Origin of the sequence: Variovorax paradoxus EPS (assembly GCF_000184745.1) — a bacterium.
GTDB lineage: Bacteria > Pseudomonadota > Gammaproteobacteria > Burkholderiales > Burkholderiaceae_C > Variovorax > Variovorax paradoxus_C.
Window position 1 is genome coordinate 620738 of the sequence record NC_014931.1, and the last position, 56684, is coordinate 677421.

Sequence of the window (56684 nt, forward strand, 5' to 3'; positions counted from 1 at the left end):
CGCACCGTGGGCGGCGTGTTCTCTGTGCTCTCGGGCACGCCGCTCGGCGCGCGCGACCCGCGCGCCGACTACCAGGCGCTGTACCGCACCGTCGGCCTGCAACTGGGCTCGGCGCTGACGCCATCGGCCAAGGCTGCACCGGCCGCACCTGTTCCTCCACGCGCCCGGCCGCAGGAACGGCCCGAGGGTGGCTGGTGGGGCAGCATCCGCCGCTGGTTCGGCGCCGATGGATGGATGCGCCCGGCGTTCGCGGTGCTCGCGCTGTGCGTGGTGGTGCAGAACGTGGGACTGCTCGGCGGGCGTGGATCGGAAGAGGACGAGGTGCGCTTTCGCAACGTGCCGACCGCGCCTGCGGCGGCGTCGGCCAACCTGGTCGTGCGCTGGAAAGATGGCGTGCGCGTCGACGAGGCCGACCGCCTGCTGCGCACGATGTCGGCTGAAGTGGTCGGCGGGCCGGGCACGAACGGCGTCTGGCGCTTGCGCGTGGACGATCCGGTCGGCGGGCTGTCGATGCTCGCGGCCTCGCCACTGGTCGAATCGGCCGGGCCGGCTTCGGAGCGGCCATGACATCGGCCGTGTCACTGTCTTTCTCCCTCCCCTTCCGGGGGAGGGCAGGGGTGGGGGCACGCGGCGTATCCATGGGGCGCTCTGCCTGCCCCCATCCCAGCCTTCCCCCAAAGGGGGAAGGAGCGATGCGGGCGCTTTGCTTGCGGCTGTTGTTGTCGCTCGCGCTGCTTGTCTCCGGCAGCACCGCCTTCGCCACCCAACGCGCCCTGCTCGTCGGCGTCTCCGAACTCGTCAACCAGCCGCAAGCCCTCTGGCTTCAGGCACCGCGCAACGACGTGATGCTGATGCGCGATGCGCTCCTGAAGCAAGGCTTCGCGCCCGCCGACATCACCGTGCTCGCCGACGGCGTGAGCGGCTCCGTATTGCCCGAATCGCAGGCCATCCACGAAGCCCTCGGCCGCCTGCTTGCGCAGTCGAAGAGCGGCGATTTCGTGCTGCTCTATTTCTCCGGCCACGGCACGCGTCTTCGCGACAGCAACAAGCGCTACCAGGAGCCCGACGGCCTTTCCGAGAACTTCCTCGCGCGCGATGTGCGCGGCACCCTCGGCGCCGACAGCGCCCTGACCGGCGACCTGCGCGATGCCGACTTCGACGCCTGGATCCAGGCCTTTCTTGCGCGCAACGTGTTCGTCGCTTCCGTCTTCGACACCTGCTCGGCGAACTCGATGACGCGCAGCACGACCGATGCGCCTGCCATCGCCGATGGTCCGCCCGGCGACGAGGTGCGCTGGCGGGGCCTGCGCACCGCGCAACTCGTCGGCGCGCCCGGCCCCGCGGCGCGCGTGGCCATGACGCGCCCCACCGTCACCGACCCGGTGCCGCGCGCCCGCTACGTCGCGCTCTTCGCTTCGGAGAGCCACCAGATCACGCCCGAGCTGCGCCTGCCGCGCAAGAACCGCAATGCGCGTCCGCAGGGCCTTCTGACCTGGGCCGTGGTGGAGGCGCTCTCGCGCAAGCCCGCCACCTGGCGCGATCTGTTCGACGGGGTGCTGGCCGTTTATCCGCCGGTGATCGACGAACTCGCGCAACGCTTTCCCACGCGCGAGCTGCCTTCGCCGGTCGCCGAGGGCAATCTCGACGCGCCGATCTTCGCCAACCGCGCGCAGGCCGTGACGACGCGTCCCGTGTGGCGCGCGCAGCGCTCGGGCGACACGCTCACGCTGCAGGCCGGCCAGCTCGATGGGCTCGTGGTGCAGCAGCCGTTGCGCGTGCTGGCCACGATGGACGACGGCACCGTGCGCAGCGCCGAAGGCACGCTCGCGCAGGCCTTCAACGACAAGGCGCGCATGGCGGTGCCGGCCGCGCTGCGCGAACTGTCCGGTGCCGCGCTCTGGAACATCACGCCGCTCGGCGAACCGGCCACTGTCGCGCTGCGCGTGCGTGCGGAGCAGGGCTTGCCGCCCGGTCTCAGCCTCGAGTACCCCGCGTCGGTCATCGCCGTGAACGAGACAGATGGCGCCGATGCGCGCTGGTCCGCCGGCCGGCTCGAAGTGCTCTCGCCGATGCTCGGCGCCGGCGCGAAATCCGCACCCGCCGATGCCGCCGTCGCGCGCCGCCGCCTCGAAGTGCTGGCCCGCCTCAAGTGGCTCAACCAGCTCTACACCATCGCCAGGGACGCGCAGTTCGACGGCTTCGACGCAGTGTTCGAAATCTGGAACGGCGACCGGCTCGTGCGCAGCGGCTCCGCGCAGCAGGTCGACGCGAAGCTCCTTCCGCTGCGAAGCGGCGAGCGCGCCGTGCTCAACGTGCGCAACACCAGCGCGCGCTCGGTGGACCTTGTCATCGTCGGCATCGACCCGCAGGGCGCTGCGCGCCAGGTCTACCCCGAGGACCCGGGCGAGACCAACCGCTTCAAGCGCGGCACGCGCGAGGCGCCCGCCGTCAAGCGCTTCGAGCTGCCCTGGTTCAACGCCGAAGGCGGCCGGCTGCTGGTGCTGGCCACGCCCGCGGCGCCCTACAGCGCGCCGCGACTGTTCGGCACGGGCGCGGGCGATGCGGTTGCCGAAGTGCGCGTGCGCGGCGCGCTGCAACCCGAGAGCGAGCGGCAGACCTTCGCCGCGATGGTTCATTGGGCGGGCGAAGTCTCGGCCGCCAAGTAGCGACACACGAACGACGACACACCACCCACCCGTCACCGAATTTTTCTCAGGAGATCGACATGAGCTGGACCTACGATGGAAAACTGGACCCCGACGAGGCCCTGCGCCTGCTCGACTACCTGTCGGGCGAATCGGGCAACGACTTCTCGATGATGATCGAGAGCAAGGGCACGCCGATCGAGGGCGAATCCGTGCGCACCTACGAAGACGGCAAGCAGCGCATGGACATCGGCGGCTACTCGTACAAGTCCGACGTGGTCATCCCGCCCGGCTCCAGCAAGGGCAAGCTGCGCAACTACTCCTTCATCGTGATCCGCGACTGCGATGCGGCCACGGCCTCCATCGCGAGCCTGATGAAGAGCCAGGACGCCGACCTCAAGGTGACGGTGTCGGTCTTCAAGGCCGGCGGCGACAGCTCGAAGGACCTGCAGTCGCACCTGGAATTCGTGCTCGAAGGCGCGCGCGTGAACTGCCACGCCATCGTGACCGGCGGCACGCCCAAGCGGCCCTGCGACATCATCTTCTTCGACTACACGAAGCTGGAGATCCGCTCGGCGCCGCAGCAGAAGACCGGCGCGCGCGGCGCCGTGCGCACCTGCACCTTCACGGGGAACTGACATGGCCACCTCTTCCGCCGAACTCATCAAGTCCGCCGACCCCGTGGCGGCGCTCAAGGCGTTGAGCGACGAGGTGCGCGCCAAGCCCTCCGACAGCAAGCACCGCGTGTTCATGGCGCAGCTGCTCTGCGTGCTGGGGCAGTGGGAGCGCGCGCTCAACCAGCTCACGGTCGCGGCCGAGCTCGATGCGCTCGCCGTCCCGATGAAGCAGGTGTACGGCGATGCCGTGCGCTGCGAGGGCCTGCGCGCCGAGGTGTTCGCCGGCACGCGCACGCCGATGATCTTCGGCCAGCCCGACGAATGGCTGGCGCTGCTCATCGAGTCGCTGCTGCGGCAGGGGCGCGGCGAGTCCGAGCTGGCCGAGGACCTGCGCCAGCGCGCCTTCGACGGTGCGCCCGCCATCGCGGGCACCATCGACGGCACGCCCTTCGAGTGGCTGGCCGATGCCGATATGCGCCTGGGCCCCGTGCTCGAAGCCTTCGTCAACGGCAAGTACTACTGGATTCCGTATGCGCGGCTCGCGCACATCAAGATCGAGCCGCCCGAGGACCTGCGCGACTGCGTCTGGATGCCCGCGCACCTGCAGTTCGAGAACGGCGGCGAAACCCTCGCGCTCATTCCCACGCGCTACGAAGGTTCCGAGAAGAGCGAAGACGGCGAGCTGCAGCTCGCACGCAAGACCGAGTGGCGCGAGCTCCGTCCCGAGGTGTGGGCCGGCACCGGCCAGCGCGTGCTCGGCAGCGATGCCGGCGAGTACGCGCTCATGGACGTGCGCGAGATCCTCTTCAACCCGGTCGCTTCCGCCGAAGCAGAAGCAGCACCTTCGCAGGAAGGCACCGAAAGCGCGGGCGGCTGAAATGGGCGAGCTCACCGCGCAGGAGCGCCTGCAGCCCTCGCTGCTCGACCGCCTGGTCGACAACGCGCCGACCGAAAAACGCGAGGGCGACGAGAAGCGCACGCTCACCAAGCAGGCGCTGCGCGCGGCCGTGCTGCGCGACCTGAGCTGGCTCTTCAACGCCACCGGTTTCGGGCTCGCGATGGACGACAAGCAGTACCCGAATGCGGCGCGCTCGGTCATCAACTACGGATTGCCTATGCTGTCTGGCCAGTTCACCTCGTCGGTGCAGCGTGTCAGCATGGAACAGGCTTTGAAGAACGCAATCCTGCAGTTCGAGCCGCGCATTTTGTCCCGCACTCTCGAAGTGGAACTCGTCATGGAAGGCTCGGCAATGGACTCGCACAACAGCATCGGGCTGCAGATCCGCGGCATGCTGTGGGCGCAACCCGTACCGCTCGAGTTCCTGATGCGAAGCCGTGTAGACCTGGAAGAAGGACGCATCGAGATCGTGGACATGGCGCAAAACCCAAGGTAAGTCCTGACATGGACCCTCGGCTGCTGAACCTGTATGAACAGGAACTGCGCTACTTCCGCGAAAGCTCTTCGGAGTTTGCGCGCGCGTTTCCGAAGATCGCGCACCGGCTGGGCATCGAGGGCCAGGAGGTCGCCGACCCGTATGTCGAGCGGCTGATCGAGGCCACGGCCTTCCTGTCGGCGCGCGTCAACCTCAAGCTCGATGCCGAGTACCCGCGCTTCACGGGGCACCTGCTCGACATCGTCTATCCGAACTTTCTTGCACCCACGCCCGCGATGGCGGTGGTGTCCTTCTCGCCCGACCTCGACGACGCCAACCTCGCGACCGGCCCCAAGCTGCCACGCGGCGCCGGCCTGCGTGCGCGCCAGGCCGTGGGGCAGAACACGCACTGCGAATTCCGCACATCGAGCGCGTTGCGCATCTGGCCGATGGAGGTGCAGCGCGCGCAGTACTTCACCTACGCGCCCGACCTGCCGCTGGCCACGCACCCGCAATCGCGCGCCATCCGCGGGGGCCTGCGCATTGCACTGCGCGCGACGGCGGGGCTCAAGTTCAACCAGATCGCGCTCGACGACCTCGTGCTGCATCTGGGCGGTGCGGAAGACGTGGCGTGGCAACTGCAGGAGTGCGCGCTGGGCCAACCCATCGGTGTGATGGTGCGGCCCCTGTCGCCCACCGGCGCATTGCAGGGCGCGGCGCAGAGCTTGCCGGCCAGCGCGATTCAGCCGGTCGGCTTCGAGGACGACGAGGCGCTGCTGCCGGTCACGGCCACGGGCTTCTCGGGCTTTCGTTTGCTGCAGGAGTACTTCGCATTTCCGCAGCGCTTCCAGTTCCTGCGCATCGCGGGGCTGCAGGCGCTGCTCGCCACGATGCCGGTCACCGAGATCGAGCTCGTGCTGCTGTTCTCGCGCGGCGATGCGGCACTCGAAAAGCTGGTGACCGCCGAGAACGTGCAGCTGCACTGCGTGCCGGTGGTCAACCTCTTCAACAAGCGGCTCGATCGCGTGCCGCTCACCGAAGGCGTGAGCCAGTTCCACCTGGTGCCCGACCGCACACGGCCGCAGGACTTCGAGGTGCATACCGTCACCGAGGTCATCGGCCACGGCGCGCCGGGTGCCGATGCGACGGCTGCCGAGCAGCCGTTCCGGCCGTTCTACTCGGCCTTCCATGGCACGCGGCACAACCACCCCGCGTACTTCACGACCACGCGCGAGCCGCGCATGCTGTCGGTGCGCCAGCGCACCGAGGGGCACCGCAGCAGCCACATCGGCTCCGAGGTCTACATGCAGATCGTCGATCCGCAGCAGGCGCCGTACGCGGCCACGCTGCGGCAGCTGGCGGTGAGCGCGATGTGCACCAACCGCGACCTGCCGCTCCTGATGCCGCTCGGCCGCGACAACGACTTCGATTGCGTCGACTCTTTCCCGGTGCAGCGCGTGCGCATGGTGCGCGGGCCTTCGCGGCCGGTGTCGCCGGTGGTGAGCCAGGGGCTGGGCTGGCGGGTGGTCGATCACCTCGCGCTCAACTACCTTTCGATTTCCGACAGCACGCCGGAGCAGGGTGCCGCCGCGCTGCGCGAAACGCTGATGCTCTATGCCACGCATGCCGACGAGATGCGCCAGGGCCAGGTGCGCGGCCTTCTCTCGGTGAAGAGCAAGCCGGTGGCGCGCCGCCTGCCGCTCAAGGGGCCGATCGCATTCGGGCGCGGGCTCGAAGTGACGCTGGAGGTCGACAAGGACGCGTTCCACGGCCACAGCGTGTTTCTCTTCGGCGCCGTGATGTCGCGCTTTCTCGCGCGCCATGTGGAGGTCAATCACTTCGTCGAGACCGTGCTGCGCGTGGCGGGCAAGGGCGAGACCATGCGATGGAGGCCGCTGTGCGGGACCCGGCAGATTCTGTAGCCACACGCGTTGACAACGCGCTGCGCGGATGGTCGGCAGAGCCGTGGTCGTTCGATTACTTCGCGGTGATGCGCCGGCTCGAATCGGTGGCCGCGACCACGCCGCGCTGGGGCCGCGCGCTGCTGCCGAGCGCCGAGCCAGTACGCGTGGGGCAGGAGCCTTCGCTCTCGTTCGCACCCGCGAGCTTCAGCCGCTTCGAGCCCGCGACCGCCTATTCGCCGCCGCGCCTGCGCCAGCACTTCTTCAGCTACGTGGGCCCCAACGGCCCGCTGCCGGTTCACCTGAGCGACTTCATCCGCGAGCGCAGCCTGAACCATGGTGACCCGACCTGGCTCGCGTTTCTCGACAGCTTTTTGCATCGCTTCTCGCTGCACTTCTACCGCGCGTGGGCGCAGGCGCGGCCCGCGGTGGCGCTCGACCGGCCGGGCGAAGACCGCTTCAGGTTGCAGGTCGGCGCGTTCGTCGGCATGGGCACGCCGGGCCGCATCGGGCGCGACGAGGTGCACGACGATGCGCGCCTGCATTTCTCGGGCTGGCTCGCGCGGCGCGTGCACAACGCGGAGAGCGTGGAGTCGGTGCTGCGCAGCTACTTCGGCGTGCCGGTGACGCTGGAGCGCTGGGTCGGCCACTGGATGCGCGTGCCATCCGACGAGGTCACGCGGCTCGGGCGGGGCGAGAGTTCGCGCTCGATGGGCATGGGCGCGATGCTCGGCACCCGCGCGTGGGACCGGCAGCACCGCGTGCGCCTGCACATGGGCCCGCTCACGCTGGACCAGTACCGCATGTTCCTGCCCATCGGCACCGCGCGGCCGGTGCTGCAGCGCTGGATGCAGCAACTGCTGGGCGACGAACTCGAATGGGACGCCGAGCTGGTGCTCGAGAAGGCCGAGGTGCCGGTCACGCGCCTCGGACAGAAGAACGGCAACGCGCCGCGCCTGGGCTGGGCCTCGTGGCTCGGCCAGCGCACGCGTGCGAAGGACGCAGCGGACGTGCGCATCGGCAGCAGCTCGATGACTGTCCGGACCGCTGCAGGAGCCGCCGCATGACGACGACAACGCTCGGGTGTGCAGACACGGCGGCGCACGCGGCCGCGCTGGTGCAAGCGGCGGACCTGACGAAGGCGGGGAATCTCGACGCGGCCGACGAACTGCTCGCCCGCATTCTGGAAGCCGCGCCCGACGACCCCGATGCCTTGCACTACCAGGGCTTGCTGCGCCATGCGCAGGGGCGCGACGCCGAGAGCATCGCGTTGATCGGGCGGTCGCTCACGCTGCAACCCGCGCAAGGCGGCGCCTGGAACAACCTGGGCAATCTGCTGGTCGAGGCCGGCCGCGTCGACGATGCGATGCGTGCCTATGAAAACAGCGTGTCCTTCGCCAGCGGCGACGAAGCTGCCGACGCGCTGAGCAATATCGCGATGCTCGAACGCGGCAAGGGCCACTGGCAGGCCGCCGAGCGCGCCAGCCGCCGTGCGATCGAACTGCGGCCGACGTCCAGCGAGGCCTGGTACAACCTGTCGATCGCGCTGATGGAGCAGGGGCGCATCGAGGAGAGCGTCATCGCCAACAGCCGTGCGGTGCTGCTGCAGCCGCGCAACATGAGCGCGCGCTCCAAGGTGATTCGCGCGCTGGAGCTGCTCCGCGAGAGCGAGCAGGCCATCCGCATGTACCGGGAGTGGCTGGCCGAAGATCCAGGCAATCCCGTGGTCGCGCATCTGCTGGCCGCCTGCGAGGGGCATGCGCCCGCGCGCGCCAGCGACGGTTATGTGGAGACGTTGTTCGACAGCTACGCCGGCAGCTTCGACGCCAGCCTCGAGAAGCTGCACTACCGCGCACCCGAACTGGTGGCGCGCGCGGTGCGGGACATGTTCGGCCCGCCCGCCGCGCGCATCGCCGTGGTCGATGCCGGCTGCGGCACCGGGCTCTGCGCTCCGCTGCTGCGGCCCTGGGCCTCGCACATGGCCGGCTGCGACCTGTCGGTGGGCATGCTGCAGCGCGCGGAGCAGCGCGGCGGCTACGACGTGCTGCACAAGGCCGAACTCACCCACTACCTGCACACCCAGCCCGGCCGCTTCGACCTCGTGGCATCGGCCGACACGCTGTGCTACTTCGGCGACCTGCACGAAGTGCTGGCGGCCGCCGCGCGTGCGCTGCGCCCCGAAGGCGGCGTGGCGTTCACGGTCGAGGCCATGGACGGCGGACCGAACGACTTCAGGCTCGAAGGCAGCGGCCGCTACCGCCATGCGGCCGCGCATGTAGAGGCCTGCCTCGCGGCCGCCGGTTTCGACGCCATTCGCATCGAGCCGATCGTTCCGCGCCGCGAAGCGGGGCGGAACGTGCAAGGGTGGCTGGCCAGCGCAAGGCTTTTTGCGCCATGAAGCCGGGCACGGACCGCCGAACTTCAAATTGCCCGATATGAATCGTCTTCAACAGATACGGAGTCTTCCATGAGTGAAATCAGTCGCACCGCCCTCTTCGGCAAGCTCAACTCGCTGGCCTACAAGGCCATCGAAGGCGCCACGGTGTTCTGCAAGATGCGGGGCAATCCGTATGTGGAACTGGAGCACTGGTTCGCCCAGCTGCTGCAGGCGCAGGACTCCGACCTGCACCGCGTGATCCAGCACTACGGCCTCGATGTGTCGGTGATCGCCAAGGACATGACGGCCGCGCTCGACCGCCTGCCCCGCGGCGCCACCGCGATCAGCGACTTTTCGCCGCACATCGAGAACGCCATCGAACGGGCATGGACCTACGCCACGCTGCAGTTCGGCGAGGCGCAGGTGCGCACCGGCTACATCCTGGTGGGCATGTTGAAGACGCAGAGCCTGCGCAACCCGCTCTTCAACCTGTCCAAGCAGTTCGAGAAGATCAAGGTCGAAGACCTCGCCGACAACTTCCCGAAGGTGTGCGATGCCTCGCCCGAATCTCAGATGCGTGCGCAGGACGGCACCGGCATGGGCAGCGGCGCCCCCGGCGAAGACTCGGGCGCGATGGCGCCGGCCGCCATGGGCAAGGGCGATGCGCTGAAAAAATTTGCTGTCGACCTCACGGAGAAAGCCAAGAAGGGAGAGATGGATCCGGTGACCGGGCGGGACGAGGAAATCCGCCAGATCGTCGACATCCTCATGCGCCGCCGCCAGAACAATCCGCTCCTGACCGGCGAGGCCGGCGTCGGCAAGACGGCGGTGGTGGAAGGCTTTGCGCAGCGCCTCGCGCGCGGCGACGTGCCGCCGCAACTGAAGGACGTGAAGCTGCTCACGCTCGACATTGGCCTCTTGCAAGCGGGCGCGAGCATGAAAGGCGAGTTCGAGCAGCGCCTGCGCCAGGTGATCGACGAGGTGCAGAGCTCGCCGACGCCGATCATCCTGTTCATCGACGAGATCCACACGCTCGTGGGCGCGGGCGGCGCGGCCGGCACCGGCGATGCAGCCAACCTGCTCAAGCCGGCGCTCGCGCGCGGCAACCTGCGCACCATCGGCGCGACCACCTGGGCCGAGTACAAGAAGTACATCGAAAAAGACCCGGCGCTCACCCGCCGCTTCCAGGTCGTGCAGGTGCCCGAGCCCGACGAGGTGAAGGCGATCCTGATGCTGCGCGGCGTGGCCAGCGTGCTGGAGAAGCACCACCGCGTGCAGCTGCTCGACGAGGCCATCGAGGCTGCAGTCAAGCTCTCGCACCGCTACATTCCCGCGCGCCAGTTGCCCGACAAGGCGGTGAGCTTGCTGGACACCGCATGTGCCCGCGTCGCCGTGTCGCAGCATGCGACGCCGCCCGAAGTGGAAGACTGCATGCGCCGCATCGAAGGGCTCACGGTCGAGCAGGAAATCATCGGCCGCGAAGCCACCATCGGCATCGATGTGACGAAGCGCTCGGCGCAGGTGGAAGCGCTGCTGGTCGAGTCGAAACTGCAGCTCGAAGCGCTGAATGCGCGCTGGCAGGAAGAGAAGGGACTGGTCGACCGGTTGCTGGAGCTGCGCAGCAAATTGCGTGCGGGCAACAAGCCGGTGGACAAAGATGCTGGTGCGGCAACCACCCCCGTTCGCACTGAGCCTGTCGAAGTGCCAGGCGCGGCTTCGACAAGCTCAGCCCGAACGGATGGAGATGCATCGAGCGGATCGGACGCTGCCCCCGCGCACGACCGCGCCGCGCTGCTTGCCGAACTGCACGAGCTGCAGGCCAAGATTCACGCGGTGCAGGGCGAATCGCCGCTCATCCTTCCTTCGGTCGACGAACAGGCCGTGGCCTCGGTCGTCGCGGACTGGACCGGCATCCCGGTCGGCCGCATGGTCAAGAACGAAGTGGAAGCGGTGCTCAAGCTCGCCGACACGCTGAACCAGCGCGTCATCGGCCAGAAGCACGGCCTGGAGATGATCGCGCGCCGCATCCAGACCTCGCGTGCGCGGCTGGACAACCCGCAGAAACCCATCGGCGTCTTCATGCTGTGCGGCACCTCGGGCGTGGGCAAGACCGAGACCGCGCTTGCGCTGGCCGAGGCGCTCTATGGCGGCGAGCAGAACATCATCACCATCAACATGAGCGAGTTCCAGGAGGCGCACACCGTCTCCACGCTCAAGGGCGCGCCGCCCGGCTACGTCGGTTATGGCGAGGGCGGCATCCTGACCGAGGCGGTGCGCCGCCGTCCCTACAGCGTGGTGCTGCTCGACGAAGTGGAGAAGGCCCATCCCGACGTGCACGAGATCTTCTTCCAGGTCTTCGACAAGGGCTGGATGGAAGACGGCGAGGGCCGGATGATCGATTTCAAGAACACGATCATCCTGCTCACCACCAACGCCGGCAGCGAGCTCGTCATGAGCATGTGCCGCGACCCCGAGCTGCTGCCCGATTCGAACGCACTGGCCGATGCGCTGAAGGCGCCGCTCATGAAGGTGTTCCCGCCCGCGCTGCTGGGCCGCATCGTCACCATTCCCTATTACCCGCTGTCGCCGGACATGATGAAGAAGATCGTGCGGCTGCAGCTGGGCCGCATCAAGAAGCGCGTGGAGACCAACCACGGCGTGCCCTTCGAATACACCGAGGCGGTGATCGAGCAGGTGGTCGCGCGCTGCCAGGACCCGGAGTCGGGCGGCCGCGTGATCGACGCGATCCTGACCAACACGGTGCTGCCCACCATTTCGGTCGAGTACCTGCAACGCCTGGCCTCCGGTGGAGAGATCCGCCGCGTCGCGCTGGACGTGAAGGACGCCGACTTCACCTACGCGTTCGACTGAGCTGCTCCAGCTTCAAGAGACCGAGCCGCCTTCATCCTTCAAGAGTAAAAAATGGCCGACCACGAGTTCCGCATCGAGACCGATTCACCCGCCAAGGACGACCTGATGTTCTGGCGCATCGTGGGTCACGAGGCGCTCGCGCGCCCCTCGGCGTACGAGCTCACGGTGCTCTCGAAGAACAAGGCGCTCGATGCCAAGGACATCCTGGGCCGGGCGTTCGACGTGGTCATCGAGTTCCAGGACAAGGACGGCGGCAAGCACGAGCGGCATTGCCAGGGCCATGCGGTGCGCTTCGTGCGCGCGGGGCATGTGGGCCGGCATTTCGAATACCGCATCACGCTGCGCTCGTGGTTCTGGCTGCTCACCAAGCGCACCAACTCGCGCATCCTGCAGGACAAGAAGATCCTGGAGGTGCTCGATGCCGTGTTCGAAGACAGCCCGATCAAGCGCTTCAAGAAGACCAAGGCCGGCAACGTCATCGGCACCCACACGCCCCGGCGCTACTGCGTGCAGCACCAGGAGAACGACTACCAGTTCCTCTCGCGCCTGCTGGAGGACGAGGGCATCTACTACTGGTTCGATGCGCACGATGCGCCCGGCACCATGCACCTGTCGGATGCGAGCGACCTTGCGCACGAGAAGCTGCCGGTGGACGGCACGCTGCGCTACATGCCCAGCGATGCGAGCGAGGCGCGGCACAACGATATCTCGCGCTGGATCAGCTCGCGCCAGTTCGACACCGGCAAGCAGGCCTCGCGCGACAGCGACTTCAAGGCGATCAAGAAGAAGCTGGGCGCCACCATCGACGTGAAGGACGACCATGAGCTGGCCGACTTCGAGGAGTTCGAATTTCCGGGCGGCTATTTCACGGGCGACGACGGCGAGAACCGCACCAAGCTGCGCGGCGACGAACTCAACGCGCGCCGCGACCGTCACTGGGCGCTGACCACCTGGCCCGATGTGACGGCCGGGCGCAGCTTCAAGTTCGAAGGCGATCCCGACGGCACGCGCAACGGCGACTACGTGATCGCGGCCTGCACCTTCATGGCGAGCCATCCGGGCTACGAAAGCGTCGGCGCCAGCATGGCCGTGACGCAGGACGTGCGCACTGCGATGGCCGAGGTGCTGCGTGACGATGCGGTGAACGCCGACACGCTGCAGGTGCTGGAAGACCTGATCGCCAGCACGCCGATGCTCAACACCTCGCAGCCGGGCACCAGCGCATTCTTGATCACGGCGATCCCGCTGGAGCGCGCCTACCGGCCGCCGCGCCTCACGCCGCGCGTGACCATGCCCGGGCCGCAGACCGCCATCGTGGTCGGCCCGGCCGGCGACGAGCTGCACGTGGACGACCACGGCCGCGTGAAGGTGCACTTTCACTGGGACCGCTACGACGAGAGCAACGAGAAGTCGACCTGCTGGGTGCGCGTGTCGCAGCCCTGGGGCGGCAAGGGCTGGGGCGGGTATTTCATTCCGCGCATCGGCCAGGAGGTGATCGTCGACTTCCTGAACGGCGATCCGGACCGGCCGGTGATCGTCGGCCGCGTCTACAACGACGACCAGCCCATTCCCTACAAGTCGCCCACGCAGAGCGGCTTCAAGACCCGCTCCACGCCCGGGGGCGGTCCCGCGAACTACAACGAGATCATGTTCGAGGACAAGAAGGGCGAGGAGAACATCAACATCCACGCCGAGCTGGACATGAGCCGCAGCGTGGAGCGGGACGATTCGACGAAGGTGGACCGCGACCAGTCGGTGACCGTCAAACGCGACCAGACCACCACGGTGGTGCGGGACCGCAAGCTGACCGTGGAGAACAACGACACCACGAGCATCCAGCAGTTCCAGAAACTCACGGTCGGCCAGAACCAGGACAACCACGTCGTCGGCAACCAGACCACCCATGTGGATGCCGACCACGCACTGCTCGTCAAGGGCAATCACACGATCGACGTCAAGGGCAAGCGCACCGACTCCACGGGCGGCAACGAGGACCGCTTCGTGAAGGGCAACCAGACGATCGCGGTGACCGGCAACATGAGCCAGAAGGCCGCGCGCATGACCTTCGAGGCCGGCCACATCGAGTTCAAGGTGACCGGCGCCAATTCGATCAACTGGGACGGCGGCGCGGCGCCCTACACCGCGGCGTTCCAGAAATACAGCCTCTTGAGCAACACGCACATCAACATGATGGCGGTCGGCGACATCAACCAGACATCGCTCGGCTCCAACACCACCGTGCTCGGGGCCAACACCAGCGGCTACATCGGCAACAACACCGAGGCCAACCTGGGCATGGCGCAGTCCACCTTCCTGGGCATGAGCACCGACAACGCGGTCGGCCTGGCCATGAGCAACTTCCTGGGCATGCAGATAGAGAACACGGTGGCCATCCAGATCATCTCGGTGGCGGCCATCGGGGTCGAGCGCAAGAACGGCGACCTGAAGGAGGCGCCGTTCCACATCCTCAAGGCGGGCGCCGGAGGCGGTGGCGGCAGCGCCTCGCCACGGGTGGACAAGCTGGCAGCCGCTTTTTCGGCGGTGAGCGCTGTCTGGGGCATCTATACCGGGAGGGCCGGCGTCAAAGCCACCTTCAAGCAGTACGAGGACGCGGCCGTGCAACTGCGCGAGGCAGCCAATGATCCGGCGTGCGAGTCCGTGCCGGGGCTCAAGGGCCGGCTGGAGCGCATGGCCAATGTGGCCGACGCACGCCTGGAACAGGGGCGCTCGTTGGCTGGTTCGCACTTCGGCACCGATGCGGCCATTGGCGCCGGCACCGGCGCGGCGGTGGTGGGCGGGGTGGGGGGCATCTTCGGCCCGGTGGGCACAGTGGTCGGCGGTGTGGTGGGCGGTGCGGCTGGTGCGGTCGTGGGCGGTCCCCTCGGGGCGGTGACGCGGGCCGCCAGCAGCGACGCGGGCGATCAGTCGGATGCGCTCAAGCCTCTGGACGACGGTTCGGTGCCACCGGAACCGTCGCCCGCCAATCCGGCGCCCCAGGCACCGGCGGCCGACACCGGCCCGAACTCCTCGCAGGCCGACGGGCCGACTTCCGAACCGGACGGTCCGAACTCGTCCGGCTCCGGCGAGCCCTGAGAAAGCACCGCCGTATGCAAGTCGTCAAGCCGCAGGCCATGGGCCTGAGCACGAGGCCGATCGAATACCGGCAGCGCTTCGGTCTTTGCATCACCGCGGCCCTGCACGTGCCTTTCGCGCAGGGCGAAAAGGGGGCGCTCTGGGGCGAGCAGTCGATGTGGGACTTTCTTGCCGCGGAGATGGGCGAACCATTGATCGACGAAGGCGTGGCCAAGCTCACGCCGGAGTTCCTGGTGCACGGCAAGGCCTTTCCGCCCCCGCAGCAGCAACAGACAGCGTGCGCGGTGCGCGCCAGCCTCGGCGGCACCAGCAAGACCCTGCTGGTCTTCGGCCAGCGTTTCTGGGACGGCACCCGCGCCAGTGCGCCGCAGCCCTTCGACAGCATGCCCATCGACTGGGCGCGTGCCTATGGCGGACCGGACATGCCCACGAACCCGGCGGGCGTCGGCCGGCAGTTGCGCGACGGCCATCGCCCGCTGCCCAACATCGAGCGCGCGGACGATCCGTTGCGCCATCCGGACCATGCCGCGCAGCCTGCGGGCTGGCATCGGCTGGACCCGGGACACCCCCAGCGCCTTCAATACCGCGGCACCTATGACGCCGACTATCTGAAGCTGCATTCGCCCGGGTTCGCACCCGATCTGGACTGGCGCTATTTCAACCTCGCGCCGGCGGACCAGTGGCTGGCCGGGCCGTTGCGCGGCGACGAGCCCTTCGTGCTGGAAAACCTGCATCCACGCGAGCCGCGCATCGAAGGTCGCCTGCCCGGCCTCAGAGCGCGCGTCTTCGCCAGCTATGCGGTGGCCGGCAGCGAGCCCAAGCTGCGCGAGGTGCCGATGCGTGCGACGACCGTCTGGTTCTTCCCGCATGCAGAGCGGCTGGTGCTGCTCTTTCACGGCCTCGCGGAGGTGGCCAGCGACGACGGCTCGGACGTGGTCGGCCTCACGGGGGCGGTCGAACGGCTCGGCGAAGCGAAGGACGATGCCCACTACCTGCGGGTGCTCGCCCAGCGCGCAGACCCGCGCATGGGCGCGGTCCACAGCCTGCGCGACAGCGACCTGCTGCCCGCCGGGCTCGACGCCAGCGACCCTGCGGCGTTGCAGGCTGGCGAGGCATTCGCCATGGAGGGCCTGCAGGCCGAGGCGCAGGTCCGGCGTGCCCAGATCGATGTGGCGTTGGCGCGCGACGAAGCGCGCGCCGCCGGACGCGACCCGGACGCGCTGGGCATCGTCATGCCCGAGCGCGAGCCTCAGCCACCGCCGGATGAACTGGCGCAGTACCTGGAACGAAAGATCGAGGAAGCCGAACGTCAGCAGTGGGAGGCGCTCAACGGCACGCTGATCCAGATGGAAAAGGCGATCGAATTTGCCGCCGAGCGCGGCATTGACCTCGCGGCGCTGCAGCACCGCGGCCCGCCCGTCTTCAAGGCCGAGCGCGAGGTGGAGCGGCTGCGCAGCGCGGCACAAGGCGCGAACCGCAGTTTCAACGCACCTGCCGTCTATGGCCCGCTGCTCGAGAAGGAGTTGGTCGAAGTGACCGGCTACCTGGCAGGCGCCCACCTGCAACCGCCGGTGGCACCCATGGCGCCGGCCGCCGCCGCGCAATTGCGCGCGGAGATGGCGGTGGCGGTCCCGGCCGGCCTGAAGCATTTCAGCGGCATGGACCTGACGGGCGCCGACTTCAGCGGACTCGATCTGCGGGGGGTGAATTTCACAGGCGCCTGGCTGGAGAGCGCCAACTTCGAGAATGCCAACCTGTCGGGCGCCAACCTGTCCCACGCGGTGCTTGCGCACGCCAACCTGCGCGGTGCGATCGCGGTGGAAACCTCGCTGGTCGGCGCCAACCTCGGAGGTGCGCGCCTGGCCAGCGCGGTGCTTGAGGATGCCGACTGCCGCAACGCCCGCTTCGACGGCTGCGACTGGACAGGCGCGCGCTTGCGCGGCGCCCGCCTGGAAGGAGCCTCCTGGTTGGATGTGGTGTGGGGCGGGGTCGACCTGCAGCGCGCCCAGGCGGCCGGGCAGCTCTTCTACAAGCAGGACCTGCGCGGCACGGTGTTCACCGAAGCCGTGCTGGACGATGCCAATTTCATCGAGTGCGATCTGCGCGGCTGCGATCTGCGCGCGGCGCACATGGCACGCGCCACTTTCGTCCAGTGCAGGCTCGACGGCGTCCATGCGTCCGGGGTGCAGGCCGAAGGCGTGGTGTTCGTGGAAGGCTGCAGCCTGGTCGGCGCAGACCTCGGCCATGCCGCAATGGGTTCCGCCAATTTCGGCGGCATGGATCTGAGCCAGGTGTCGCTGGTGGGCAGCATGCTGGACGGCGCCAATCTGATCGGCACGCGGCTGGCTCGCAGCGACTGGCGCCTGGCCTCTGCCAAGGGCGTGCTGCTGTGCAAGGCCGACCTGGCGCACGCCCGGATGGCGGGGGCCAACTTCAGCAACGCAGTGCTGCAGCACGCCGACCTGCGCGGTGCCGATCTGCGGCAGAGCAATCTCTTCGGCGCCGACCTTGCGCGTGTGCGGCTCAGTGGCGACACGCGCTTCGACCAGGCGTTGCTCACACGCGCGCGCACTTGGCCGCGCCTGACGCCCGAACAGCAGGCGGCGGCATGAAGCGGCCCATGCAGAGGCATTCGCGCACCAGGCCTGTCGGCGCCGGCCGGGAGCCACGCCGATGAGCCCGGAACTCCTGACCATTGCCGTCGCCCTGGGCGAGCCCCTGAGCGGGCTGGACCTGTCGGGCCGTCGCTATGCGGGCAGTTCGCTGGCTGGCGGGACCTTCTCCAAGGTGCGGCTGTCCGGCACCGACCTGCGCGACGCGGACCTGCGCGAAGCGGTGTTCGACGAATGCGATCTGCGCGGTGCGCTGCTGTCCGGCGCGCATCTGCGGCGCGCGGTGTTCAACCGCTGCGAGATGGACCACGTCGACCTGCGCCGCGCCAACCTGCATGCCGCCACGTTCAACGAATGCGGCGCGGCCCACGCCCAATGCGGGGAGGCCTGGATGTCGATGGCAGTGGTCACGAAGACACGGCTGGACCATGCGAACCTGGCGCAGGCCAACCTGGACGCCGCGCTGTTCAGCGGCTGCAGCCTGATCGACGTCTGCGCCGACGCGGCGGACTGGCACCAGGCCACGGTCATGGAGTGCACGCTGACGCACCTGAGCTGGAGCGGTGCGTCGCTGCGACGGACGATCTTCGTCAAGACCGTGCTTGCCGGCCTGTCCTTCGCCGGGCTCACGCTCGAGTCCTGCCAGTTCGGCGCGGCCGACCTCCGGGGCGCGGATTTCGGCGGCAACACGCTGCCGCGCTGCAACTTCCAGGGCGCCCAGCTCGACGGCGCCCGTTTCGCGGGCGTGACCGCCCCGATGGCGCTGTTCTGCGAGGCGCAGGGCGAGAACGTGGATTTCTCCGGGGCCCGGCTGCGCCAGTCGCTGTTTACCGGCGCGGTCCTCCCAGGCAGCGACTTCACCGGCGCGGACCTCTGGCAGACGCACTTTGCCGGCGCCGACCTCACGCGTGCGCGCATGTCGGGCGCCGAGCTCAGCTATGCCGACCTCAGCCACGCCCGCCTGCCCGATGCCGACCTGCGCGACGCGGTCCTGTTTCGCACCCGCCTGCATGGCGCCCACACCGAGAACGCGCAGATGAGCGACCGCGCACGCGCGCTGGAGACCGACCCCGAGCGTGCACAGGCCGAGCAGTGGCGCCCCCCCGCCGTCTCTGCATGAAATCCGCCCCGACAAGACTTCAAGGAACTCTCATGAACACCGTTGCTTCGCACGCTGCCGTCGCCACCCATCGGGGCCGCCGTCCCGCCGCCGCACGCTCGCAGACGGCCGCCTCGCCGGCCTGCTGGAATGCCCACGTCGAGGTGTGCAGCGATGCAGCCTTGCGGGTGCACGACGGCGAGCAATCGTTCGAGGTGCGCCGCGCCGCCAGTTGCCTGCTGCTGCCGGCGCCCGGCGACCAGGTGGCCTGCGTGCGAACCGGTCCGCAGGAGGTCTGGGTGCTCGCGGTGCTGCAGCGCGCGGCCGACACGCCGGCCGTGCTGCAGTGCGACGGCGCACTGGAGATCAAGGCCACCACCCTCTGCCTCCGCAGCGAGCGACTCGATGTGGTGGCGGAGCATGCGGTGCTGACGGTCGGGGTGGCCGAACTCATCGGCCGGCAGCTGCGCGCCGTGGCCACCACGGTGAAGATCGTGGGCTCGGTCCTCACCAGCGTGATGGACCGGGTGACCCACTTCAGCCGCCAGTACCAGCGCACGACGAAGGGCACCGACCGCGTCAGCGCGATCCACATCGAGTGCGAGGCCGAGCAGCTGCTGCGCATGCAGGCAGAACATGTGCTGGCCAACGGCAGCAAGCTGGTGAAGACGCGCGGCGCACAGATCCATTTCGGCTGAGGAGCGCAGCACCATGTTTGCCAACTGCCAGATGATGGGCACCGACACCGGCTTTCCGGACGTGTGCATGACGCCTGCCGCGCCGTCCCCCATACCGGTGCCGTACCCGAACATCGCCATGGGTGCCACGGCGATCCCCAACTGCCCGACGATCCTGATCATGGCCGGGCCGGCCCACAACCTCGGAACGACCATTCCCATGACCAATGGCGACAACGCCGGCGTCTTGCTGGGCGTGGCTTCGGGCACCGTGATGGGACCGAGCCGGCATTTGACGGGCGCCTTCACCGTGCTGCTCAACGGCATGCCCGCGACGCGCCTGAGCAGCTCGAGCCTGCAGAACAGCACCAACTGTCCCGGTGTTCGCGTGGTGCCAAGCCAGACCAATGTGCTGCTGCTGGCGCCCTGAGGCGCAACCACGACGACAGGTCGCAAGGCCTGTGGGAGAGAGCCAAAGACCGGAAAGGATGGGCGAGCAGGCCTTGAGACGAAACATATGGCTGATCACGAGTTCCGTATCGAAAGCGATTCGCCCGCCAACGGCGAACTGATGTTCTGGCGCATCGTCGGCCACGAGGCGCTCGCGCGCCCGTCGACCTACGAACTCACCGTGCTCTCGAAGAACCGCGCGCTCGACGCCAAGGACATCCTGGGCCGGGCGTTCGACGTGGTCATCGAGTTCCAGGACAAGGACGGCGGCGTGCACGAGCGCCACTGCCAGGGCCATGCGGTGCGCTTCGAGCGCACGGGCCACGTGGGGCGGCATTTCGAATACCGCATCGGGCTGCGCTCGTGGTTCTGGCTGCTCTGCAAGCGCATCAACTCGCGCATCCTGCAGGACAAGAAGGTGCTCGAAGTGCTCGACGCGGTGTTCGAAGACAGCCCGATCAAGCGCTTCAAGAAGACGCAGACCAGCAACGTGATCGGCTCCCACAATCCGCGGCGCTATTGCGTGCAGCACCAGGAGAGCGACTACCAGTTTCTATCGCGCCTGTTGGAAGACGAAGGTATCTATTACTGGTTCGACGCGCACGACGCGCCGGGCACCATGCACCTGTCGGACGCAAGCGACATCGCGCACGACAAGCTGCCCGTCGAGGGCACGCTGCGCCACGTGGCGAGCGACACCACCGAGGCGAGGCACAACGAGATCTCGCGCTGGGTGAGCGCGCGCCAGTTCGACACCGGCACCTACGCATCGCGGGACAGCAACTTCAAGTCGATCAAGAAGAAGCTGGAGGCCGCGGGCGGCGCGCCCGACAAGCACGAGTTGGCCGAGTTCGAGGCCTTCGAGTTCGCGGGCGGGTACTTCTCGGGCGGCGACGCGGACGACAAGGGCAAGCTGCGCGGCGAAGAGATCGTCGCGCGCCGCCAGCGCCACTGGGCGCTCACCACCTGGCCCGACGTGACCGCGGGGCGCAGCTTCACCTTCGAAGGCGACCCCGACGGCGCGCGCGACGGCGATTACGTCATCGCGGCCTGCACCTTCGCGGCGAGCCATCCGGGCTACGAGAGCATTCCCCACAGCACGCCGCGCATGCCCATCGAGCAGGCGCTGCGCGAAGCGCTCGACGACGATGCGGTGAATGCCGAGGCGCGGCCCGCGCTCGAAGCGCTGATCGCCAGTGCCCCCGCGCTGCGCACCGATGCGCAGGGCACGAGCGCTTTTCTCATCACCGCGTTGCCGATCGACGTGCCGTTCCGTCCGCCGCGCCTCACGCCCCGCGTGGTAATGCCGGGGCCGCAATCGGCCATCGTGGTGGGGCCGGCCGGCGAGGAGATCCATGCCGACGACTTCGGCCGCGTGAAGGTGCACTTTCACTGGGACCGCTACGACAAGAGCGACGAAAAATCCACCTGCTGGGTCCGCGTGTCGCAGCCGTGGGCGGGCAAGGGCTGGGGCGGATATTTCATTCCGCGCATCGGGCAGGAGGTGATCGTCGACTTCCTGAACGGCGACCCCGACCGGCCGATCATCGTGGGCCGCGTCTACAACGACGACCAGCCGATTCCCTTCGGCTCGCACACGCAGAGCGGCTTTCGCACGCGCTCCACGCCCAAGGGCAGCGCCTCGAACTGCAACGAGTTCCGCTTCGAGGACAAGAAGGGCTCGGAGCAGGTGTACCTGCACGCCGAGAAGAACCAGGACATCGAGGTCGAGAACGACGAGACGCACTGGGTGGGTCACGACCGCACCAAGACCATCGACCACGACGAGACCACGCACGTCAAGCACGACCGCACCGAGACGGTCGACAACAACGAGACCATCACCGTGCATGGCCAGCGCACGGAAACCGTGGACAAGAACGAGACCATCACCGTCCACATGAACCGCACGGAGACGGTGGACCTGAACGAGACGATCTCCATCGGGCAGAACCGCTCGATCACCGTGGGGGCGAGCGAGACGGCGACGGTGGCGCTGCAGCGCACGCACACGGTGGGGATCAACGAGACCATCACCGTGGGCGCGGCGCAGGAGATCACCGTCGGCGCGATGCAGGCGGTGACGGTGGGGGCGAGCCAGACGATCAACGTCGGCGCGAACCAGTCGAGCAGCATCGGGGCGAACCGGTCGGTGAATGTGGGGGCGAACCTCTCCACCACCGTGGGAAAGAACGAATCGCGCAGCGTGGGCGAGGGGCGCACCACCAGCGTGGGGAAGGACGATTCGCTCACGGTCGGCAAGAACCTCGTCATCAGCGCGGGCGACTCGATCTCGATCACGACCGGCAGCGCGAGCATCACGATGAAGAAGGACGGGACCATCGTCATCAAGGGCAAGGACATCACGATCGACGCCTCGGGAAAGATCAATGCGAAGGCGAGCAGCGACATCGTGATGAAGGGCTCGAAGATTTTGCAGAACTGAACACCATCGACGGAGCACACACCATGAGCGGCAGAGATCTGATCGAAGCGCAGTTGAAGGAAGAGGTGGCCCTTGCACCCTGGAATGCCGTCGCGACCGGCGAACTGCTGGCGCTGGCAGACGAGGGCAGCGCCCCCATCGTGCGGATCGCGGGGCGGGCGAACGCAGCCGCGGTTCGTGCACGCACAGTGGTGGATCTTCACGGCGCGCACATCGGTTGCGACGTGGTGCTGATGTTCGAGGAGGCCGATCCGGGGCGCCCGATCGTGATGGGGGTCTTGCGAACCGGCCAGCGCGAGACCTTGCCGGGTTCGCATGCACAGGTGGAGGTCGATGCGGACGGCGAACGGATGTTGATCGGTGCGCGTGAGCAACTGGTGCTGCGATGCGGAAAGGCCAGCATCACATTGACCAAGGCGGGCAAGGTACTGATCCAGGGCAGCTACGTGTCGAGCCGGTCCACAGGCGTGAACCGCGTCAAGGGCGGGTCGGTGCAACTGAACTGACTGGCAACGAGCGAGCGACACATCATGGAACTGGTCAATGCCACTCGCATGGTTGCCGGCTGCAACATGGGCCTGGAGCCCGGCGGACGCGAACTGCTGGTGGTGGTCGTCAAGGGGACGTTCCGCTTCCCGATGCCCGGTGAGCCCGAAGGACATTTCGCGCTGCACGAGGAGCAGCTGCCTCTGGTGATGGCCGATACCTTCACGGGGGACCCGGGTTACTCGGCGCCTGAGTACGAGGTGGACTTTGCGCCGCGCAAGGCACGCTGCGACATCCTGTTGCTGGGAAGTGCGTACGCGCCGCACGGGAAGCCCTGCACGCGCGTCGAGGTCGGCGTGCGCGTCGGCAACTGGCACAAGACGATGGCGGTGATCGGGCCACGGCACTGGGAGTGCGGCCTGGCGAGTGCCAGTGCAACGCCTCCAGGGATGTTCGTGCGGCAGCCGATTTCGTACGACGTCGCATTCGGCGGCACCGACCTGTTTCACGAGGACGCTTCGCAGCACGCGGCTTTCATGCAGAACCCCGTGGGTCGAGGGTTCCACAGGCATATCAAGGCCGCCTGGGTCGAAGGAACCCCGTTGCCGTGCACGGAAGAAATCGACCGGGCGGTGCGCGACCCCGGTGGCGACTACCGGCCGATGGCGTTCGGGCCCGTGGGGCGCGGATGGGCGCCGCGCCATCGGTTCGCGGGCACCTACGACGAAGCCTGGCTTGAAGACCACTTCCCGTTCCTGCCACCGGATTTCGATGAGCAGTATTTCCAGGCCGCACCGGCGGACCAGCAGATGCCGCTCGAAGACTTCGGCAACGGGCCGGTGGATGTGCTGCTCGCCAACCTCACGCCTGAGGGCTTGACGCGCTTCACCATTCCACATCTGGTTGCCCCTGTGCATGTGTTTCCCAAGCGCGGCGAGCGCGAGGACTGGAATGCAACGCTGGACACGGTCGTGATCGAGCCGGACGCCCGGCGCTTCAGCCTGACCTGGCGGCTTGCGCGCCCGCTGAAAAGAAACATGTTCGAGATCGCACAGGTGCTTGTCGGCAAGAAGGGCAAGGAATGGTGGCAGCAGCGGGACAACGTGGTGTTTCCGATTCCGGTCGTGATGGTGCCGGCCTGAGCCATGTCCCTGCAACAGATCGCCATTCAGCGCACCGGTCTCGTGAGCAGCGTGGGGTTGTCCGCGCCGGCGGCCTGCGCAGCCATTCGCAGCAAGCTGACGAACCCCACCGAGACGCGGTTCGTCGATGCGGCCGGCGAATGGATCACGGTGCATCAGGTGCCGCTCGAGCTGCCGTTGCGCGGCCTGGCGAAGCTCACCCGCATGGCGGCGATGGTTGTCGAGGAGTGCCTCGAGGACATCGCGCCGGACCATTGGACGCGCATTCCCTTGTTGCTGTGCGTGGCCGAGCCCGAACGGCCGGGCCGCGTGGAAGGCATCGAGGAACGGCTGTTCATCGACATGCAGCAGATGCTCGGCGCCCGGTTTTCCGAAGACTCCGAGCTCATCGCGCACGGCCGCGTGGGTGTGGCCGTCGCCCTGGACAAGGCGCGCAGGCTGATCTCCGGGAGAGGTGTTCCGTGCGTGCTGATCGTGGCGGTCGACAGTTTGCTGAGTTGGCCGACGCTCTCGCACTACGAGCAGAACGCCCGGCTGCTGACGTCCGAGAATTCGAACGGCTTCATTGCAGGGGAGGGCGCTGCGGCGCTTCTGGTGGGCCCGCCGGGCGATGGCCCGTCGTTGTCGTGCAGCGGACTGGGCTTCGGCGTGGAACAGTCGCACGTGGAATCCGACGAGCCGCTGCGCGCCGAAGGACTGAGCCGGGCCATCAAGAACGCGCTGGCCGATGCGGGCCGTGAAATGCATGAGCTCGATTTCCGCATTGCCGACGTTTCAGGCGAGCAGTACTACTTCAAGGAGGCTGCGCTGGCGTTGTCGCGAACGCTGCGCCGGCGAAAGGACGCGTTCGACATCTGGCATCCGGCCGAGTGCTGCGGCGAGGCCGGCGCGTTGTCGGGCGCCGTTCTGTTCGTCGTTGCCGAAGCGGCTTGTCGCAAGGGCTATGCGCCGGGCGCGAACATCCTTGTCCACATGGCCAGCGACGCCGGGCAGCGCGCCGCAGCGGTCCTGAGCTTCGGAGCACGATGATGGGCAATCAGGTCTACGCCAACAACATGGAGGTGTCGTGCAAGGCCGCGGACGGCAAGTCCATCTGCGCATTTCCGGATGTGTGCATGACGCCGCCCCAGACGCCGGCCACGCCGCCGGGTGTTCCGATTCCCTATCCCAACACGGGCCTGGCGACGGACACGACCGACGGATCGAGCACAGTGAAGATCTCGGGCCAGGAGGTCATGCTGAAGAACAAGTCCTACTTCAAGAAGAGCTCGGGCGACGAAGCCGGGTGCGCGCCCAAGAAGGGCGTGGTCACCAGCAAGAACATGGGCAAGGTCTACTTCAATGCCTGGTCGATGGATGTGAAGGTGGAGGGCGAGAACGTGGTGCGGAATGTCGACATCACGACGCACAACCACGCATCGTTTCCCGGCAACTCACCGACCTGGCCCTACCTCGACGAGGCGGCCTTCGCCGGTGGTGCCGGCGGCGGTCCGTGTGCCTCGGTGGCGCGCAAGGTCAAGCAGCACTGCGTGGGCACGCAGAGGAAGCCGAAGAACTTCGTCGCCTTTACCAAGGGTGGCGAAGTCAAGCGCAAGGAATCGATGGATGCCATGTGCGCCGACGATGATTGCAAGGCGGCGATGACCTGCGTGGTGTCCCCTTACTCGCCCAACAATTGCTGCCCCGAAGGGGGCGAGCAGCCGACGCCGCACCACATCGTCCCCAAGTCCCAGTTCAGCGAGGTTCCGAGCATGGGCGGCGGGCTGATCGACCTGCGCTCCGGAGGAACCTACAACGCCGGCAAGGCGCCGTGCATCTGCGTCGATGGCAACAGCCACTCCGGCGAAGGCAAGCATGCCGAGATCCACGCCAAGACGAACACCAAGACGCGACGCGCGATGGGCGTCGAGCTGGGGACGGCGATTCCGACGGAGTCGCGCTGGAACCTGAGCGATGCGGAATCGACGGGCGCACAGTCGGTCCATGAAGTCATGCCGGAGTGTCCGAAGGACTGCATCGAAGAGCAGGTGCGCAACGGGCACAAGTCGGAGATGGGGCTCAACAAGAACGACAGGGTCCGGCCGACAACCGCCGGCGCGGACGAGATCGAAGAAGGAACAGGCGTGTGATGCCGAACGGAGATTTCCATGGCCTCGAATGAATCGTCGCCGCTCGCCGGCCTGCTTGTACGCGCGGCGGTGGTCCGGGACCCGGCGCTCGGCTTCGTGCTTGCCTGCGACCCGAAACTGGCGGCGGCCGACGTGGACCACACCATCTCGTTTCGCTGGAAAAGCGGCGTCTTCAATGCGGGGCGCGCGAAGTACAGCGCCATCGCGCTGTGCATCGTCGAGCGGCCCGAATACGGCGTGGTCAAGGTGTCGGCCAGCGGCGTCTACTCGGTGGAGACGCCTTCGGGCATTGCCGTGAGCAATCTGTTTCGCGATGCATCGCCGGCGCGATCCAGTCCGCGTTTCGGCGATCTGAGATCCGTCGTCGCAATCGACGGACGTGCCTACGCAGTGGGATTCGAAGGCATGGTGTTTCGGCTGGACGGGCCGAATCGGTGGGCGCGGATCGACGAAGGCTTGCCTGAAAGCTTCGACATCGAAGCCCTGGACGGCTTCAGTGACGACGAACTCTATGCGGTGGGTTTCGGCGGACAAGCGTGGGCCCGTGTGAACCAGGTCTGGGAGCCACTCGATGTGGGCGTGAACACGGTGCTGACGTCCGTGCACTGCTCTGAGCACGGCGATGTGCATGCGGCGGGGCATCGCGGCGTGCTGATCCGGGGCCGCGGTGCGATGTGGGAGGTCCTGCCGCAGGACATGAAAAAAGACATCTGGGGCCTGGCCTGGTTCGGTGGCCAGCTCTACGTGTCGACACTGTCCGGCCTCTACCGGCTGGTGGACGACCTGCTCGAGCCGGTCGACTTCGGGGCAGATCCGCCAAAGACCACCTACCGACTCAGCGCGGCCAACGGCGTCTTGTGGTCGATCGGCGCGAAGGACCTGATGGCTTTCGACGGCGTGCGCTGGTCGCGCATCGCATGAGCATGGCAACGCAACGCCCTCCGGTGCCCGTGGTGGTTCTGCAGCATTGCGAAGACGGCGCGGTGCTGGCGAACACCCGGGCCGGGCTGGTCGAGGCGCCTCAGGTGAAGCTGCATCAGCTCGGCCGGCTCGACGAACGGCTGGCGGCGCATCTGGACGGGCTTTTCGTGGCCGGAGAGTTCGGCATGCACGCGAGCGAGCACGCGATGGCGCGGGCGGGCACCGGAGAGTCCTTTGTGGCCGCGGCGCTCGCGATTGCGCATCGGGACATGGAAAGAATCGATCGCCTGCTGGCGGCAGCCGAGGCCGCGGACGCGCTGCGGACAGGAGTCGTCCTCGCATTCTGCTGGGCCGATGCAGCGCAGCTTCGAGGCCTGGTGGCGCAACTGCTGGATTCGCCCAGTTCGTTCCGTCGCCAGATCGGGTTGACCCTGTGCCCCGCCCATCTTGTGGACCCCGGCGTGGTGTTGGAGCGCGCGATCGGGGCCGTGGAAGCGCCGTTGCGTGCCCAGGCCTACCAAGCGGCCGGCGCCTGCGGCCGCACCGGACTGCTGGCGGATTGCCTGGCAGGCCTCGGCGACGCGGACATGGCTTGCCGTTTTCAGGCCGCGCAGTCGTCGGTACGGCTCGGCGACCGGGGAGCCGCCGTCGAAGCGTTGAGCGCCTTGACGCAGGAAGAGGGGCCGTATCGCGCACCGGCGTTCGATCTGCTGTTCAGGCTTGCGACGTTCGCGCAGGCTGCGCCATTTCTCAAGGCGCTGCTGGACAGTCCCGATGACCTGCGCATGGCGATCCGCGGGGCGGGCACCCTGGGCGACCCGCAGTCCGTTCCCTGGCTGATCGAGCAGATGGGCAGTCCGCAACTCGGACGGCTGGCCGGAGAGTCGTTCAGCATGATCACCGGACTCGATCTGGCGGCCCTTGACCTGGAGCGCAAGCCGCCCGGTGATGTTGCAGCAGGTCCCGACGATGACCCCGAAAACGACGACGTCGCCATGGACGAGGACGAAGGCCTGCCGTGGCCAGAGCCGGAGCGCATCCGGACATGGTGGTCGGGGAATGCGCAGGACTTCTCGCCCGGAACGCGCTTCTTCATGGGCGCGCCGCCCTCCTGGAGCCATTGCATGCAGGTGCTGCGAAGCGGCTTTCAACGTCAGCGCATCGCCGCGGCCGAACACCTGTGCCTGCTCGTCCCCGGCACCCTGCTCTTTCCCACGAACGCTCCCGCATGGCGGCAGTCGCAATGGCTCGCGCAGATGGTGGATGCCTGAAGCTTCGATGGCCGCGAAACACATTCTTGCCGCGCTCGCCGTCGTCTTCCTCGCGGCGGCGCTGGCGTACAGGAAAAGGGGCGGCGCCACCCGCACATGGCTCCTCATCGCGTTCATCTTCATCACCGTCGCAGCCTGGCTGCAATGGCATACCTCTTAAGGCGAGATTGCCAACGTGCCCCACGGAATGAATACTCCTTCTGAGTTTTTTCGCCCGCGCACGCCTTGCGCGCCCGGGCTTTGTCCGGACATAGAAGGGCCTAGAGCCTCGGGGGCCGATTCATGATCCATATCGCTGTCATCACCCGGCAAGGCGCTCCGGCGGGGCAGCCCATCGCCGCCGATTTCGGGCCCAACGGGGGAACCATCGGCCGGGCCGACACGAACACGCTGGTGCTCGACGATCCCGACCGCACTGTGTCGCGCGTGCATGCCCAGGTGCTGTGCCGCGATGGCCAGTACTTCGTCATCGACCGGGGCAGCAACCCGATGCAATGCAACGGTGTGTCGCTGGGGTCCGGCAAGGAGGCCGCGCTTACCGACGGCGCGCGGCTGGTGGTCGGCAGCTTCGAACTCAGCGTGAAGATGACGGCCGCGGCGGCTCCGCCGTCGCTGGCGATTCCCAACACCATCATGTCGGCGCCCGCCGCCGCATCGGCAGGTGGCGGCGGCGACGATCCGTTCGCGGATCTGCTCGCGGGGCTCGGCTCGCCGCCGGCACCCGCGCCGGCCGCGTCCAGTGCAGTCAAGGCGCCCGCTCCCGCCAGCGCCGATTCGCTGCTCTTCCCCGACCCGATGGCCACCGGCTCCCGCAATGCGCAGGCCGCGCAGGTCGATCCGTTCGCCAACCTGCTCGGGCCCACGCCGAGTTTCGCGCCGGCCGCGGGCCTCGGCGCGCTCGACGATTTCTCGGACCTCGGCGCGCCGCCCGCGCATGGCAAGGCATCGGACATCGACGATCTCTTCGGCGGCATGAACAGCGGCGGCGGCATCGGCGGCGATCCGCTCGCGCTGTCGCCGCTGGCCGATCCGCTGCTGCAGCCGAACACGGCCTCCTCCGCGGACCCGCTGGCCGCATTGCAGAGCGCGGCACCGTCCACGCCGACACCGCGCTCCGATCACTTGCCGATCGACCAGTTCGGCTTCACGCCGCCGAAGGCGGTGACGTCTCCGCCTCCACCACCACCTCCTCCGCCGCCTTCGCCACCACCTGCGCCCGCGCCGGTGGCCGCAGCGCCTGCGGAAGTGCTGCCGCAGTTCGACGACATCACGGGCCAGCCGATCCGCATCAGCGGCCCCGAGGTGGGCAACAGGCCATTGGAGCCGCTGCCTCCGCTGCCGTCGCCACCGCCGCCGCCCGCTCAACGCGCGTCCGCACCGGCCGCGCCGCGCGCCGAGCGCACGGCCTCCGACGACGAACTGCTCGCCGCCTTTCTGCGCGGCCTCGCCAGCACGCACCAGCCGCCCGAGATGCTCACGCCCGGCCTCATGGAGCGCATCGGCTCGATGCTGCGCAGCGCCACCGAGGGCACGCTGCAGTTGCTGCTCACGCGCCAGGAGTTCAAGCGCGAGGTGCGCGCCGAGGTCACGATGATCGCGGCACAGGCCAACAACCCATTGAAGTTCTCGCCCACGGTGGAAGTGGCGCTCGCGCACCTGCTCGGGCCCGGCGTGCGCGGCTTCATGCCGCCGGAGGCCGCGATGCGCGATGCCTTCAACGACCTGCGCGCCCACCAGTTCGGCGTGATGGTGGGCATGCGCGCAGCGCTCGCGCACGTCATCACGCGCTTCGCGCCTGAAGAGCTCGAGAAGAAGATCAGCGCGAAGTCGGCGCTCGACGCCATCTTCGCGGCCAACCGCAAGGCCAAGCTCTGGGACCAGTTCGTCGCGCTCTACGGCGGCATCGCGAGCGAGGCGGAAGACGATTTCCACAACCTCTTCGGCAAGGCGTTTCTCGAAGCCTACGAAGAGCAGATGGCGCGCCTGAAGTCCGACGGACAGTGACGACGCAGTAGAAGAAAAGCAAGAAGCAGCAGAACGACGACCTCGGTCGAAGCCACCACCACAACAACACCAGCCATCGCGAGGCACCCCGCTTGGAAATCGAAATCGTCACGTTGTCCCGACAGGGCGGCCGCACCTACAACGAGGACGTCCATGGCCACTGGCATGACGAGCGCTATGTCGCCTGCCTGGTGGCCGACGGCGCGGGCGGTCATGGCGGCGGCGATGTGGCGGCAGCCACGGCGCGCAGCAGCGTGCTGGGCGGCTTCTCGGCGGCGCCGGGGCTGGACGAGATCACGCTGCGCACGCTGGTCGAGCAGGCCAACCGCGACGTGGTGGCGCGCCAGGCCGAAGGTGGCAAGCTCGCGGGCATGCGCTCCACCGTCGTCTTCGCGGCGATCGATCTCGAGAACCAGGCGCTCGCCTGGGTGCACAGCGGCGACAGCCGCGCCTACCTTTTTCGCGGCGGCGCCATCGTGGCGCGCACCACCGATCACAGCCTGGTGCAGCAGATGGTCGCCGGCGGCATGCTCGACGAGGAGGGCGCGCGCCTGCATCCGCAGCGCAACATGCTGCTCTCGGCACTGGGTTCGATCGAGGAGGCGCCAGACATCGCGGTGTCCGACCGCATGCGCCTCATGCCGGGCGATGTGCTGCTGTTGTGCAGCGATGGCGTGTGGGAGCCGCTGGGCGACGAGTGCCTGGTCGATACGCTGCATGCTTCGCGCACGCCCAGTCAGTGGACCGAGCAGCTCGACACGCAGATCAAGGCGCGCGCCAAGCCGGGCCACGACAACTACACCGCGCTCACGCTGTGGGTGATGCCCGACGAGAACGACGATGACGCCACGCGGTTGATGCCCGAGCCGATGCCGCAGGCAAGGGACGATCAGAACCCATAGTCGAACCAGCTCTGCGGAAGAATGAACTCCCAGTAGTCCTTGAAGAGGCTCTCCGGAATTCCGTTCTTCTTGGCGCTGTTCGAGCGTGCGTAGTTGAGCGCACGGATGTAGGCGTCGCGATCGTTCGCTTCGAAGGCCGATTCGAGCATGCTGGCGCCCGTCCTGAACAGCGGTTTGTACTGCAGGTGCCTGCCCACCTGCGCCGACAGGCATCCATCCAGCCGCAGGCCGCGTTCTTCGGTGAGGTATTGAAAGAACTGGCAATGCAGCCCGAGCGAGAATTCGCGGTCGCGCAGCATGTGCCGGGCGAGTTCGTGGTAGTTGGTCTCCACGCCGGCCCATTCGTAGAAGGCCACCTTCTCGGGGTTCTTCACCTCGAGCTGGCCGAAGCCGACGCCCAGGCCGCTGGGAGTCTCTGCCTGCTGGATGTTGCAGAAGCCCGTTTCCTCGAAACAGATCACGGCAATCATGAAGTAGGAGACCGGGTGATCCTGGGGGTGCACGCGCTGCAGCGTGCTCCAGAAGGTCGGGAAGTCGTAGGCTGCTGCCTGGTTCCAGGCGAATGGCGTTTTCTTGACTTGCATGAATCTCTCCTTGGGAGTTGTTTCTCATGCCGGCCAGGCGGTCGCATCCGGGTGCGCACAAAGCAAAGCCAGGCAGCTCTGCCGGGCTGCCTGGCTGGGCGGGGAGGGACGGGCCCTCAGACCTTCTTGTTGGCTGCGATGTCCCAGCCCGTTTCCTTGGTGCCGTCGCCGGAACCGTCGGCCTTCTGGGGCGTGTACTCGTACTTGAACTTGGAGAAGTTCAGCGTCAGGGTCTCGGTCAGGCGGTCTTCACCGCCGCTGCCGCCGGTCTGGATGCTGCTCACCAGGATGTCTTCCATCGTGAGCTTGACGTATTCGAGCGGCGTGGCGCCGGCCTTGCGCACCACCAGCGTGCCCTTCTTGATGTGCTGGCCATTGCAGCAATCCAGGAGCAGCAGGTGCGAGGAAGAGTCGACGTACTTGGTGATCGAAACGTCCTGCACGCTCACCTTGCCGGCGCCCGAGCCGCCGCCCACGTGGCCGGTGCCGGACTGGCTGGCACCCCAGCTCCAGGCGAGAACGTCGATTTCCTTCTTGTGCGAATCGTCCTTGGATTCGCCGTCGACGCCTTCGAGCTTCAAAAACATGTCTGCAGCCATGATGCTTACCTTTCAGTTGTGTGTGAGTCAGGGAAAAAGGGCTTCCGTGCGGTGCCTAAGCGTTGGTGCCCGGGAGCTATCAGGAGAACGAGCGGAGGGCCGTTTTTTCAAAGACCCTCCGAAGGCATATGCCTTCGTTACTTGCCGCCCTTGGCCGAGGGCAGCTTGGACACCAGCCGCAGCGACACCGTGAGGCCTTCGAGCTGGTAGTGCGGGCGCAGGAAGAACTTGGAGGTGTAGTAGCCGGGGTTGCCCTCGACCTCTTCCACCACCACCTCGGCCGCGGCCAGGGGCTTGCGGGCCTTGGTCTCCTCGGACGAGTTGACGGGATCGCCGTCCACGTAATTCATGATCCATTTGTTGAGCCAGCGCTGCATGTCGTCGCGCTCCTTGAAGCTGCCGACCTTGTCGCGCACGATGCACTTCAGGTAGTGCGCAAAGCGGTTGCAGGCAAAGAGGTAGGGCAGGCGCGCCGCGAGGTTGGCGTTGGCCGTCGCGTCCGGGTCGTCGTACTCGGCCGGCTTGTGCAGCGATTGCGCACCGATGAAGGCCGCGAAGTCGGAGTTCTTGCGGTGAATCAGCGAGAGCAGGCCGGCCTTGGAGAGCTCGGCTTCGCGCCGGTCGCTGATGGCGATTTCGGTCGGGCACTTCTGGTCCACGCCGCCGTCGTCGCTCGGGAAGGTGTGCAGCGGCAGGTTTTCCACCGCGCCGCCCGACTCGATGCCGCGGATGCGCGAACCCCAGCCGTAGAGCTTGTACGAGCGGTTGATGTTGGTCGCCATCGCATACGCGGCGTTGGCCCAGGCGTACTTGCTGTGGTCGGCGCCGGCGGTGTCTTCCTCGAAGTCGAACTCCTCCACCGGGTTGGTGTTGGCGCCGTAGGGCGTGCGCGCAAGAAAGCGCGGCATGCACAGGCCCAGGTACTTGGCGTCGTCTGAATCCCGCAGCGACCGCCAGCCGGCGTACTCGGGCGTGAGGAAGATCTTGGTCAGGTCGCGCGGGTTCGCGAGCTCCTGCCATGACTCCATCTGCATCAGGTTGGGGCTCGCGCCGGTGATGAAGGGCGCATGCGCCGAGGCCGCGATCTTGGACATCTCGCCGAGCAGCTCGATGTCGGGCGGGCTCTGGTCGAAGTGGTAGTCGCCCACCAGCGCGCCGAAGGGCTCGCCGCCGAACTGACCGTATTCCTGTTCGTAGATCTTCTTGAACATCGGGCTCTGGTCCCACGCCGCGCCCTTGAACTTCTTCAGGCTCTTGGCGAGGTCCGTCTTCGAGATGTCCATCACCCGGATCTTCAGGTGCTCGTCGGTCTCGGTGTTGTTCACCATGTAGTGCAGGCCGCGCCACGCACTCTCGAGCTTCTGGTAGTCGGGGTGGTGAATGATCTTGTTGACCTGCTCGGTGAGCTTCGCGTCGATCGCGGCGATCATGGCCTGGATCGACTTGGTCACATCCTTGCCGATGACGGTGCTGTTGCTCAGCGCCTGCTGCGCGAGCGTGAGCACGGCGGCTTCGACGGCGCTCTTGGCTTCGTCGCTGCGCGGCTTGAATTCCTTTTGAAGGAGCGACGAAAAGTCGCTGCCCGCATAGGCAACGTCCTTGAGTGCGCTCTGCTCGAGTGCTTCGGCCATGGTGGTTTCTCCTCGTGTACCGGTAGGTCAGGCGTTGGGGCGTTTGTGTGTGGGTATCAGGCGGCCGGCTTGCTGCCGTCCTCGGGCTTGGCGGTAGCCGCCAGCGACTGCAGGAGGGCCGGGTCTTCCAGCACCTTGGCCAGCAGTTCCTCGGCGCCGTTCTTGCCGTCCATGTAGGTCACCAGGTTGGACAGCTGCGTGCGTGCTTCGAGCAGCTTGTTGAGCGCACCGACCTTCTTGGCGACGGCCGCGGGGGAAAAATCTTCCATGTTCTCGAAGGTCAGTTCGACCTTGAGTTCGCCTTCGCCGGTGAGCGAGTTCTCCACCGCGAACGCGGCGCGCGGCTTCATGGCCTTCATGCGCGAGTCGAAGTTGTCGACGTCGATCTCGAGGAACTTGCGATCGGCCACGGGCGCGAGCGGATCGGTGGGCTTGCCCGACAGGTCGGCCAGCACCCCCATCACGAAGGGCAGCTGGATCTTCTTCTCGGCGCCGTAGAGTTCGACGTCGTATTCGATCTGCACGCGTGGCGCCCGGTTGCGGGCGATGAATTTCTGACTGCTCTTGGCCATGGCGATGCTCCTTGCGGGGGTAAATGGGGCGGTTGGATCAACAGGAAAAAAAGGGGGAGGCGGCGGCTATTCGGACGAACGCTTGCCGGTCACGTTCTCGATCGTGTCCAGCGCGCCGGGCGCGAGGTTGGCCATGATTTCGAGAAAGCTCACGCCGATGAGCTTCTTGGCGCGGTCGATCAGGAGCGGCGCGGGATTGCCGGGCTCGGTCTGTTCGAGAAAACGGATCACGCGGTCCAGCGTCTGCAGTGCGTCCTGGCGGCTCTGGATTTCGCCGCGCGCGGCGGCGGCACGTGGTGCGCCGCCGGCTTGGGTGCCGTCGCCTTCAGCGCCGTCGGCCACGGCTTCATCGGGTGCGCCGATGGCCGCGCTGCAGGCCTTCTGCAGCATGCGGCCGATGCTGCGCAGCGGCGCCAGGTCGATCACGTCGGCACGGCCGGTGCGCTCGACCAAGAGCGCCTGCAGCTTCTCGACCAGGCCGGGCACGCCGATGGCAGCCTGGATCAGTTCGGGCCGTTCGGCATGCAGCGCTTCGAGGCCGCCCTGGATCTGCGCCGGCGAATAGGTGGCGTCGCCGCCGATTGCATTCAATGCGTTGTTGGCCACCGCGATGTCGCGCACGCGGATCGCGCCCACGCCCGGGGCCACGCCCACCTGCGCGTCGTACAGGTCCTTCAGCACCATCGCCTCGTCGCCCAGCGGTGCCAGCGCGTTCAGGCGCATGGTCGGGTCGTTGTCGTCGTCGGCATCGAGCTTTGGATGTATGCCTTCCCAGAATTTGTCGAGCAGGCCGGTGAGCAGCTCGAGCCCGGCGACGAAGCCGGTGATGCCCTGCAGGCGCGTCGATGCGCGCAGCAGCAGCACCGCGGGGCGCACGTCCTTGCTGCGGCGCAGGAGCGCATCGGACTGCTCGGCCACCTGGCGCCACTCCGGCTCCACCGCCGGGATGACGGTGTCGCCGAACTGTTGTTCGGGTTTGCCCTGCGCGGACGTGGTGAGCGCGGTGAAGTCCGCGTCGTACTCCAGATCGTCCCCGCATGGCGATGCCTCGCCAATGGGCGTGAGCAGTGCTTCGACAAGTTCGTGAGTCAGCATGTTGCCTGTTCGAGTTCGCTGGTGATAATCAAAGATGCGTCAGGACCGGTCAATGCAACGAAGGGAATAGCATGCGCACGCTGGGTACACACCATTCGTCCTATGAAGGCTTCTTCGCTGCGGTAACGCGGCGCCGTGTGGCGGGTCTCGGGCTCGCAATTGCGGGTCTGGCAGGGCTTACCCTCGCCGGCTGCGCGAGCAAACCGGTGGTCACGCCGGTGAGCATCACGCTCGTGGCCGGCGCCGATGCCAACCCCGATGCGCGCGGCCGCGCATCGCCGCTCACGGTGCGCGTGTATGCGCTCAAGTCGCCCGGTCCCTTCGAGGGCGCGGACTTCTTCTCGCTGTTCGAGAAGGACCAGGCCACGCTCGGCGCCGAGCTCGTGCAGCGCGAAGAAATGCTGCTGCGCCCCGGCGAAACCAAGAAGCTCGACCTCACGCTGCCGGCCGATGCCAAGTCCATCGCGGTGATGGCGGCCTTCCGCGACCTCGACCGCGCGCGCTGGCGCGAAGTGGTGCCGGTGACCACGGGCAAGCCGCAGACGCTCACGGTCAACTTCGGCGCGCGCCAGATCCGTGTAGACGCCAAGTAAGGACGAGGCCTCGTCGTACTTCATGGCGCACCTGCCGCTGTGTTGGACGACGGACGCCCTGGTCGCACCAGGGGCTGATCGGCCGGCAGGAAGCGCTCGAACAGATCGGTCACGAAGGCCCCGCCAGTTGCATCCGATGCGGCGGCAGTGAAGTAGAGGCCGCGCCAGCGCGGCGCGCGCGAGCCCTTGCCGTGGCTCTCGAACAAGACCTCCGCCACCTCGCGCAATGCGGGCTGCAATCCCTGCACCGCTTCCACGAACCCATGGATCGAGAGCCGCGCCGCGGCCCCGTGCTGCTCGCGCATCAACGCCATGCGAAGGCTCTGCAGTTGCGCGGCGATGGGGTCGAACAGCGTATCGAGCCGATCGCCGGCGGTTGCGCTGGGCGCGGCAAACGGGTCCGGCAGGCGATGGCCCAGCGCCTGCGCCAGCACCTCGGGCGGCAGCGCGCCGCGCAGGGCGGCGTAGCCCGTCAGATGCTCCAGGCCGGTGATGACGAGGTACATGGGCAACTGCAGGCGCAGGGTGTCGCCCGCCTCGTCGATCAGCCGGCGCATCTTCGCGGCAAGGGGGCGCAGGCTGTCGGCGTCGGCCTGCAGCAGCTCGCTCGCGGAGAAGCACGCGACCACGCCGTTGAGCGGCAGGCGGTCGCGCCGCTCGGCCAGCGCCAGCAGCGCCTGCAGCCACAGGGCGCGCGTGCGCGGTGCGCCGGCGGCTTCGCCGACCGCCGCGGGCTGCACCTCGATGGCGGTCAGCGCACCGGTCAGCCACCAGCGCCAGCAGGCCCCATCGTCGGGGGCGCTGTCGGGCCGCGCGAGGCGCTTGCCCTGCGCGGTGGCCAGCAGCCCCGGCAGGTCGGCCGCCGCATCGCCGATGAACAGGAACCACGGCACCGGCGCAGCCGGGTCGTGCGACGACCGTGCGGGCCGCGGCGCCTGCTGCCGCAGCGCCTGACGCGCCTCTGCCATCGATTCCCGCAGCGCCCCGACGGCCGCCTCGTCCGTGGGCGCATCGAGCGTCTCGATGCGGCGCAGCAAGGCACGCCGCCGCGCACCGCGGCCCGCGTCGTGCACCATCGCGCACAGCAGCCCGAAGCCCAGCAGGCACAGCGCGAGCAGCATCCAGAAGAAGTGCGTGGGCGAGGAGAGCAGCGCGGTCATCGCGAGACCGTTTCGAGGAACACGAAATCGGCGATGAGGCGCTCGCTGTTCTTGCTGGCCGCGAGCGCTTCGCGCAGCCGCAGCAGGTAGGCCGAGGCCAGCTCGAAGGGCGGGCGGTCCGAGGTCTCGGTGAATGGCATCGGCGCCGAGAGCACCGTGATCAGGACACTGCCGAACGGCGGGCTCACGAGCCAGCTCGAGGGGATGTCGCGGCCCAGCTCCAGCGTAGCGCCGGTGTGCAGCGTCGTGGGCGCCTGCCCCGCATTGAGGTGCATGACCGAGCCGTCGGCGGTGTAGTAGTCGACCCAGATGTAGCTGTCGTGCCGCGGCGCCACCACCTGCACGCGCACGTTGTCGCCTTCGCGCAGCTGCTGGTTGTGGGCCGTGGGCACTTCCACTTTCAGCCCGTGGCTCTTTTCCTTGTTGCGCGCCTGGTAGGGCTTCAGGATGGCGAACACCTCGCAGTGCGGCCATACGCGCAGGCCCACCTCGACGCGCGGCGAGGTCACACCGGGCATGGCGCTCACTTCGCGCGCCACGCGCGGCAAATCTTCCGGCAGCGAGACGAAGCCGCTCACCTGCGTATGGCCGTCCTTGCCGACCGAGGCCGAGAGGTCGGCGCAGGCATAGCCCTGCAGGTGCGCGTCGATCCGCTGGGTCAATGCGGTCTGCGTCGTCGCGGGGCCGGAGGCCATCAGCCACAGCAGGTACACGAGGGGCAGCAGCAGGGCCAGTGCGGCGCTCGCGCGCAGCAGTGCGCGGTCGCGCCGGTGGGTGTCGTTGGGGCCGCGCGGATCGGCCACGCCATAGGGCTGGGGCGTGATGCGGTCCTGCGCGAGGCTGCCGAGCGCCAACGGCCGCAGCCGCAGCTGGCGCCCGTGCAGGTCCTTGAGCTTGCCCAACTCGCCCTGGTCGCCCTCCTCGAAGTAGTACTGGCCCTTGAAGCCGTGCGCGAGCGCGTGCCAGTAGACCTCGCGCACCTCGTCGTCCTGCGCGGTCAGTGCCGAGAGGTGATGGAAGAACTCGCTGTGCGCGTTGTTGGAGTTGAAGAGCTGCACCTGCAGCGGCGCGGCGCCGGCCTCCGCGCCGGGGTGGCGCGCGAGGATTTCGTCGATCCACGCCACCATCGCGAACACCGCGGATTCGACCTGTGCCGCTGGTGTGCCGGATGCGAGAGCCTGGGCGCGCGCCGCATCGAGCAGGCGGCGCGCCTGTTGCTGCGCTGCGTCATGCGAGAGTGCGGGCCGGCCGGCCGCAATGGATGCGTCCAGCGCGAGGCCGAACGAGAGTGAGGCGGTGAAACAGTCGAGCAGCCGGGGCATGGAGGTGCCCGCTCAAACTTGCATTGCGAAGGATGCCTTGTACCGGCGTCTGCATCGATGGCACATGCCCATGTCCCCGGTTCCTTCGAGTGGGAGTTCATTCTCCAAAGGGGTCGCGGCGGGCGCCATACCGCTTGGGGTCTATGCCGTTGGTGGGGCCGGGCGGCCTTGCTGCGCGGGGCAATCGCCGTTATCTTCAGCAATCGCTGACTTCCACGCAGCTGGAACAACGGAACCAAGCCATGAAAATCCTGATCGCCGACGACCACCGGCTCGTCATCGAGGCGGTCAAAGCCAAGTTGTCGGAACTGGAGCCCGGCATCGAATTCGTCCTGGCGATGAGCGTCGACGAATTGCTTGCAGGCGCGAACGACGACCTCGACCTGGCCGTGATCGATCTCAACATGCCCGGCGCGGACGGCCAGGCGCACATCGACGAAATCCGCCGCCGCCATCCGGCCGTGCCGGTGATCGTGCTGTCGGGCTACGAAGACCCGGCCATCATGCGCAGCGCGCTCGAACGCGGTGTGCTCGGATTCATTCCCAAAGCCTACTCACCCGAAGTCATGCTCTCGGCCGTGCGCCTGGTGCTGGCGGGCGGCGTGTACGTGCCGCCGATGATGCTGACGGCGCTGCCGCCGGGCATCGTGGCCGGCGTGGCGCCGCAGGGCGGTGGTGGCGAGGTGCTGACGCGCGGCGGCGGCGGCGCCGGCCAGACGCTGGAGCACCTGCGCAGCGTGCTGACCGAGCGGCAGGTCGAGGTGCTGCAGCTGCTCTCGCAGGGCAAGCCGAACAAGCTGATCGGGCGCAGCCTGGGCATCAGCGAAGGCACGGTGAAGATCCATCTGGCTGCGATCTTCCGGGCGCTGAATGTGCGCAACCGGACCGAGGCTGTGGTGGCTGCGCAGGCTTTGACCGAGGCGCAGCAGGCTTGAGCCTGCGATCTTTCGGGGCGGGTGCGAAGGCCACCGGGTACTCCCCTCCGCGAATGTCCCCCGGGGCTTCGCCCCTCCTCCTTGATTTCGCTGCGGGGAGCACCCGATGCCCTTCGCACTTGGGCACGCTGCTGGCTGATCGACCGATCAGCGACTGCTCTGAGCTACGCGTTTAGGCTGCTCGCAATGCGGGAGCCGATGGTGCTTCCATCGTGCTGCCGCGCAACCCCATCTTTCTTTCTTCGATCGCTTCGGCGAGAAACTCCGCATCGCGCGCGACGCCCGAAAAGCGGCCCGACCCCCAGGTGTGCAGCCACGGCAGGCCGAGGAAATACAGGCCCGGCTCGTTGGTCACGCCGCGCTGGTGCACCGGTGCGCCGCGGCCGTTGAAGACCGGCGCGTCCACCCAGGCGAAGTCGGGCGAGAAGCCGATGCACCAGACCACGCTGGTGATGCCCCCCGCCGCAAGGTCGAGCCGGGTGCGTTCTTCCGCCGGCTCCCACACGGGCGTGTAGACCGAGGGCGGCGGCGCCTCGAGGCCCTGCGCGGCGATGAACTTGTCGATCGATGCGTTGATGCGGTTGTAGGTGGCGTCGGCGCTGTCGAGGTTCTCGCGCAGGTTGGGCTGCAGCTCGAAGCTGCCGCCGTCGAAGCCGCTCAGGAGGCCATAAAGCTCCATGCCTTCGCGCGCGAAGCGGCGCAGGTCGATGTCGCGCCCGCCGTCGCGGCCGGTCACGTAGTGATTGGTGTTGTCGCGCACGCCTTCGCGCAGCGGGTGCTCGGTGACGGGCATGTCGTAGTACTTCATGTCGGCGAGCCAGTCGACCACTTCGCGGCCGCGGTAGAAGCGCGCGCAGCGCGGCGCGTTGCCGGTGGCCAGGTGGACCTTGCGGCCGGCCAGGTGGAGGTCTTCGGCGATCTGCGCGCCTGACTGGCCGCAGCCCACCACGAGCACCGCGCCCTCGGGCAGTTGCGCCGGGTTGCGGTACTGCGCCGAGTGGTACTGCGCGACGGTGGCCGGCAGCTTCTCGGCCAGGCGCGGCACGATCGGGCGGTGGTAGCCGCCCGAGGCGACGACCACCTGGTCGGCGGTGTAGAGGCCGGTGTCGGTCTGCACCATGAAGCGGTCGCGTTCGCCCGCGCCCTGCACGCGGGACACGCGTTCGACGGTGACGCCTTCGATGGCAGGCGCCTTCACATGCGCGACGAAGCCGGCGAGCCAGTCGTTGATCTGGTCCTTGACCATGAAGCCGTGCGGATCGCTGCCGAGGTAGCCCCAGCCCGGCAGCTGGCACTGCCAGTTGGGCGTGACGAGGCAGAACGAATCCCAGCGCTGGGTGCGCCAGCTGTGCACGAGGCTCCGTTTCTCGATCACCAGGTGGTCGATGCCGCGCTGCTGCAGGCAGTGGCTCAGCGACAGGCCGGCCTGGCCGCCGCCGACGATGACGACGCTGTAGTGGCTGCGTCCGCCGTAGGGATAGGACATGGGGTCTTCTTTCTTTCTCTCTGGATGTGGATGGCTTCGTTCGACAGCGTCAGTCGACGGCGACGACGGTGACCTCGGCATCGGCGATGCCGGTGAAGCGGGCGGCGATGCGCTCGATCTCGGCGAGCTGGTCCATGGCCTGCGAACACGCGAAGCCGTACCTGGCGCGCACGCGTTCGGAGGCCATGCCCAAGGCTTGGCGAGTGCGCTGCAAAAATTCTTCGAGGGCGTAGCGCTCGCCGGGAGCAAAGAACTCCTGCACCACGGACGAGGGCGAGTAGCAGCGCGTTTCGCTGGCGTCGGGCCAGCGCACGTGGAAGTGCATCACGGGCATGCGAGCGCCTCCTGCTGCTGTCGCTGCGGCGGCTGGATGAAGGCGTCGCTGCCGAAGTCCCACAGCAGCGCCTCCTCGCCGTTCGCGCGCAGGCGCACCTGCCGCGTTGCATCGACCTCGCCGACCACTGCGCAGGCGATGTCGCGAGCGGCGAAACGGCTCAGGACCTCCGCCACCTGCGCGGGCTTCACGCTGAGCATGAAGCCATAGCTCGGGAAAGCCGAGAGCCAGCGCATCAGCGGCGCGCCATCCGGCCGCGGCAATGCATCGATGTCGATGCGCGCGCCGACACCGGAGCACTCCAGCAGCATCATGGCCGTGCCGACGGCGCCGGCCATGCTGATGTCCTTCCCTGCGCAACAGAGGCCGTCCTCGGCCAGCGCGGGCAGCACCTCGAGATCCGCACGCAGCCGCGCGGCCGGTGCGGTGGTCGATGCGTTCCAGTACGGAAAGGGCTCCTCGTACGCGCCGCGCAGGTCAGCCGCCATCACCAGCAGGTCGCCGGGCTTCGCATCGAAGCTGGTGAGCAGCTTGCGCGCATGGCCGAGGATCGCGACCGCGAGCTGCGGACGCTCGCTGCGGTTGTTGCTGTGTCCGCCGACGATGGGCACGCCATAGCGCACGGCCGCCTCCGCGAGACCGCGCAGCACGTCGTCGGCCGGGTTCATGCCGGTGCTCCAGAGCGCATCGACAACCGCAGTCGGGCGCCCGCCCATCGCGTAGATGTCGCTCACGTTGACCATCACGCCGCAGTAGCCCGCGAACCACGGCATCCGCACGATGAAGTCTTCGACCAGTCCTTCGATGGCGAACAGAAGGTAGCCGCCATGGCCATCGGGAATCGCGGCGCAGTCGTCGCCGATCGGCACAGCCTGCGCGAGTGCGGCATGGCCACCGGGCAGCGACCGGCCGAGTGCGAAGACCACGTCGCTGATGTCGCGCTTGTGGGCGAAGCCGCGCGTGGCGCGCAGGGCTTCTGCGATGTCGTGGACGCTGGTCGTCATGCCAGCACCTTCGCGCGCGTGACGAAGCCGCTCACCGGGTCGTGGCAAGGCGGATACCAGCCGAGGTCGGCCTGCATGCGCGCATGCGGGCGGCCGTGCACGGCGGTTTCTTCGAGCAGCTGCCAGCCGAGCTTGCGGAACAGCGGCACGTTCTGCATCTGCACCTGCGCGAAGAAAGCGGCGCAGCCCAGCGCGTTGGCGCGCGAGACGGCCAGCCGGATCAGCGTCACGCCAAGATGCCCCTGGCTGCGGAACGCAGGGTGCACCGCAAGGCGAGAACCCCACCATTCGCCCTCCGCCTCGCCGCGATGGATGCGCACCGTGCCCACCACCTGCTCGGGCATGCCGCCGTTGCACGACATCGCGACCAACAGTTGCGAGCGGTCGTCCGTCGCGTCGCGGTCGTCGCGCGCGAAGATGCCCTGCTCGATGCAGAACACCGCGCGGCGCAGCGCCATCGCCTCGTCGCGCTCCCACTGCTGCGCGGCCTCGCGCACCAGGTATTCGACGGGCGCGTAGTGCAGGTCGAGTTCGCTCAGGTCATCGATGCAAAGCATGGTCAGCTTTCGTAGACCGATAGAGACGAGCACGCGCCGCATTTGCCGCAGCCGGCCTTGATATCGGCCGAGCGCAGGCCTGCGGCCACCACGCGTTCGCCGAGCGGCGCGAGCAGCGACTTCATGAACTCGGGCGAGGGCGCGGGATGGTCTTCGAGCGGCGTGCCGCTGATCGGCACGAAGGGCACGACGAAGGGGTACACGCCGCGTGCGAGCAGCTGGTCGCAGGTGTCGAGGATCGCTTCGCGCGTGTCGCCGAGGCCGGCCAGGATGTAGGTGCTGACCTGGCCGCGCCCGAACACGCCGACCGCCGCCTCGAACGCGCTCATGTAGCGCGAGACCGGCACGCTCGCCTTGCCCGGCATGATCCGGTCACGCACCTCGGGCGTCACCACCTCGAGGTGCATGCCGAGCGTGTCGATGCCGGCGGCCTTCATGCGGTGGAACCATTGGTCGTCGTCGGGTGGCTCGCACTGGCCCTGGATCGGGATGTCGACCGCGGCCTTGATCGCGAACGCACTCTCGCAGAGGATGGCCGCGCCGCGGTCGGTGGCATTGGGCGTGCCGGTGGTCATCACCATGTGCTTGACGCCATCGAGCAGCACGGCCGCGCGCGCCACTTCGGCGAGCTGCTCGGGCGTCTTGCGCGCGATGGTGCGGCCGGCCGCGAGCGACTGGCCGATCGCACAGAACTTGCAGCTCTTCTTGCGGCTCTCGTAGCGGATGCAGGTCTGCAGCACCGTGGTGGCGAGCACGTCGCTGCCGTGCAGCGTGGCGATGTGCGAATAGGGCACGCCGTCGAAGGTCTGCATCGCGTAGAAGCGCGGCTGCTTCGGAAAGCTGATGCTCGCGATCGGGATGCTGCCGCGCATCACGCGGCTCATGCCCTCTGCATCGGGCGCTTCCGCCGTGAAGGGCGAGTGCCAGGCGGTGGAGGTGTGGACCGGCACCATGATCGTGTGGCCGTCCACCGTCACGGCCTTGTGGTCCGAAGGGCCCGCGCCGCCGCGGCGGCTTGCGACGCCGGCCGAAGGATCAACCAGCCGCAACCCGAAGGACTGGAGCTCGGTCATCAACTGCCGGCTGTCTTGCTGTTGCTGCGTCGTCGTGGTGGTCATGGTCGGGGCTCCGTGAGGCAAGGGGTTGGGGTTGCGTGAGATGCATCGGCACCGTGGACTGCGCCGGCCGGTCGTTGATGGCGAGCGACAGCAGCTCGGGCCGCGCGTAGTGGCCGACCGAATCCATCATTCGCTTGCGCTTGGCGATGAGCGCCATGTCCATGTCGGCGATCACCATGCCTTCGCCCTCGGTGAGCGGCGGCGCGAGGTGCTTGCCCTCGGGCGAGACGATGGCGGTGTGGCAGCCGCCGCGCAGCGCCTTCTGCAGATTCGTGTCGGGCGTGACCGAGCGGATCTGCTCGTCGGTGAGCCAGCCGGTGGCGTTGACCACGAAGCAGCCCGATTCGAGCGCGTGATGGCGGATGGTCACTTCCATCTGCTCCGCGAAGATCGGCCCGACCAGTGAGCCGGGGAACTGCGCGCAGTGGATCTCTTCGTGCTGCGCCATCAGTGCATAGCGCGCGAGCGGGTTGTAGTGCTCCCAACAGGCGAGCGCGCCAACGCGGCCGATGGCGGTGTCCACCACCTTCAGGCCCGCGCCGTCGCCCATGCCCCAGACCATGCGCTCGTGATAGGTCGGCGTGATCTTCCGGCGCTTGAGCGCGAGCGTGCCGTCGGAGTCGAACACCAGCTGCGTGTTGTAGAGGCTGCCGTGGTCGCGCTCGTTCACGCCGAGCACCACGACCATGTTGCGCGCGCGGGCGCGCTCCGCCACGGCCTGCGTGACCGGGCCGGGCACGACCACCGCGCGATCCACCAGTTGCAGGTGCGGTGCGCCCTGCAGCACCGGCGGCAGCACGAAGCTGAAGTAGGGGTAGTAGGGCACGAAGGTCTCGGGAAAGACCGCGAGCTGCGCGCCCTTGGATGCGGCCTCGTCGATGGCGCTGCACACCCGGTCGAGCGTGCCGTCGGGGCGCTCGAAGTCGGGCGCGATCTGGATCGCCGCGGCACGCACGATGCGGGGTGTGGAAGCCATCGCTCGGGTCCTGCCTTACAGGGTCCAGGTATCGAGGATGACGGCGCCGGCCTTCTTGTGCAGCAGCACGAGGTCGAGCACGTCCAGCGGGTTGATCGGCGTGATGCCCTCGATCAGCGCGCCTTCGCCATGGCCGTACAGCGCCTGCAGCGCGAAGCGGCAGGCGTACACCTTGCCGCCTTCTTCCATGAACTTGCTGATCTGCTTGTTGAAGTTCTGGTGGCCCGGAAAGGCCTCGTCGCCCAACGTCGGAAAGCCGCGCTGCACGCCCAGCGTGACGCCGGGGCCGTAGAGCAGCACCGAGGTCTCGTAGCCCTTGCGCCGCAGGCGCGTGGCCTGCAGCAGGTTCACGAAGCCGATGGAACCTTCGAAGGCGACGGTGTGGAAGGTGACGAGCGCCTTCTCGCCAGGGTCGGCCTTGACGTCTTCGAACACCTTCTCTTCGTAGTCGACGAGGAACTCGCCTTTCTCGTTGCGGGGGCGGGTGACTTTGGGCATGGGGGACTCCGGTTGGGTGGTTGGACACGCAGGTCTTGCGTGCCTTTTCCTTCGCAGGCGATGTGCCAGCGCGCGGGCGGGTGCGTGCGATCAACGCGCGATCAATGCGCAGTGGTGCGGGGCGCGCGCGGATAAAAAATTTTCAGACGGTCGCCACGGTGGGTACGCAGAGCGCCGGGCGAACGGTTTTTGCACCGCGACGACGCATTCGCCATGCGATCAATGCACCCGATCAAGGGGGTTGATCGCACCTGATCGAAGCATCGGACGCCTCTGGAGCGGGCGCGATTCATGCGTGTTGATCGGTGGCCCGATGCAATCAATGGATGCAATCAACTCCGCACGATGACCACGATCACTGCCCATTGGAAGAAGCAGCTGCGCAACAGCGACCGGCCTGCCTACCTGCTGCTGGCCGAACTGATCGCCGACGACATCAAGACCGGGCGGCTGGGCGTGCGCGATCGCCTGCCCACGCTGCGCGAGCTCGCGGCCGACCTCGACCTCAACTACACAACCGTGGCGCGCGGCTATGCCGAAGCACGCAAGCGCGGCCTCATCGATTCGCGCGCGGGCACCGGCACCTTCATCCGTTCGGGCAGCCCGAGCCTGCGCCTGCGCGGCGGCAGCGGCGCCGAGATGACGATGAACATGCCGCCCGAGCCCGACGACGAACACCTGATGGCGCGGCTGCACGAGAGCGCGAGCCGCGCCTTCGCCGAGATCGACTTCCACGACCTGCTGCGCTACCAGGACTTCGGTGGCACCGCGCACGACCGCGAGGTGGCGATGCAGTGGCTGCGGCCGTTCGTGCCGCACGCGAGCGTGGACCGCATCCTCGTGTGCCCCGGCATCCACGGTGTGCTCACCGCGTTGTTCTCGCAGCTCGCGCGGCCGGGCGAACTGATCTGCGTGGAGTCGCTCACCTACCCGGGCGTAAAGGCCATCGCGGCGCAACTGGGCGTGCAATTGCATGCGCTGCAGCTCGACGACGACGGCCCCATCGCCGATGCCTTCGAGCACGCCTGCAAGACGCTCAAGCCCAAGGCGCTGTACTGCAACCCGACGCTCTTGAACCCGACCGCCGGCACCGTGTCGCGCGCTCGCCGCGAGGCGCTCGCCGACGTGGCCCTGCGCTATGCGATTCCGATCATCGAGGACGACGCCTACGGCATGCTGCCGCGCCAGACGCCCGCCACCATCGCCACGCTGGCACCCGCGCTCACCTATTACGTGAGCGGGTTCTCCAAGTGCTTCGGCGCGGGGCTGCGCAGCGCGTATGTGTGCTCACCGACGGTCGTGCAGTCGCAGCGCCTCGCGGGCGCGATGCGCGCCACCACCGTCATGGCCTCGCCGATCACCAATGCGTTGACGACGCTGTGGGTGGAAGACGGCACGACCGAGGCGATGCTGCAGGCGGTGCGCGCCGAATCGGTGGCGCGGCAACTGCTCGCGATGCGCCATCTGGGCGACAGCGGTCTGCAGGCGCACCCTGAAGGCTTCCATGCGTGGCTGCCGCTCACGCCAGGGTGGAGTCCGGTGGAGTTCGCGTCGTACCTGCGCACGCAGAACGTGGGCGTGGTGGCGAGCGCGGCGTTCTCGACCGACGGCGATCCGCCGGACGCGGTGCGCATCTGCCTCGGCGGGCCGATGTCGCGGGAGCAGTGCGACCAGGCGCTGCGGCTCATCGCGGACACGCTGGCGCATCCGCTGCATCCGCACGCGACGCTCAGGACGGGCGGTGGATGAAGCCTTGTGACGGGGCGATCCATTCGATGGCGTCGTTCTTCCCGGTCGTCACCACGTCGCGGCCCGTGAAAAGCATGCGCTCTTCGACCAGAAGAAAGCTTGGCGTGCCGCCGCCGCTCTTCAATATCTGAAGCGTGGCGCCGCCGAGGTCCAGCGTGCCATCGGGCCAGTTGGATTGCGCCGTGACGGTCCAGCGCACCGGACCGGGCGCGACGGCGCGTAGGGCGTCGTCCAGGATCGCGGCGCCGATCAATGCCCAGCCTTCCGATCCGCCGACGAGATAGCTGTTGTCGCCGGCGTTGCCCACCACGCGGATCGCCCGTTTGGACAGCCGGGTGACAAGGCCGGCTTCGAGCGCATAGCGCGCATCGCCGCGGCCCTCGGGATCGAGGTGGCCGATCTCGTCATACGCGGGCTCTTCGATGTTCACGGCGCGGCGGCCTTCGGAGCCGTCCGCGAGCCTCGGCATGTTCAGCGGAATCTCGCGCAACTGCCGCGCGTGCGCCATGAATTCGTCGGCGCGCTGGAAGGCATCGAGCTGCTGCAGCACGCGCCGCGTCACGTTCATCAGCTTCAAGCCGCGCGCCGGGTCCAGCGCATCGGCCGGGCGCAGCCACATGTGTTCGACGGTCTCGCGGCCGTCCGGCTGCACCTCTTGCCCGGCGGGCATCAGCGCGACGAAAAAGCGCGTGTCGAAGCGGCGCGGCATGCCGGGCGGCGTGAGCCAGTGGCCGAAATAGACGACGCGGTCGCCGGCGAGGCACCAGCCGCGCTGCCTGCACATGGCGAGCAGCGCATCGGTGCCTTGCTCGGCGGCATCGCGCATCGTGGCGAGTTCGCCGGAGGGCAGGTCGAGCAGTTGAACCGGAAGGTTCTCGGCATCGTTCGCGAAGAGAAGACCGGCCTCTTCGAAGCACTCGCGGATGGCGGCCGCGTAGAAGTCGAGTCCGCCTTCGGGCACCGCGAGGCGCGCGCTGGCCGTGGCGTCGTCGAGGCCGGCGCACAGCGCATGCAGGTGGCGGTCGTGCGCATCGAGCACGCCGCCCGGGAAAACGCTGGCGCCGCTGTTCTGGTCATTGGCCTTCTCGGCCCGGCGCAGCATCAGGGCTTCGAGGCCTTCGCTGCCGTCGCGCAGGACGACCAGCGTGGCGGCGGTGCGGATGGGGCGGGGTGTGGGAATGGGAACGGGAGCAGGGGCGGGCGTCGTGGCGGTCATAGCGGCGCTATTGTGAACGCGTGAATGCGCGGACGCAGCCGCCGCGAACCAGCCCGCCGCGCTCTACTCCAGCGAGATGCTGTTGTCCTTGACCACCTTGGCCCAGCGCTTCGACTCGGCCTCGATGACCTGGGAGAAATCCGCCGGCGAGCCGCCCACCGGCACCAGCCCGAAGTCGCTCAGGTACTGGCGGTACTCGCCCGACTCCGCGATGCGGCGCGACACCGCACCCAGCTGGTCGATGACCGATTGCGGCGTTCCCTTGAGCGCGAAGACGCCGTGCCACGAATCGCCTTCGAAGCCTGGAAAACTCTCCGCCACGGTCGGCACCTGGGCCAGCGAGTCGAGCCTGCGGACACTGGACACGGCCAGGGGCCGGACCTTGCCTGCCTTGATGTAGGGCAGCACGTCCGCGATGGGCGAGAACGCCACGTCCACCCGGCCGCCGATCAGGTCGGTCAGGCCGCCGTCGCGATAGGGAATGTGGTTGAGCGCCAGCCCCGCGCTGTTGGCGAAATAGGCCATCGACATGTGGGGCACGGTGCCCATGCCGTAGGACGCGTAGCTCACCTGGCCGGGCTTCGCCTTGGCCGCCTTGATGAGGTCGGCCAGCGTCTTGTGGGGCGACTCCGTCGGCACCGAAACCACGAGCGGGATGGACAGCATGCGCGTGACCGGCACCAGGTCCTGCGGCTGGTAGGGCAGCTTCTTGTACGCAAAGGGATTGATCGTGACCGTGCCGCTCGCGGTGTAGAGCAGCGTGTAGCCGTCCGCGGGCGCAGCGACGGCGGCCTGCGTGCCGACGATGGTCGATGCGCCGGCCCGGTTTTCCATGATCACCGGCTGCTGCAGTTGCTTGCTCACCCGGTCGCCCCAGTAGCGCGCCATCACATCGGGCGCGGTGCCGGCGGGGAACGGCACCACCAGCCGGATGGCCTTGGTGGGGTAGCGGTCCTGTGCGTGTGCGGAAGCGATGGCGAGCAGGCCGAGCAGGGCGGCCGTCGTGGCTGATCGCAGGCGAGTGGCTGGGATGCGGTGCATGCTTGTCTCCGTTGTAGTTCGATGCGGGGGATTGCATCGCCTATCCGGTACGGCGCCAAGCTTGGACGCGGGAAACACTTTTCCAGTGTGCGGGGGGGTGGCGCGGGAGCAGGCATTCACCTGTGCCGCCCACTGCCCTCGCTCAGGCCGGGGTGGGGTCCAGCCGATAGCCCAGGCCGCGGACCGTCTGCAACAACGCCACGGGATGGCCGTCGTCGATCTTGCCGCGCAGGCGCCGCACATAGACGTCGACGATGTTGGTCAGCGGATCTTCGTTGGTGCCCCAGACATTGGAGAGGATGCGTTCGCGGCTGTAGACCCGGCCGGGCGCGGTCATCAGCAGCTCGAGGAACGCGAGCTCCTTGGCGGTCAGCGCCACGGGCTTGCCGGCCCGCGTCACCGACATGCGCTCGCGGTCGAGCACGAGGTCCGCCACCTGCAGCGTGGTGGCGCGGGGCCGCATTTCGCGGCCGCGGCGCAGCAGCGCCTCGATGCGCGCGAGCAGCTCCTCGAAGGCAAAGGGCTTGGTGAGGTAGTCGTCCGCGCCCAGGCGCAGGCCGCTCACCTTGTCCTGCGTGTTGCTGAGCGCCGTGAGCATCAGCACGGGCACGTGGTGGCCCTCGGCGCGCAAGGTCTGGCAGAGCTCCAGGCCGCTCAGGCCGGGAAGCATCAGGTCGAGCAGCAGCAGTGAAAGGTCGCTGCCGCGCGCCAGAGCCAGGCCTTCGGGTCCGGTGCGGGCCAGCTGCACGCGGTAGCCCTCGGCGCCGAGGCCTCTCTGTAAAAAGTCGGCGACGCGCGCGTCGTCTTCGACCACCAGGATGTTCATGTTTGTTGTGTCTGGAAGGAGAAATGGCACGGCAGCTCGACCCATACGGTCGTGCCCTGCAGCGGAATGCTCTCGAGCCGGATGCTGCCGTGGTGTGCATGCACGATGGCCTGCGCAATGGACAGGCCGATGCCGGTTCCGTCGGCGCGATGCACGCGCGCCCGGCGGCCGCGCACGAACCGGTCGAACACCTTCGGCAACTCATCCGCATCGATGCCGATGCCCTCGTCGACCACGCGCACGCGCACGCGGCTGCGTTCCTCTTCGTCTTCGCGAACGAGTTGCCAGCTCACCCGCACGGTGCCGTCCTGGCGCGAGTAGCGCACCGCGTTGTCGAGCACGATCACGAGGGCCTGCCGCAAGCGGTCGGCATCGGCTTGCAGCACGACCGGGGGCGTGCCGACATCGATGGCTTCGAGCAGCACGCGAACCTCATGGCGTGCCCCCAGCGCGCTGGCCATGTCGGTGACATCGCCAAGAAGCTCCGGCAGATCGACTTCGCCGAACCGCATCGCCAACTGATCGGCCTCGGCCCTGGCGACCAGCAACAGGTCGTCGATCACGCCGGTCAGTTGCTTCACGCCGCCCACGATGCGCGTCAGCGTTTCCCGGTATTCCATCGGCGGCTTTTCCGCGCCGCGCAAGGCGATCTCGGCTTCGCCGCGAATCGCCGTGGCGGGCGTACGAAGCTCATGGCTCAGGTCGGCCAGCAGTTGGCGGCGCCGCTGGTCGACCTGTTGCAGCGTCTCGTGCGCGGCGCTCAGTTCGCTGGTGCGTTCCAGCACGGCCTCTTCGAGGCGGCGGCGCGCGGCGTCGGCGTCCTGCCGGTGGCGCTGCAGTTCGGCCGCCATCGAGTTGAAGTGCTCGGCGACATGATCGAACTCGTCGTGCGAGCCGAGGGCGATGCGGTGGTCGAGCGAACCGGCCCGCAGCGCCTGCGTGCCCGCGAGCAGGCGGTCCAGCGGACGTTGCAGCCGCCGCTTGAGGTAGAGCGCAAGCACGATGGCCGCCGCGAAGGTGATGACTGCCAGGCCGATGGACTGCTGGCGCAGCTGGTCCAGCCCGCGCTCGGTGGCGGCGCGGGCCACGGGCACCACGTTGCGCTGCCGTTCGATGGCGCCGTTGATCAGTTCGCGCAGATCGCGGCCGCGCGCCTTGTCGAACACCTCATTGAGTTCCTGCCAGACGCTGGCGAACTCGGCGCCCCGCTCCAGCGGCGCGAGCTTCACCAGCCGGGCCCTGACCGCTGCGATGTTGTCGTCGAGCAGGTCGCTGACCGCGGCGAGCTGATCGATCTCGGGCGGGATCGGCGTGCCCTCGCGCGCCGAAATTTCACCCCAGAGCGCCAGGTCGCGCCGGGCGAGCTGACGCAGGGTTTCGGTGCTGGCCTGCATGCGCGCCAGCTGGCTGTCGCGCACCTCCGGCGAGGCGTTCGCGTCCATCAGTTGCTGGGAGGCCCACACGCGCAGCCTTTGCTTGCTGGCCGACAGCTCCAGCAGTTCCGAAAGGATGTCGCTGGCCAGGCGGCTGTGCTGCGCGTAGTCGTTGACCCGGTTCGATCCCCAATAGACGAAGCCGGCTTGAACGCAGACCAGTGCAACGAGAACGGCGAATGCGAGGGACAGGCGGAGGCGGAACATGGCGAACTTTAACGGCACCAGGTCGAACCGCAGATGAATATCGGATGAAGCCGCGGCCGCCACTTATCGCCGTGCGTTCCGGTTCCTCCAGCCAGATGTCTGGCCCGGCAGCGTTCAGTGCTCGTGAGGAAAAAGCCGCTCGATCGGGCAGTGCGTCTTGATGAACGGCGACTTGATGACGATGTAGCTGAAGTACTTCGAGATGCCGATGTTGCGTTCGAGCAGGCCCTCGATCACTTCCTGGTAGTGGTTCACGCCGCGGGTGAGAAAGCGCAGCAGGTAGTCGTAGCCGCCGCTGACCAGGTGGCATTCGAGCACCTCGTCGACCTCGCGGATCGCGGCCTCGAAGCGCACGAAGTCTTCGCGGTGATGGTCCTGCAGCGTGACCTCGGTGAAAACCGTCAGCGTGTCGCCGAGCTTCTCGAGCCGCAGGTGCGCGCCATAGCCGGCGATGTAGCCGGCCTGCTCCAGCCGCTTGACGCGGATGAGGCAGGGGCTGGGCGACAGTCCGACCGCGTCCGCCAGGTCGACGTTGGTCATGCGCCCGTTCTTCTGCAACTGGGCCAGGATGCGCAGGTCGAGTCGGTCGATCTTGAAAGCTTCTGACATGGCGGAGCCCGATTACAGGAAAGGTCCGATTCTGCGTCGTCGGCCGGTGATTAAGGGAGGCTTTGCGCGTCTTCCTGTTCAGGCCGCCAGCGCGGCGCGAACGTCGGGTGCCTCGAGCACTTCGTCGAGCGTCTTCTTCAGCCGGGCGAAGAGCTGCGCGAACTCGTCCTCGGTGAAGGTGAGCGCGGGCGCAAAGCCGAGGATGTGGTCGCCGAAGGAGCGGAACACCAGGCCGTTGCGGTAGCCGGCGGCAAAGATGCGGTCGGACAGCCCCAGTGCCGCATCGAAGCCGCGCTTGCTGGCCTTGTCGCTCACCAGCTCCAGCGCGCCCAGCAGGCCGCGGTGGCGCGCATCGCCCACCAGCGGATGCGTGCGCAGCCCATCGAGCCCGGCCGCGAAATGCGCGGCGCCGCGGTGGCCGTTGGCGAGCACGCCGCCTTCTTCGTAGAGCCGCAGCACCTCGAGCGCAACCGCGGCGCCCACCGGGTGTGCCGAATAGGTGGCGCCGTGGCCGATGGACGCACCGGCGGGCGCGCCATCGGCGATGCCGGCGTAGACCTTCTCGGACATCATGGTGGCGCCCATCGGCACATAGCCGGCGGTCAGCCCCTTGGCCATGGTCATGAGGTCGGGCTCCACGCCCTCGGCCTCGCAGGCGAACATCGGGCCGGTGCGGCCGAAGCCGGTGATGACTTCGTCCACGACGAAGAGGATGTCCAGGTCGCGCGCGGCCTCGCGCATGGCCTTCAGCCAGCCCACGGGCGGCACGATGACACCGCCCGAGCCCTGGATGGGTTCGCAGAAGAAGGCCGCCACGTTGTCCGCGCCCAGCTCGGCCACCTTGGCGCGCAAGGCCGCGACCGACGCGGCGATCAGCGCTTGCGGGTCGGCGCCATCGGCACGGCGGTAGGCGTAGGGCGACGCGATGTAGTGCTGCGTGGGCAGCGGCAGGTCGAAGCCGCGATGGAAGGCCGGCAGCGCGGTGAGCCCCGCGCCGGTGGACGACGAGCCGTGGTAGCCGCGCTCCAGCGAAATGAACTGTTTCTTGGAGGGCCGGCCGGTCGCGTTGTAGTACTGCACGATGAAGCGCACGGCGGCATCCACCGCTTCGGAACCGCCCAGCGTCAGGTACACGCGCGTCAGCGACGCGGGCGTGATCTGCACGAGCTTCTCGGCCAGACGGATGGCCGGCTCGCTGCTGAAGTGAAAGTAGCCGGTGGCATACGGCAGCCGGCGCATCTGCTCGGCGGCGGCTTGCACCACGCTCTCTTGCCCGTAGCCCACGTTCACGCACCAGAGGCCGGCGAAGGCATCGAGCAGTTCGTGGCCGTTGCCGTCGGTCAGCCAGGCGCCGCGGCCCGAGGCCAGCACGGTGGGGCCGCGCTGCTCGTGCACGCGCCAGGGCGAGACGGGGTGGATGAGGTGGGCGCGGTCGATCGCGTCGAGCGCGGCGTGGTGAGGCAGTGCGGTGGGGTGCGTCATGGCGGTGTGTGTGAAGGCGAGAGCAAAGGAGGCTGTCGATGCCCTCAGCTTAGGCCGCGCATCGCGCGAGGTGGTGCTGCTTTGGGGGTGCTCGGCGAAGCAGGCTGCGGTTGTGTGCGGCGTCGGCAGCAGATCGTGCGGTCGGTCTTTTCGGCGTCTCGATGGGCGCTTCGATGGGGCGCGTCGATCGACGGCTCAATACCCGTGCGCGCGATCGACCAAGCCGACCATCGGCTCGCCGGCGTCGAAGCGCGCGAGGTTGTCGAGCAGCGCCTCTGCGGCGCTCAGCGGCTGCGTCATGCTGGCGATGTGCGGCGTGAGCCGGATGCGCGGATGGCGCCAGAAGGCATGTTCCGGCGGCAGTGGCTCGGGGTCGGTCACATCGAGCACCGCATCGCCGATCTGCCCGCTGGCAAGGGCTGCGAGCAGGTGCGCGTCCACCAGTTGCGGACCGCGCCCCACGTGCACCAGGCCCGCGCCCGCGGGCAGCAGCGAGAACAGCCGCGCATCGAGGAAGCCGCGTGTCGAGTCGGTCAGCGGCAGCAGGCACACGAGGATGTCGGTGCGGGCCAGAAAGGCCGGCAGCTCATCGGCACCGGCGTGGCATTGCACGCCGTCGACCGCATGCCGCGAGCGGCTCCATCCCGCGCAGTCGAAGCCCAGCGCGACGAGCTGCGCCAGCGCGGCCTGCCCGAGCGAGCCCAGCCCGAGCACACCGATGCGCCGCTCGCCGGCGGGCAGCACGGGCAGCGGCTTCCACACGCCTTCGTCCTGTTGGCGCTGGTACTGCGGCATGTTGCGATGCAGGCCGAGCACCGCATGCGTCACGTACTCGACCATGCCGCGCACGATGCCGGGCTCGACCATGCGCACCACCGGCAACGCGGGCGGCAGCGCCGCGAAGTCGAACTGGTCGACGCCCGCGCCCGAGGAAAACAGCACCTGCAGGTTCGGGAAGCGCTCCGCCATGTCGGGCGGTGGCTCCCAGGCCGCAAGAAAGCGCACCTGCGCCGGATCGCCGACATCGGGCCAGATGCGAAAGTCGATATCGGGCCGGCGGCGAGCGAACACCTCGGCCCACTGGCGGCCGCGCACGGGGTCGGACTTGTAGAGGAGGGTCGTGGTGTCCATCGGTTTCCCCTTCAGCCCACAGCCTGCGTGACGAGCGCGAACAGCGTCGGCCCGGCCGGCGGCACTGCGAGCGGCGCGCCGCGCACCATCGTCGTGGGCGCATCCACGCGCAGCAGGCCGATGCTCTCGAGCCATTCGGCCAGCCCGCTGTCGAAGTCGATGTCGATGCGCGTGAACTGGCCGGTATTCACGCCCGCAAGGTGCGCAATCAATGCCTTCGCGCCGTCCGCATCGGGGGCCACCACCGGACCGATGACATGGCCGCGCCCGAAGCGCCGCAGCATCGCGAAGCCGACGGGCTCGTTCTCGCGATCGAGCACCACGCAGGCATCGGCGCTTTGCAGCAGGTCGGCGATCAGCGCATTGCGCGGCATGCCGCGCGATGCCGAGTCGAGTGCCTGCAATGCAGGCAGTTCGTTCAGGCCCGCGGGCCGAAGGCGCCAACCCGGCTGCAGCGCGACCAGCGGTGGCGACGACGCAATGCCCTGGTGCTGGCGCATCTCGCCGGTGCGCACGAAGCCCAGCCGCTCATAGAGTCCGCGCCCTTCGGCTGTCGCATGCAGCAGCACGGTGCGGTCTTCCAGGCCGTCGAGCAGCGCGGTCATCAGCCGGTGCCCGATGCGGCGGCCCTGGCAAGCGGGGGAGACGATCACCAATCCGATGGTGGCGTGCGCAGGACCCCAGAGCCAGCGCTGGCCGGTCGCGACGATCTGGCCGTCGCGCTCGGCTGCGATTCCCTCGGAATGCGCGAAGGTCTGAGCCCAGTCCGCCGGGCGATGCGGCCAGCGCAATTCGGCGGACAGCGCATGCACATGCGGCAGGTCGGCGGGCGTCATCGGCCTGAACACCACGCCGTCCATGGCGGGTGCATTCGGAATCGGATCGGGCATCGGAAAACTCTCTCTGTTGCGGTGGATTGCGCGTCCATCTTGGACGACAACGCGGCTGTGCACCAGTGCGAAACGGGCATCCGCCGCAACTCGCAAGCTTCGCCTGCCGCATGCCCCGCTTTTGCAATTGCCTGCGGTGGCGCACCCGGCATACGCACACAAATGCTGCGCCAACCTGCCTAGCATCGGTCGCCATTCCCTTATGTGTCGCCGCTCCTCATGCCAATGCCACACCCATGCCACGCAATGCCTCTGTCCACGCACATCCCGGTGGGCTGCTTCAGCAGTGCCAACGGCATCGGCAGGGCCTGGGATGCCAGCCAGCCGAGGCCAGGCAGCGCTTCAAAAGCGTGCCGACCGGCTGTGCTGCGGCACATCAAGGTGCATGGCGGCACGCATCGAGGGCAGACCGCACGGCATGCCGTCGCCGCCCCCGCAAACCGCAGCTTCGTTGCGGCGGACATCGTTTTTCCACACATCCGTCACGCGACTGCGTGCTGCAATCACTTCGTAATGAGCTTGTCGCAATTCCCATCCATGTCCCAACTTTTTTGATCAAGGATTCGAGACCATGACCTTCCGTCCCAAATACGTGACCTTCGACTGCTACGGCACTCTCA

The 56684-nt window shown here is 67.9% G+C and carries 50 protein-coding genes (2 of these 50 running past the window's edge); 28 read left to right on the forward strand and 22 right to left on the reverse strand.

The window, feature by feature from the left end; genetic code table 11:
• The 24 genes from VARPA_RS02785 to VARPA_RS02895 all read left to right on the forward strand — a co-directional run.
• Positions 1–567: the end of a hypothetical protein gene (locus VARPA_RS02785; protein WP_013539026.1), read on the forward strand. Its footprint begins 588 nt before the window's first position; the window shows 567 of its 1155 coding nt (coding positions 589–1155); its start codon lies off the left edge, out of view; it ends in the stop codon at positions 565–567.
• A 125-nt stretch (positions 568–692) separates the two neighbouring features.
• Entirely contained in the window at positions 693–2666 is a 1974-nt protein-coding gene (locus VARPA_RS02790; RefSeq protein ID WP_013539027.1) for a caspase family protein, read from the forward strand.
• Between the two features lie 59 nt (positions 2667–2725).
• Entirely contained in the window at positions 2726–3283 is a 558-nt protein-coding gene (locus tag VARPA_RS02795) for a hypothetical protein (RefSeq protein ID WP_013539028.1), read from the forward strand.
• A 1-nt stretch (position 3284) separates the two neighbouring features.
• Positions 3285–4139 carry a type VI secretion system accessory protein TagJ gene (locus VARPA_RS02800; RefSeq protein ID WP_013539029.1) on the forward strand — a complete coding sequence of 285 codons (855 nt, stop codon included), beginning with the start codon at positions 3285–3287 and terminating at the stop codon, positions 4137–4139.
• A 1-nt stretch (position 4140) separates the two neighbouring features.
• The gene (gene tssE / locus VARPA_RS02805; RefSeq protein ID WP_013539030.1) at positions 4141–4656 is read left to right on the forward strand and encodes a type VI secretion system baseplate subunit TssE; all 516 of its coding nucleotides are present in this window, start codon (positions 4141–4143) and stop codon (positions 4654–4656) included.
• An 8-nt stretch (positions 4657–4664) separates the two neighbouring features.
• Positions 4665–6557: a type VI secretion system baseplate subunit TssF gene (gene tssF, locus VARPA_RS02810; RefSeq protein WP_013539031.1), complete on the forward strand. Its 1893-nt coding sequence runs from the start codon at positions 4665–4667 to the stop codon at positions 6555–6557.
• Complete coding sequence (gene tssG / locus VARPA_RS02815; RefSeq protein WP_013539032.1) at positions 6521–7603, forward strand: type VI secretion system baseplate subunit TssG; 1083 nt, start codon at positions 6521–6523, stop codon at positions 7601–7603. The genes tssF and tssG overlap by 37 nt, the downstream gene beginning before the upstream one ends.
• On the forward strand, positions 7600–8934 hold the full coding sequence (locus VARPA_RS02820; protein WP_013539033.1) for a tetratricopeptide repeat protein: 1335 nt from the start codon (positions 7600–7602) through the stop codon (positions 8932–8934). The genes tssG and VARPA_RS02820 overlap by 4 nt, the downstream gene beginning before the upstream one ends.
• Before the next feature lie 69 nt (positions 8935–9003).
• Positions 9004–11784, forward strand: coding sequence for a type VI secretion system ATPase TssH (tssH, locus tag VARPA_RS02825; protein WP_013539034.1), 2781 nt, complete (start codon positions 9004–9006; stop codon positions 11782–11784).
• A gap of 51 nt (positions 11785–11835) precedes the next feature.
• The gene (locus tag VARPA_RS31870) at positions 11836–14877 is read left to right on the forward strand and encodes a type VI secretion system Vgr family protein (protein ID WP_013539035.1); all 3042 of its coding nucleotides are present in this window, start codon (positions 11836–11838) and stop codon (positions 14875–14877) included.
• A 14-nt stretch (positions 14878–14891) separates the two neighbouring features.
• Positions 14892–17489: a DUF2169 family type VI secretion system accessory protein gene (locus VARPA_RS02835; RefSeq protein ID WP_013539036.1), complete on the forward strand. Its 2598-nt coding sequence runs from the start codon at positions 14892–14894 to the stop codon at positions 17487–17489.
• Positions 17490–17550: 61 nt separating this feature from the next.
• Positions 17551–18609, forward strand: coding sequence for a pentapeptide repeat-containing protein (locus tag VARPA_RS02840; RefSeq protein WP_013539037.1), 1059 nt, complete (start codon positions 17551–17553; stop codon positions 18607–18609).
• A gap of 32 nt (positions 18610–18641) precedes the next feature.
• The gene (locus VARPA_RS02845) at positions 18642–19286 is read left to right on the forward strand and encodes a DUF3540 domain-containing protein (RefSeq protein ID WP_013539038.1); all 645 of its coding nucleotides are present in this window, start codon (positions 18642–18644) and stop codon (positions 19284–19286) included.
• Between the two features lie 13 nt (positions 19287–19299).
• A complete protein-coding gene (locus VARPA_RS02850) occupies positions 19300–19695 on the forward strand; it encodes a DUF4150 domain-containing protein (RefSeq protein ID WP_013539039.1) in 396 nt (131 codons plus the stop codon).
• A gap of 87 nt (positions 19696–19782) precedes the next feature.
• Positions 19783–22161, forward strand: a complete 2379-nt coding sequence (locus tag VARPA_RS02855; RefSeq protein ID WP_013539040.1) for a type VI secretion system Vgr family protein — start codon at positions 19783–19785, stop codon at positions 22159–22161.
• A gap of 23 nt (positions 22162–22184) precedes the next feature.
• Positions 22185–22667, forward strand: coding sequence for a DUF6484 domain-containing protein (locus tag VARPA_RS02860; protein WP_013539041.1), 483 nt, complete (start codon positions 22185–22187; stop codon positions 22665–22667).
• Positions 22668–22691: 24 nt separating this feature from the next.
• Positions 22692–23789, forward strand: coding sequence for a DUF2169 family type VI secretion system accessory protein (locus tag VARPA_RS02865; protein WP_013539042.1), 1098 nt, complete (start codon positions 22692–22694; stop codon positions 23787–23789).
• A 3-nt stretch (positions 23790–23792) separates the two neighbouring features.
• Positions 23793–24818 (forward strand): 3-oxoacyl-ACP synthase, encoded by a 1026-nt coding sequence (locus VARPA_RS02870; RefSeq protein WP_013539043.1) that lies wholly within the window; start codon positions 23793–23795, stop codon positions 24816–24818.
• Positions 24815–25918: a PAAR-like domain-containing protein gene (locus VARPA_RS02875; protein WP_200861449.1), complete on the forward strand. Its 1104-nt coding sequence runs from the start codon at positions 24815–24817 to the stop codon at positions 25916–25918. Before VARPA_RS02870 ends, VARPA_RS02875 begins: the two co-directional genes overlap by 4 nt.
• Positions 25919–25936: 18 nt before the next feature.
• On the forward strand, positions 25937–26839 hold the full coding sequence (locus VARPA_RS02880; RefSeq protein WP_013539045.1) for a hypothetical protein: 903 nt from the start codon (positions 25937–25939) through the stop codon (positions 26837–26839).
• A 2-nt stretch (positions 26840–26841) separates the two neighbouring features.
• Positions 26842–28110, forward strand: coding sequence for a TIGR02270 family protein (locus tag VARPA_RS02885; RefSeq protein ID WP_041942752.1), 1269 nt, complete (start codon positions 26842–26844; stop codon positions 28108–28110).
• Positions 28111–28117: 7 nt separating this feature from the next.
• Positions 28118–28270, forward strand: coding sequence for a hypothetical protein (locus tag VARPA_RS31300; protein ID WP_013539047.1), 153 nt, complete (start codon positions 28118–28120; stop codon positions 28268–28270).
• 122 nt (positions 28271–28392) lie between these two features.
• Positions 28393–30114 (forward strand): type VI secretion system-associated FHA domain protein TagH, encoded by a 1722-nt coding sequence (gene tagH / locus VARPA_RS02890; protein WP_013539048.1) that lies wholly within the window; start codon positions 28393–28395, stop codon positions 30112–30114.
• 92 nt (positions 30115–30206) lie between these two features.
• Complete coding sequence (locus VARPA_RS02895; RefSeq protein ID WP_013539049.1) at positions 30207–31016, forward strand: PP2C family protein-serine/threonine phosphatase; 810 nt, start codon at positions 30207–30209, stop codon at positions 31014–31016.
• Here VARPA_RS02895 and VARPA_RS02900 read toward each other — a convergent pair.
• The 5 genes from VARPA_RS02900 to tssA all read right to left on the reverse strand — a co-directional run bounded on the left by VARPA_RS02900 (position 31004) and on the right by tssA (position 35497).
• Positions 31004–31600, reverse strand: coding sequence for a hypothetical protein (locus VARPA_RS02900; RefSeq protein WP_013539050.1), 597 nt, complete (start codon positions 31598–31600; stop codon positions 31004–31006). The genes VARPA_RS02895 and VARPA_RS02900 overlap by 13 nt on opposite strands.
• Before the next feature lie 116 nt (positions 31601–31716).
• Entirely contained in the window at positions 31717–32199 is a 483-nt protein-coding gene (locus tag VARPA_RS02905) for an Hcp family type VI secretion system effector (protein WP_013539051.1), read from the reverse strand.
• 137 nt (positions 32200–32336) lie between these two features.
• Positions 32337–33830: a type VI secretion system contractile sheath large subunit gene (gene tssC / locus VARPA_RS02910; RefSeq protein WP_013539052.1), complete on the reverse strand. Its 1494-nt coding sequence runs from the start codon at positions 33828–33830 to the stop codon at positions 32337–32339.
• A 56-nt stretch (positions 33831–33886) separates the two neighbouring features.
• Positions 33887–34402, reverse strand: coding sequence for a type VI secretion system contractile sheath small subunit (tssB, locus tag VARPA_RS02915; protein WP_013539053.1), 516 nt, complete (start codon positions 34400–34402; stop codon positions 33887–33889).
• 66 nt (positions 34403–34468) lie between these two features.
• Positions 34469–35497, reverse strand: a complete 1029-nt coding sequence (gene tssA, locus VARPA_RS02920; protein ID WP_013539054.1) for a type VI secretion system protein TssA — start codon at positions 35495–35497, stop codon at positions 34469–34471.
• 71 nt (positions 35498–35568) lie between these two features.
• Between tssA and tssJ the strand changes: the two genes are divergently transcribed.
• Complete coding sequence (tssJ, locus tag VARPA_RS02925) at positions 35569–36090, forward strand: type VI secretion system lipoprotein TssJ (protein ID WP_013539055.1); 522 nt, start codon at positions 35569–35571, stop codon at positions 36088–36090.
• A gap of 20 nt (positions 36091–36110) precedes the next feature.
• On the opposite strand, the gene VARPA_RS02930 is transcribed toward tssJ, so the two are convergent.
• The gene (locus tag VARPA_RS02930) at positions 36111–37250 is read right to left on the reverse strand and encodes a type VI secretion system protein (RefSeq protein ID WP_013539056.1); all 1140 of its coding nucleotides are present in this window, start codon (positions 37248–37250) and stop codon (positions 36111–36113) included.
• Entirely contained in the window at positions 37247–38572 is a 1326-nt protein-coding gene (locus VARPA_RS02935; protein WP_013539057.1) for a DotU family type IV/VI secretion system protein, read from the reverse strand. Before VARPA_RS02935 ends, VARPA_RS02930 begins: the two co-directional genes overlap by 4 nt.
• A 242-nt stretch (positions 38573–38814) precedes the next feature.
• Here VARPA_RS02935 and VARPA_RS02940 point away from each other — a divergent pair, with 242 nt between their 5' ends.
• On the forward strand, positions 38815–39507 hold the full coding sequence (locus tag VARPA_RS02940) for a response regulator (RefSeq protein WP_013539058.1): 693 nt from the start codon (positions 38815–38817) through the stop codon (positions 39505–39507).
• Positions 39508–39679: 172 nt separating this feature from the next.
• Here the strand turns inward: VARPA_RS02940 and VARPA_RS02945 are convergent, their stop codons facing one another.
• The 7 genes from VARPA_RS02945 to VARPA_RS02975 are packed head-to-tail and all read right to left on the reverse strand — an operon-like array spanning position 39680 to position 45480.
• Entirely contained in the window at positions 39680–40993 is a 1314-nt protein-coding gene (locus tag VARPA_RS02945; RefSeq protein WP_013539059.1) for an MSMEG_0569 family flavin-dependent oxidoreductase, read from the reverse strand.
• Positions 40994–41042: 49 nt separating this feature from the next.
• Positions 41043–41327 carry an MSMEG_0570 family nitrogen starvation response protein gene (locus VARPA_RS02950; protein WP_013539060.1) on the reverse strand — a complete coding sequence of 95 codons (285 nt, stop codon included), beginning with the start codon at positions 41325–41327 and terminating at the stop codon, positions 41043–41045.
• Complete coding sequence (locus VARPA_RS02955) at positions 41318–42331, reverse strand: sll0787 family AIR synthase-like protein (RefSeq protein ID WP_013539061.1); 1014 nt, start codon at positions 42329–42331, stop codon at positions 41318–41320. The genes VARPA_RS02950 and VARPA_RS02955 overlap by 10 nt, the downstream gene beginning before the upstream one ends.
• Positions 42328–42888 (reverse strand): MSMEG_0567/Sll0786 family nitrogen starvation N-acetyltransferase, encoded by a 561-nt coding sequence (locus tag VARPA_RS02960; protein WP_013539062.1) that lies wholly within the window; start codon positions 42886–42888, stop codon positions 42328–42330. The genes VARPA_RS02955 and VARPA_RS02960 overlap by 4 nt, the downstream gene beginning before the upstream one ends.
• A 2-nt stretch (positions 42889–42890) precedes the next feature.
• On the reverse strand, positions 42891–43961 hold the full coding sequence (locus VARPA_RS02965) for an MSMEG_0568 family radical SAM protein (RefSeq protein WP_013539063.1): 1071 nt from the start codon (positions 43959–43961) through the stop codon (positions 42891–42893).
• Positions 43924–44982: a Nit6803 family nitrilase gene (locus VARPA_RS02970; protein WP_013539064.1), complete on the reverse strand. Its 1059-nt coding sequence runs from the start codon at positions 44980–44982 to the stop codon at positions 43924–43926. Before VARPA_RS02970 ends, VARPA_RS02965 begins: the two co-directional genes overlap by 38 nt.
• A gap of 15 nt (positions 44983–44997) precedes the next feature.
• Positions 44998–45480, reverse strand: coding sequence for an MSMEG_0572/Sll0783 family nitrogen starvation response protein (locus tag VARPA_RS02975; protein ID WP_013539065.1), 483 nt, complete (start codon positions 45478–45480; stop codon positions 44998–45000).
• Between the two features lie 345 nt (positions 45481–45825).
• Here VARPA_RS02975 and VARPA_RS02980 point away from each other — a divergent pair, with 345 nt between their 5' ends.
• On the forward strand, positions 45826–47229 hold the full coding sequence (locus VARPA_RS02980) for a PLP-dependent aminotransferase family protein (protein WP_013539066.1): 1404 nt from the start codon (positions 45826–45828) through the stop codon (positions 47227–47229).
• On the opposite strand, the gene VARPA_RS02985 is transcribed toward VARPA_RS02980, so the two are convergent.
• From VARPA_RS02985 to VARPA_RS03020, 8 genes are all read right to left on the reverse strand, one after another.
• A complete protein-coding gene (locus VARPA_RS02985; RefSeq protein WP_013539067.1) occupies positions 47210–48445 on the reverse strand; it encodes an NUDIX hydrolase in 1236 nt (411 codons plus the stop codon). The genes VARPA_RS02980 and VARPA_RS02985 overlap by 20 nt on opposite strands.
• Positions 48446–48508: 63 nt before the next feature.
• Positions 48509–49486: a Bug family tripartite tricarboxylate transporter substrate binding protein gene (locus VARPA_RS02990; protein ID WP_013539068.1), complete on the reverse strand. Its 978-nt coding sequence runs from the start codon at positions 49484–49486 to the stop codon at positions 48509–48511.
• Positions 49487–49628: 142 nt separating this feature from the next.
• Complete coding sequence (locus tag VARPA_RS02995; RefSeq protein WP_013539069.1) at positions 49629–50312, reverse strand: response regulator transcription factor; 684 nt, start codon at positions 50310–50312, stop codon at positions 49629–49631.
• Positions 50309–51952: a sensor histidine kinase gene (locus VARPA_RS03000; protein ID WP_013539070.1), complete on the reverse strand. Its 1644-nt coding sequence runs from the start codon at positions 51950–51952 to the stop codon at positions 50309–50311. The genes VARPA_RS02995 and VARPA_RS03000 overlap by 4 nt, the downstream gene beginning before the upstream one ends.
• Positions 51953–52066: 114 nt before the next feature.
• On the reverse strand, positions 52067–52561 hold the full coding sequence (locus VARPA_RS03005; RefSeq protein WP_013539071.1) for an Lrp/AsnC family transcriptional regulator: 495 nt from the start codon (positions 52559–52561) through the stop codon (positions 52067–52069).
• A gap of 78 nt (positions 52562–52639) precedes the next feature.
• Positions 52640–54043, reverse strand: a complete 1404-nt coding sequence (locus VARPA_RS03010; protein WP_013539072.1) for an aspartate aminotransferase family protein — start codon at positions 54041–54043, stop codon at positions 52640–52642.
• A gap of 195 nt (positions 54044–54238) precedes the next feature.
• Positions 54239–55174, reverse strand: coding sequence for a 2-hydroxyacid dehydrogenase (locus VARPA_RS03015; protein ID WP_013539073.1), 936 nt, complete (start codon positions 55172–55174; stop codon positions 54239–54241).
• A gap of 11 nt (positions 55175–55185) precedes the next feature.
• Positions 55186–56064 carry a GNAT family N-acetyltransferase gene (locus VARPA_RS03020; protein WP_013539074.1) on the reverse strand — a complete coding sequence of 293 codons (879 nt, stop codon included), beginning with the start codon at positions 56062–56064 and terminating at the stop codon, positions 55186–55188.
• 571 nt (positions 56065–56635) lie between these two features.
• Between VARPA_RS03020 and VARPA_RS03025 the strand changes: the two genes are divergently transcribed.
• On the forward strand, positions 56636–56684 hold the beginning of the coding sequence (locus VARPA_RS03025; protein WP_013539075.1) for a haloacid dehalogenase type II. Its footprint extends 617 nt past the window's final position; 49 of the gene's 666 nt are visible here — the first part of the coding sequence; its start codon is at positions 56636–56638; its stop codon lies beyond the right edge, outside the window.

Excerpts from the sequence above, each read along its gene's own strand:
- VARPA_RS02790 (WP_013539027.1), top strand. The coding sequence starts at position 693 with ATGCGGGCGCTTTGCTTGCGGCTGTTGTTGTCGCTCGCGCTGCTTGTC.
- VARPA_RS02795 (WP_013539028.1), top strand. The coding sequence starts at position 2,726 with ATGAGCTGGACCTACGATGGAAAACTGGACCCCGACGAGGCCCTGCGC.
- VARPA_RS02800 (WP_013539029.1), top strand. The coding sequence starts at position 3,285 with ATGGCCACCTCTTCCGCCGAACTCATCAAGTCCGCCGACCCCGTGGCG.
- tssE (WP_013539030.1), top strand. The coding sequence starts at position 4,141 with ATGGGCGAGCTCACCGCGCAGGAGCGCCTGCAGCCCTCGCTGCTCGAC.
- tssF (WP_013539031.1), top strand. The coding sequence starts at position 4,665 with ATGGACCCTCGGCTGCTGAACCTGTATGAACAGGAACTGCGCTACTTC.
- tssG (WP_013539032.1), top strand. The coding sequence starts at position 6,521 with ATGGAGGCCGCTGTGCGGGACCCGGCAGATTCTGTAGCCACACGCGTT.
- VARPA_RS02820 (WP_013539033.1), top strand. The coding sequence starts at position 7,600 with ATGACGACGACAACGCTCGGGTGTGCAGACACGGCGGCGCACGCGGCC.
- tssH (WP_013539034.1), top strand. The coding sequence starts at position 9,004 with ATGAGTGAAATCAGTCGCACCGCCCTCTTCGGCAAGCTCAACTCGCTG.
- VARPA_RS31870 (WP_013539035.1), top strand. The coding sequence starts at position 11,836 with ATGGCCGACCACGAGTTCCGCATCGAGACCGATTCACCCGCCAAGGAC.
- VARPA_RS02835 (WP_013539036.1), top strand. The coding sequence starts at position 14,892 with ATGCAAGTCGTCAAGCCGCAGGCCATGGGCCTGAGCACGAGGCCGATC.
- VARPA_RS02840 (WP_013539037.1), top strand. The coding sequence starts at position 17,551 with ATGAGCCCGGAACTCCTGACCATTGCCGTCGCCCTGGGCGAGCCCCTG.
- VARPA_RS02845 (WP_013539038.1), top strand. The coding sequence starts at position 18,642 with ATGAACACCGTTGCTTCGCACGCTGCCGTCGCCACCCATCGGGGCCGC.
- VARPA_RS02850 (WP_013539039.1), top strand. The coding sequence starts at position 19,300 with ATGTTTGCCAACTGCCAGATGATGGGCACCGACACCGGCTTTCCGGAC.
- VARPA_RS02855 (WP_013539040.1), top strand. The coding sequence starts at position 19,783 with ATGGCTGATCACGAGTTCCGTATCGAAAGCGATTCGCCCGCCAACGGC.
- VARPA_RS02860 (WP_013539041.1), top strand. The coding sequence starts at position 22,185 with ATGAGCGGCAGAGATCTGATCGAAGCGCAGTTGAAGGAAGAGGTGGCC.
- VARPA_RS02865 (WP_013539042.1), top strand. The coding sequence starts at position 22,692 with ATGGAACTGGTCAATGCCACTCGCATGGTTGCCGGCTGCAACATGGGC.
- VARPA_RS02870 (WP_013539043.1), top strand. The coding sequence starts at position 23,793 with ATGTCCCTGCAACAGATCGCCATTCAGCGCACCGGTCTCGTGAGCAGC.
- VARPA_RS02875 (WP_200861449.1), top strand. The coding sequence starts at position 24,815 with ATGATGGGCAATCAGGTCTACGCCAACAACATGGAGGTGTCGTGCAAG.
- VARPA_RS02880 (WP_013539045.1), top strand. The coding sequence starts at position 25,937 with ATGGCCTCGAATGAATCGTCGCCGCTCGCCGGCCTGCTTGTACGCGCG.
- VARPA_RS02885 (WP_041942752.1), top strand. The coding sequence starts at position 26,842 with ATGGCAACGCAACGCCCTCCGGTGCCCGTGGTGGTTCTGCAGCATTGC.
- VARPA_RS31300 (WP_013539047.1), top strand. The coding sequence starts at position 28,118 with ATGGCCGCGAAACACATTCTTGCCGCGCTCGCCGTCGTCTTCCTCGCG.
- tagH (WP_013539048.1), top strand. The coding sequence starts at position 28,393 with ATGATCCATATCGCTGTCATCACCCGGCAAGGCGCTCCGGCGGGGCAG.
- VARPA_RS02900 (WP_013539050.1), bottom strand. The coding sequence starts at position 31,600 with ATGCAAGTCAAGAAAACGCCATTCGCCTGGAACCAGGCAGCAGCCTAC.
- VARPA_RS02905 (WP_013539051.1), bottom strand. The coding sequence starts at position 32,199 with ATGGCTGCAGACATGTTTTTGAAGCTCGAAGGCGTCGACGGCGAATCC.
- tssC (WP_013539052.1), bottom strand. The coding sequence starts at position 33,830 with ATGGCCGAAGCACTCGAGCAGAGCGCACTCAAGGACGTTGCCTATGCG.
- tssB (WP_013539053.1), bottom strand. The coding sequence starts at position 34,402 with ATGGCCAAGAGCAGTCAGAAATTCATCGCCCGCAACCGGGCGCCACGC.
- tssA (WP_013539054.1), bottom strand. The coding sequence starts at position 35,497 with ATGCTGACTCACGAACTTGTCGAAGCACTGCTCACGCCCATTGGCGAG.
- tssJ (WP_013539055.1), top strand. The coding sequence starts at position 35,569 with ATGCGCACGCTGGGTACACACCATTCGTCCTATGAAGGCTTCTTCGCT.
- VARPA_RS02930 (WP_013539056.1), bottom strand. The coding sequence starts at position 37,250 with ATGACCGCGCTGCTCTCCTCGCCCACGCACTTCTTCTGGATGCTGCTC.
- VARPA_RS02935 (WP_013539057.1), bottom strand. The coding sequence starts at position 38,572 with ATGCCCCGGCTGCTCGACTGTTTCACCGCCTCACTCTCGTTCGGCCTC.
- VARPA_RS02940 (WP_013539058.1), top strand. The coding sequence starts at position 38,815 with ATGAAAATCCTGATCGCCGACGACCACCGGCTCGTCATCGAGGCGGTC.
- VARPA_RS02945 (WP_013539059.1), bottom strand. The coding sequence starts at position 40,993 with ATGTCCTATCCCTACGGCGGACGCAGCCACTACAGCGTCGTCATCGTC.
- VARPA_RS02950 (WP_013539060.1), bottom strand. The coding sequence starts at position 41,327 with ATGCCCGTGATGCACTTCCACGTGCGCTGGCCCGACGCCAGCGAAACG.
- VARPA_RS02955 (WP_013539061.1), bottom strand. The coding sequence starts at position 42,331 with ATGACGACCAGCGTCCACGACATCGCAGAAGCCCTGCGCGCCACGCGC.
- VARPA_RS02960 (WP_013539062.1), bottom strand. The coding sequence starts at position 42,888 with ATGCTTTGCATCGATGACCTGAGCGAACTCGACCTGCACTACGCGCCC.
- VARPA_RS02965 (WP_013539063.1), bottom strand. The coding sequence starts at position 43,961 with ATGACCGAGCTCCAGTCCTTCGGGTTGCGGCTGGTTGATCCTTCGGCC.
- VARPA_RS02970 (WP_013539064.1), bottom strand. The coding sequence starts at position 44,982 with ATGGCTTCCACACCCCGCATCGTGCGTGCCGCGGCGATCCAGATCGCG.
- VARPA_RS02975 (WP_013539065.1), bottom strand. The coding sequence starts at position 45,480 with ATGCCCAAAGTCACCCGCCCCCGCAACGAGAAAGGCGAGTTCCTCGTC.
- VARPA_RS02980 (WP_013539066.1), top strand. The coding sequence starts at position 45,826 with ATGACCACGATCACTGCCCATTGGAAGAAGCAGCTGCGCAACAGCGAC.
- VARPA_RS02985 (WP_013539067.1), bottom strand. The coding sequence starts at position 48,445 with ATGACCGCCACGACGCCCGCCCCTGCTCCCGTTCCCATTCCCACACCC.
- VARPA_RS02990 (WP_013539068.1), bottom strand. The coding sequence starts at position 49,486 with ATGCACCGCATCCCAGCCACTCGCCTGCGATCAGCCACGACGGCCGCC.
- VARPA_RS02995 (WP_013539069.1), bottom strand. The coding sequence starts at position 50,312 with ATGAACATCCTGGTGGTCGAAGACGACGCGCGCGTCGCCGACTTTTTA.
- VARPA_RS03000 (WP_013539070.1), bottom strand. The coding sequence starts at position 51,952 with ATGTTCCGCCTCCGCCTGTCCCTCGCATTCGCCGTTCTCGTTGCACTG.
- VARPA_RS03005 (WP_013539071.1), bottom strand. The coding sequence starts at position 52,561 with ATGTCAGAAGCTTTCAAGATCGACCGACTCGACCTGCGCATCCTGGCC.
- VARPA_RS03010 (WP_013539072.1), bottom strand. The coding sequence starts at position 54,043 with ATGACGCACCCCACCGCACTGCCTCACCACGCCGCGCTCGACGCGATC.
- VARPA_RS03015 (WP_013539073.1), bottom strand. The coding sequence starts at position 55,174 with ATGGACACCACGACCCTCCTCTACAAGTCCGACCCCGTGCGCGGCCGC.
- VARPA_RS03020 (WP_013539074.1), bottom strand. The coding sequence starts at position 56,064 with ATGCCCGATCCGATTCCGAATGCACCCGCCATGGACGGCGTGGTGTTC.